The 57,671-nt window shown below is 63.7% G+C and carries 41 protein-coding genes and 2 pseudogenes (2 of these 43 cut by a window edge); 13 read left to right on the top strand and 30 right to left on the bottom strand.

Annotation, left to right across the window (positions count from 1 at the left end):
- Together BA190_RS06450 and BA190_RS06445 are read right to left on the bottom strand one after the other, a co-directional pair.
- On the bottom strand, positions 1-236 hold the start of the coding sequence (locus BA190_RS06450; protein WP_068284385.1) for an MgtC/SapB family protein. Its footprint begins 1,024 nt before the window's first position; only the first 236 of its 1,260 coding nucleotides appear in the window; it begins with the start codon at positions 234-236; its stop codon lies off the left edge, out of view.
- 36 nt (positions 237-272) lie between these two features.
- Positions 273-1,880, bottom strand: a complete 1,608-nt coding sequence (locus tag BA190_RS06445) for an AAA family ATPase (protein ID WP_245314590.1) — start codon at positions 1,878-1,880, stop codon at positions 273-275.
- A gap of 272 nt (positions 1,881-2,152) precedes the next feature.
- Between BA190_RS06445 and fixL the strand changes: the two genes are divergently transcribed.
- The 6 genes from fixL (at position 2,153) to BA190_RS06415 (ending at position 8,957) form a co-directional block, all read left to right on the top strand.
- The gene (fixL, locus tag BA190_RS06440) at positions 2,153-3,706 is read left to right on the top strand and encodes a sensor protein FixL (protein ID WP_068284383.1); all 1,554 of its coding nucleotides are present in this window, start codon (positions 2,153-2,155) and stop codon (positions 3,704-3,706) included.
- Positions 3,699-4,316, top strand: a complete 618-nt coding sequence (fixJ, locus tag BA190_RS06435; protein ID WP_068284380.1) for a response regulator FixJ — start codon at positions 3,699-3,701, stop codon at positions 4,314-4,316. The genes fixL and fixJ overlap by 8 nt, the downstream gene beginning before the upstream one ends.
- Before the next feature lie 116 nt (positions 4,317-4,432).
- Positions 4,433-4,822, top strand: coding sequence for a response regulator (locus BA190_RS06430; RefSeq protein ID WP_068284378.1), 390 nt, complete (start codon positions 4,433-4,435; stop codon positions 4,820-4,822).
- Positions 4,823-4,978: 156 nt separating this feature from the next.
- Entirely contained in the window at positions 4,979-5,674 is a 696-nt protein-coding gene (locus tag BA190_RS06425; RefSeq protein ID WP_068284376.1) for a helix-turn-helix domain-containing protein, read from the top strand.
- Positions 5,675-5,734: 60 nt separating this feature from the next.
- Positions 5,735-8,116 carry a phosphoketolase gene (locus tag BA190_RS06420; RefSeq protein ID WP_068284374.1) on the top strand — a complete coding sequence of 794 codons (2,382 nt, stop codon included), beginning with the start codon at positions 5,735-5,737 and terminating at the stop codon, positions 8,114-8,116.
- 112 nt (positions 8,117-8,228) lie between these two features.
- Positions 8,229-8,957, top strand: a complete 729-nt coding sequence (locus tag BA190_RS06415; RefSeq protein ID WP_068284452.1) for a CBS domain-containing protein — start codon at positions 8,229-8,231, stop codon at positions 8,955-8,957.
- A 50-nt stretch (positions 8,958-9,007) separates the two neighbouring features.
- Here BA190_RS06415 and BA190_RS06410 read toward each other — a convergent pair whose 3' ends face one another.
- Both BA190_RS06410 and oiaX read right to left on the bottom strand, forming a co-directional pair.
- Positions 9,008-10,339 carry a four-carbon acid sugar kinase family protein gene (locus BA190_RS06410; protein WP_068284372.1) on the bottom strand — a complete coding sequence of 444 codons (1,332 nt, stop codon included), beginning with the start codon at positions 10,337-10,339 and terminating at the stop codon, positions 9,008-9,010.
- Between the two features lie 19 nt (positions 10,340-10,358).
- The gene (gene oiaX, locus BA190_RS06405; protein ID WP_245314588.1) at positions 10,359-11,627 is read right to left on the bottom strand and encodes a 3-oxo-isoapionate-4-phosphate decarboxylase OiaX; all 1,269 of its coding nucleotides are present in this window, start codon (positions 11,625-11,627) and stop codon (positions 10,359-10,361) included.
- 206 nt (positions 11,628-11,833) lie between these two features.
- Between oiaX and BA190_RS06400 the strand changes: the two genes are divergently transcribed.
- A complete protein-coding gene (locus tag BA190_RS06400) occupies positions 11,834-12,556 on the top strand; it encodes a transcriptional regulator NanR (protein ID WP_068284367.1) in 723 nt (240 codons plus the stop codon).
- Positions 12,557-12,717: 161 nt separating this feature from the next.
- Here the strand turns inward: BA190_RS06400 and BA190_RS06395 are convergent, their stop codons facing one another.
- The 14 genes and pseudogenes from BA190_RS06395 to BA190_RS06335 form a co-directional block, all read right to left on the bottom strand.
- On the bottom strand, positions 12,718-13,746 hold the full coding sequence (locus BA190_RS06395; RefSeq protein WP_068284365.1) for a Gfo/Idh/MocA family protein: 1,029 nt from the start codon (positions 13,744-13,746) through the stop codon (positions 12,718-12,720).
- Positions 13,746-14,810, bottom strand: a complete 1,065-nt coding sequence (locus tag BA190_RS06390; RefSeq protein WP_068284363.1) for an ABC transporter permease — start codon at positions 14,808-14,810, stop codon at positions 13,746-13,748. Before BA190_RS06390 ends, BA190_RS06395 begins: the two co-directional genes overlap by 1 nt.
- Positions 14,807-16,366 (bottom strand): sugar ABC transporter ATP-binding protein, encoded by a 1,560-nt coding sequence (locus tag BA190_RS06385; protein ID WP_068284450.1) that lies wholly within the window; start codon positions 16,364-16,366, stop codon positions 14,807-14,809. Before BA190_RS06385 ends, BA190_RS06390 begins: the two co-directional genes overlap by 4 nt.
- A gap of 20 nt (positions 16,367-16,386) precedes the next feature.
- Positions 16,387-17,046: a DUF2291 family protein gene (locus BA190_RS06380; protein ID WP_068284361.1), complete on the bottom strand. Its 660-nt coding sequence runs from the start codon at positions 17,044-17,046 to the stop codon at positions 16,387-16,389.
- Positions 17,047-17,389: 343 nt separating this feature from the next.
- Positions 17,390-18,331 (bottom strand): D-ribose ABC transporter substrate-binding protein, encoded by a 942-nt coding sequence (locus tag BA190_RS06375; RefSeq protein ID WP_068284359.1) that lies wholly within the window; start codon positions 18,329-18,331, stop codon positions 17,390-17,392.
- Positions 18,332-18,420: 89 nt separating this feature from the next.
- Complete coding sequence (locus BA190_RS06370; RefSeq protein ID WP_068284357.1) at positions 18,421-19,770, bottom strand: MFS transporter; 1,350 nt, start codon at positions 19,768-19,770, stop codon at positions 18,421-18,423.
- 144 nt (positions 19,771-19,914) lie between these two features.
- Positions 19,915-20,742 carry a phosphogluconate dehydrogenase C-terminal domain-containing protein gene (locus BA190_RS06365; RefSeq protein WP_068284356.1) on the bottom strand — a complete coding sequence of 276 codons (828 nt, stop codon included), beginning with the start codon at positions 20,740-20,742 and terminating at the stop codon, positions 19,915-19,917.
- 343 nt (positions 20,743-21,085) lie between these two features.
- Positions 21,086-22,042 (bottom strand): NAD(P)-dependent oxidoreductase, encoded by a 957-nt coding sequence (locus BA190_RS06360; RefSeq protein ID WP_162275060.1) that lies wholly within the window; start codon positions 22,040-22,042, stop codon positions 21,086-21,088.
- Positions 22,011-22,892 (bottom strand): glycosyltransferase family 2 protein, encoded by an 882-nt coding sequence (locus BA190_RS06355; protein WP_082979511.1) that lies wholly within the window; start codon positions 22,890-22,892, stop codon positions 22,011-22,013. The genes BA190_RS06360 and BA190_RS06355 overlap by 32 nt, the downstream gene beginning before the upstream one ends.
- A gap of 279 nt (positions 22,893-23,171) precedes the next feature.
- Complete coding sequence (locus tag BA190_RS06350; RefSeq protein WP_156771382.1) at positions 23,172-24,416, bottom strand: YkvA family protein; 1,245 nt, start codon at positions 24,414-24,416, stop codon at positions 23,172-23,174.
- 23 nt (positions 24,417-24,439) lie between these two features.
- Positions 24,440-24,742: pseudogene (locus BA190_RS36770) on the bottom strand (transposase); the annotation flags it as partial.
- Between the two features lie 354 nt (positions 24,743-25,096).
- Positions 25,097-25,969, bottom strand: a complete 873-nt coding sequence (locus BA190_RS06345) for a hypothetical protein (protein WP_156771381.1) — start codon at positions 25,967-25,969, stop codon at positions 25,097-25,099.
- A gap of 101 nt (positions 25,970-26,070) precedes the next feature.
- Positions 26,071-27,423: an ATP-binding protein gene (locus tag BA190_RS06340; protein WP_068284347.1), complete on the bottom strand. Its 1,353-nt coding sequence runs from the start codon at positions 27,421-27,423 to the stop codon at positions 26,071-26,073.
- Positions 27,423-28,184, bottom strand: coding sequence for a response regulator (locus BA190_RS06335; RefSeq protein WP_082979508.1), 762 nt, complete (start codon positions 28,182-28,184; stop codon positions 27,423-27,425). Before BA190_RS06335 ends, BA190_RS06340 begins: the two co-directional genes overlap by 1 nt.
- A 329-nt stretch (positions 28,185-28,513) precedes the next feature.
- Between BA190_RS06335 and BA190_RS06330 the strand changes: the two genes are divergently transcribed.
- The 5 genes from BA190_RS06330 (at position 28,514) to BA190_RS06310 (ending at position 37,943) form a co-directional block, all read left to right on the top strand.
- Positions 28,514-29,857 carry an efflux RND transporter periplasmic adaptor subunit gene (locus tag BA190_RS06330; protein ID WP_082979507.1) on the top strand — a complete coding sequence of 448 codons (1,344 nt, stop codon included), beginning with the start codon at positions 28,514-28,516 and terminating at the stop codon, positions 29,855-29,857.
- Positions 29,858-29,859: 2 nt separating this feature from the next.
- A complete protein-coding gene (locus tag BA190_RS06325; protein WP_068284344.1) occupies positions 29,860-31,830 on the top strand; it encodes a MacB family efflux pump subunit in 1,971 nt (656 codons plus the stop codon).
- Between the two features lie 214 nt (positions 31,831-32,044).
- Positions 32,045-33,262: an efflux RND transporter periplasmic adaptor subunit gene (locus tag BA190_RS06320; protein ID WP_068284342.1), complete on the top strand. Its 1,218-nt coding sequence runs from the start codon at positions 32,045-32,047 to the stop codon at positions 33,260-33,262.
- 16 nt (positions 33,263-33,278) lie between these two features.
- Positions 33,279-36,425: an efflux RND transporter permease subunit gene (locus BA190_RS06315; RefSeq protein ID WP_068284340.1), complete on the top strand. Its 3,147-nt coding sequence runs from the start codon at positions 33,279-33,281 to the stop codon at positions 36,423-36,425.
- The gene (locus tag BA190_RS06310) at positions 36,426-37,943 is read left to right on the top strand and encodes an efflux transporter outer membrane subunit (protein ID WP_082979506.1); all 1,518 of its coding nucleotides are present in this window, start codon (positions 36,426-36,428) and stop codon (positions 37,941-37,943) included.
- Positions 37,944-37,989: 46 nt separating this feature from the next.
- Here the strand turns inward: BA190_RS06310 and BA190_RS06305 are convergent, their stop codons facing one another.
- The 3 genes and pseudogenes from BA190_RS06305 to BA190_RS37170 all read right to left on the bottom strand — a co-directional run.
- On the bottom strand, positions 37,990-38,664 hold the full coding sequence (locus BA190_RS06305; RefSeq protein ID WP_082979505.1) for a peroxiredoxin: 675 nt from the start codon (positions 38,662-38,664) through the stop codon (positions 37,990-37,992).
- A gap of 290 nt (positions 38,665-38,954) precedes the next feature.
- Positions 38,955-42,038: an adenylate/guanylate cyclase domain-containing protein gene (locus tag BA190_RS06300; RefSeq protein ID WP_162275059.1), complete on the bottom strand. Its 3,084-nt coding sequence runs from the start codon at positions 42,036-42,038 to the stop codon at positions 38,955-38,957.
- A gap of 30 nt (positions 42,039-42,068) precedes the next feature.
- Positions 42,069-42,194: pseudogene (locus BA190_RS37170) on the bottom strand (zinc ribbon domain-containing protein); the annotation flags it as partial.
- A 484-nt stretch (positions 42,195-42,678) separates the two neighbouring features.
- On the opposite strand from BA190_RS37170, the gene BA190_RS06295 reads away from it, so the two are divergent.
- Positions 42,679-45,879 (top strand): cyclic nucleotide-binding domain-containing protein, encoded by a 3,201-nt coding sequence (locus BA190_RS06295; protein WP_068284335.1) that lies wholly within the window; start codon positions 42,679-42,681, stop codon positions 45,877-45,879.
- 77 nt (positions 45,880-45,956) lie between these two features.
- Here the strand turns inward: BA190_RS06295 and BA190_RS06290 are convergent, their stop codons facing one another.
- The 9 genes from BA190_RS06290 to tssC form a co-directional block, all read right to left on the bottom strand.
- The gene (locus BA190_RS06290; RefSeq protein WP_068284332.1) at positions 45,957-46,793 is read right to left on the bottom strand and encodes a peptidoglycan-binding protein; all 837 of its coding nucleotides are present in this window, start codon (positions 46,791-46,793) and stop codon (positions 45,957-45,959) included.
- A 79-nt stretch (positions 46,794-46,872) separates the two neighbouring features.
- The gene (locus tag BA190_RS06285; protein ID WP_068284329.1) at positions 46,873-47,712 is read right to left on the bottom strand and encodes a hypothetical protein; all 840 of its coding nucleotides are present in this window, start codon (positions 47,710-47,712) and stop codon (positions 46,873-46,875) included.
- Between the two features lie 216 nt (positions 47,713-47,928).
- The gene (locus BA190_RS06280; protein ID WP_068284326.1) at positions 47,929-49,008 is read right to left on the bottom strand and encodes a peptidoglycan-binding protein; all 1,080 of its coding nucleotides are present in this window, start codon (positions 49,006-49,008) and stop codon (positions 47,929-47,931) included.
- 96 nt (positions 49,009-49,104) lie between these two features.
- On the bottom strand, positions 49,105-51,738 hold the full coding sequence (gene tssH, locus BA190_RS06275; protein ID WP_068284323.1) for a type VI secretion system ATPase TssH: 2,634 nt from the start codon (positions 51,736-51,738) through the stop codon (positions 49,105-49,107).
- Positions 51,739-51,740: 2 nt separating this feature from the next.
- Complete coding sequence (gene tssG / locus BA190_RS06270; RefSeq protein WP_082979504.1) at positions 51,741-52,874, bottom strand: type VI secretion system baseplate subunit TssG; 1,134 nt, start codon at positions 52,872-52,874, stop codon at positions 51,741-51,743.
- A complete protein-coding gene (gene tssF / locus BA190_RS06265; RefSeq protein WP_068284320.1) occupies positions 52,871-54,835 on the bottom strand; it encodes a type VI secretion system baseplate subunit TssF in 1,965 nt (654 codons plus the stop codon). The genes tssG and tssF overlap by 4 nt, the downstream gene beginning before the upstream one ends.
- Before the next feature lie 4 nt (positions 54,836-54,839).
- Entirely contained in the window at positions 54,840-55,394 is a 555-nt protein-coding gene (gene tssE, locus BA190_RS06260) for a type VI secretion system baseplate subunit TssE (protein ID WP_082979503.1), read from the bottom strand.
- A 234-nt stretch (positions 55,395-55,628) separates the two neighbouring features.
- Complete coding sequence (locus tag BA190_RS06255) at positions 55,629-56,117, bottom strand: type VI secretion system tube protein Hcp (protein WP_068284317.1); 489 nt, start codon at positions 56,115-56,117, stop codon at positions 55,629-55,631.
- 120 nt (positions 56,118-56,237) lie between these two features.
- On the bottom strand, positions 56,238-57,671 hold the 3' portion of the coding sequence (gene tssC / locus BA190_RS06250; RefSeq protein WP_068284314.1) for a type VI secretion system contractile sheath large subunit. Its footprint extends 60 nt past the window's final position; 1,434 of the gene's 1,494 nt are visible here — the last part of the coding sequence; the start codon falls outside the window, past its right edge — the gene reads right to left on this strand; it ends in the stop codon at positions 56,238-56,240.

The following is a 57,671-nucleotide window of genomic DNA, read 5'->3' as shown; positions in this document are numbered from 1 at the left end:
AACGTCGTGAGGGCACCGGCGACCCCCAGGAACACGAAGCCGAGGATCACCGGACCGGTCACATGGGATAGGGCGCCGGTGACGCCTCCGATAAGCCCGGTAAGCGCGAATGTGCGAAGCCCGGCGACCCGTTGATGGTCCTCCTCCTCGCGTGTCCGCCACCCCCTTTCCAGGCCGACGAGCATGCCGATGCCAAGTGCGACCGCGAGGCGGGCAATGATCTCGGTCTGGCTCATGCCGATCTTGCCCTGCCAGGCGGCTCTCTGCCCGGGTCAGTCCTTGCAGGACCTGCCATTCGCGCTTCTGAGCGCCAGGCACGACAGGGCTTCATCCTCGATATCCTTGCGCGGCAACGTGGCATCGAGACGATGCCATGAAATACGCCCCAGATCATAGCCCGCCTGTTTGCGGACCACATCGACATCGGCATCGGAGGCGTCCTTCTCACGGCTGGAGACGCGTTGCTCCATGACGGGCAGCGGCGCGTGCAGCCAGAAACCGGTGAAGCCGACCCCGGCACGTAGCGCTATGCCCTCCGCAACGTGCCGCTGGGGCAAATTCGCATAGACGGCATCCAGGATGACGCTGCAATCCGTCGCCAGGACAAGATCGGCCTTGCGGCTGAGCGCGTCATAGACGGCGAGGCTGGAGGATGGCGTATAGGTCGAGGATGGCAGCTTCTGCGTCTGCGCGATGCCGGCAAGGCGCTTGCGCTCGATGTCGCTGCGCAGGACGACGGCACCGGGTGCCGTGCCCAGGAACGGGGCCAATGCCAGTGCCAATGTGGTCTTGCCTGTTCCCGACAGGCCGCCGATCGCCACCAGCCGTGGCGGCAGCTTGACCAGGAAACGACGCGCGAGCTCGAAATAGCGCCGGGCTTCCAGCCGGCTTGCCTCGGCCTCCAACGGAGCCTGGACCATTGCCGCAGCGGCCGCGATCTTGGCCCGCAAAGCGGCCCTGATGGACAGGAAGAGAGGCAAGGCCTGAAGGCCTGCCAGATGGGCTTCGGACGCTTCCCACAAATAACGATTGAGCACCATGTTGGCTTGGCGATGCAGTCCACGGTCCCACAGGTCCATCAGCAGGAAAGCCAGGTCGTACAGCACGTCGCAGGTCGCGATCGCCTCGTCGAATTCGATCGCGTCGAACAAGGTGGCGCGCCCGTCGATGACGGCGATGTTGCGCAGATGCAGATCCCCATGGCAGCGCCTGACGAAGCCGGCCTTGCCGCGCTCGACCAGGAGATCGAAGCAGTCACGATAGGCGCGGCTGGCCGCCGCAGTCAGCGCCTCGATTTCCTGCTGCGGAAACAGGGTCGGGCTTTCGCGAAACGCCTCGTCATTCTGCCGGATATAGCGCTCCAGGCTGCGAGTTGCCTCCAGCCCGTCGCGCATGGAAGCCTTTTCGTGTGAAGCCAGCACCGCCGAGACGATATCGGCCAGGAGCTTCTCACCGATGTCGTTCCGGTCGGCGAGGCGGTCGAGTGTAGCCGTCTCGTCGAAGCGTCTCATCCGCACGACCCAGTCGACGACCTCCCCCTGGCCGCGCAACTGCAGGCCGCCGCCGGACCTGGTGACCGGGACGGCGTCGAGATAGATCTGCGGCGCATAGACGCTGTTGACCTCGACTTCGCGCCGGCAGGCCCCGCCCCGGCGCTCCACCGTCGACAGATCCATGAACGGGAAGCGAACGGCGCGCTTGAGCTTATAGACACGATCTCCCGCCAGGAAGACGATCGCGCCGTGGGTATCGATGCGTTCCACCGGCTCGGTCCGGCCATGCGTACCGGGCGAAAGCAGAAATTCGATCACCTCCCCCTGGTCCGCAACGACATGGGAGGACACGGGAAGCGGCATTTTCAAGGTTGCGGAAGCGGCCATGGCTCATCCCTTTCCAAAGGTGCCGGGTTGATGCATGGCTCCATTGAAGGGTTTCATGGTCCGAGCGAATTGATCCAGCGCAAGATTGTCGAATTTGGCGTCTGGGGAGCCGGTCGATGCACCCAAAAGGAAATCGCGGGTCGGCCCCTCTGTCGAAAACCCTCCGCCTACCGCCGGAAATGGACCTGTAACTACTCCCCGTTTTGAACAATTCTTCTTGAAAGATCACCTCCGCCTCCCTCTATAGAGGAAATCTCTCGCGGAGGCCGGATGTGGTCGCACCATTGCAGGATGGGCCTGTTCCAGGCCAGGAGGATCGCGCGATCCGAACCGGCCTCGAATGCACGGGCATCGGCACCTGGATCTTCGACATCGCCTCCCGGACGTTGACCATATCGAACACGGCGCGGGTCCTTTTCGGATATCGCGCCGAGAAGGTCCTCGACGACCGCACCTTCCTCACCTTGCTGGACCCGGCCGACATCGATGCGGCGACCGCGGCTCTGGACGCATCGATTGCATCGGGTTCGGCCTTCGACATTTCCTGCCGCGTGCGTGCCGAGAACAGCCCCAGTCGCTGGCTGCGCCTTCGGGGCGGCGTCCAGAAGGACGAGAGCGGCACAGCGGTTTGCCTGGGCGGCATCGTCATCGACATCGACGAGGAAAAGCGCCTCGAAGAAGCCTTGCGCACGCGCGAGGAACATCTTCGCTCCATCCTGGAAACGGTTCCCGACGCGATGGTCGTCATCGACGAAGCCGGGATCATGCAGTATTTCAGCCGCGCCGCGGAGAGGCTGTTCGGATATGCCGGATCGACAGCGATTGGCCAGAATGTCAATATCCTGATGCCGGAGCCGGACCGGTCGCGGCATGACGACTACCTGCACCGCTATCAGCATACCGGGAACCGGCATATCATTGGCATCGGCCGCATCGTCACCGGCAAGCGCGAAGACGGCTCGACCTTCCCGATGCATCTGTCGGTGGGCGAAATGCAGTCGGGCGGGCGCCGCTACTTCACCGGCTTCGTGCGGGACCTGACGGAATATCAGCAGACGCAGGCCCGCCTGTCCGAACTGCAGTCGGAACTCGTGCATATGTCACGGCTGAGCGCCATGGGAGAAATGGCCTCCGCCCTCGCCCACGAACTCAACCAGCCCCTGGCCGCGATCAGCAACTATCTCAAGGGATCTCGGCGCCTGCTGAGCGCCTCCAACCTCGAAGGCCTCGACAGGATCGAGACCGCGCTCGACCAGGCCGCCGAGCAGGCCTTGCGGGCCGGGCAGATCATCCGGCGCCTGCGCAGCTTCGTGACGAGAAGCGAGACCGAGAAACGCATCGAGAGCATCGCCAAGCTCGTCGAGGAGGCAGGGGCGCTCGGGCTGGTCGGGGCCCGCGAACAGGGGGTTGTCCTGCGTTTCGACCTGGACCCTTCCTGCGACCTCGTCCTGGCGGACCGCGTCCAGATCCAGCAGGTCCTGGTGAACCTCTTCCGCAATGCACTGGAGGCCATGCAGGGATCGACGCGGCGCGAGCTCACCGTTGCCAATGCCCCGTTCGGCGACGACATGATACACATTCGCGTCGAAGATACCGGCCACGGTCTTGCCGACGACGTCCGCTCAAACCTGTTCCAGCCCTTCTTCACCACCAAGCAGACGGGAATGGGTGTTGGCCTTTCCATCAGCCGCTCCATCATCGAAGCCCATGGCGGAAAGATGTGGGCCGAGGCCAATCAGGCCGGTGGCGCCACGTTCCATTTCTCTTTGCCGCTCGGCACTCTCGCCGACTCCCAAAACTTGCCCGAGACTTCTTCCGATGCCTAACAATGCCAGGGTCTTTATCATCGACGACGACGCGGCTGTGCGGGACTCGCTGGCCTTCCTCCTGTCGACCTCCGGCTTTGCCGTCACCGCTTTCGAGACGGCCGACCACTTTCTCGAAGCCCTGCCCCAGCTCGGCTTCGGTTGCGTCGTCACGGACATTCGCATGCCGGAGATCGACGGCATCGAATTGCTCAAGCGCTTGAAGGCGGCGGCCGCCGATCTGCCGGTGATCGTCATGACCGGCCATGGCGATGTTCCCCTCGCGGTCGAGGCCATGAAGCTCGGCGCCTTGGATTTCATGGAAAAACCCTTCGAGGACGAACGTCTCATCAATGTCCTCCGGGCCGCGTTCGAACAAAGCAGCAAGGCGACGAAGGTCGCTGCGGATGCAAGCGAACTCGCTACCCGCCTCGCCTCTCTCAGCCCGCGCGAGCGACAGGTCATGAACGGCCTGGTGGCGGGCCTCTCCAACAAGGCGATCGCCAAGGAATATGACATCAGCCCGCGCACGGTCGAGGTCTACCGCGCCAATGTCATGATGAAGATGCACGCCGGCAGCATCTCGGAACTGGTCAGGCAGGCGATACGCAGCGGTGCCCTGATCGATTGATCTGCTGCCAGGATCGAGGCCGGACCTTGAGCTGCATCAATTCCGCCGTGAGAACACCGGAATATGCTCCCTCTTTGCACCGTCCTGTCTGGGCCCCTGCGGTGCCGGGAACCGCCATGACGTCCTCTCAGTCTCTCTTCGTAATTGCCGTCATCGATGACGACCGCGACGTGCTCGGCTCGCTCCGCTTCCTTCTGGAAGCCGAGGACTTCACGGTACGCACCTATTCGAGCGGCGTCGACTGCCTGTCGCAGATGGCCTCCTTCGCGCCCGACTGCTTCGTCATCGACTACAAGATGGCGGAGATGGATGGTCTCGAACTCGCCCTCCATCTGCGCGAGAGAGGACAAGGCGGCCCCGTGGTCCTGATCACCGGCTATCCCGACGAGACGATCGAGCACAAGGCGCATCGCGCCGGCATCCAGCATGTCGTGCTCAAACCGCACATCGCCGAAAGCCTGGTCGCGAATGTCCGCGCGGCGATCGCCGACAGGAGCTTTCCTTGAGCATGCGATTCCTGGCGATTCCGCCCAATCGCAAAACGCTTCGGCGACATCCGGTAAAGCCCTTAGGGGCCCTTCCCTAGGGGTTCGACCGAAATTTTCGCGGGCCTCTTTCGGGCCTACGACTCGGCCATCCGCCGCATCCAGGAGATGGCCACGATGTTCTCTCGCCACGAAATGTCCGCCCGGCCGAACGCCGACGCGCCACCACCTGTCGCCATCGGCGCGGCCAGTTTCGGCTCCTCCGGCTTCATGCCCCTGCCTGCGCTGCTCGGGACGGTGCATAGCTATGACAAGGGCGAGGAGATCTATGGCGACGATGAGCCGGCGGACTATGTCTACGAAGTCATCAGCGGCGCGGTTCGTACCTGCAAGCTCCTGGACGATGGCCGCCGGCAGATCGGCGCCTTCCACCTGCCCGGCGACATCTTCGGCCTGGAGATGGGGTCGGTGCATCGCATGACCGCCGACGCCGTCGTCGATACCACGGTGCGGCTGGTGCGGCGCAAGAGCCTGGAAGAGGCGGCCCTCAAGGATATCGGCGTCGCCAATGCCCTGCGCACGCTGGCCCTGCGGGACCTCAGGCACGCCGAAGACCATATGATCCTGCTCGGCCGCAAGACGGCCCTCGAGCGTGTCGTCACCTTCCTGCTCGAAATGGATCGGCGGCTTGCCGTCGCCGGCATGTTCGAGCTGCCGATGTGCCGCCGCGATATCGGCGACTATCTCGGCCTGACGCTCGAAACCGTCTCGCGCATCATCTCCCAGCTTCACGGCAAGGGCGCGCTCGGCCTGTCCAATGCCCGCCAGATCGTTTTGCGCAATCGGCAACTTCTCGGCGCCATGGCCGTTTAACTGGAAGCGCCTTCGACCAGCACCCCGTCCCGCCCTCGTGGAAATCTCGAAGCCCTTGCCATGACCACAGCCCTGAAGACCACCGCCCTGAAGCCCGAAGAACTCGCCCTCATCGACCGCTATTGGCGTGCTGCCAACTATCTGTCGGTCGGGCAGATCTACCTCCTCGACAACCCGCTCCTGCGCGATCCCCTCACGCTCGACCATGTCAAGCCGCGGCTGCTCGGCCATTGGGGCACCACGCCGGGCCTGAACTTCCTCTATGCCCATCTCAATCGCGTCATCAAGCGCGACGATCTCGATGTCGTCTTCATCTGCGGCCCCGGCCATGGCGGGCCGGCCATGGTGGCCAACACCTATCTGGAAGGCAGCTACAGGGAGATCTATCCGGAGATCTCCGAGGATGAAGACGGGCTGCGCCGCCTGTTCCGGCAATTCTCCTTCCCGGGCGGCATCCCCAGCCACGCCTCCCCGGACACGCCCGGCTCGATCCACGAAGGCGGCGAGTTGGGCTATGCCCTGGTCCATGCCTATGGCGCGGCTTTCGACAATCCGGACCTGGTCGTTGCCTGCGTGGTCGGCGACGGCGAGGCCGAGACCGGTCCCCTCGCCGCATCCTGGCATTCCAACAAGTTCGTCAATCCCGTCCATGACGGCGCGGTGCTGCCGATCCTGCATCTCAACGGCTACAAGATCGCAGGACCCACGATCTTAGGCCGGCTCGGCGACGAGGAAATCCGCAAGCTCTTCGAGGGCCTGGGTCACGAAGTCCTCTTCGTCGAGGGCTCGGAGCCGGTTCCGATGCACCAGGCCATGGCTGCGGCCTTCGACCAGGCCTTTGCCCGCATTCGCGCCATCCAGGTTGCGGCCCGTAGCAAAGGCGAGACGGAGCGACCGCGCTGGCCGATGATCGTATTGCGCAGTCCCAAGGGCTGGACGGGCCCCAAGGAGGTCGACGGCCTCAAGACAGAAGGCTTCTGGCGCTCCCACCAGGTGCCGCTCAGCGGCCTTGCGGAAAACCCCGGCCATCTCGCTCTGCTCGAATCCTGGATGCGAAGCTATGAACCCGGCCAGCTCTTCGATGCCGAAGGCCGCCTCCTGCCGGAGCTGAAAGCACTGGCTCCCGAGGGCGACCGGCGCATGGGCGCCAACCCCCACACCAATGGCGGCCGGAAATATCACCTGCACTGCCCCGACCCGCGCGCCTTTGCGGTTGCGGTGACATCCCCCGGCAGGACCAATGCGGAGGCGACCCGGGTCCTCGGGCGCTATCTGGGCGAGGTGATGCGCCTCAACGCCGAGGCCCGCAATTTCCGCATCATGGGTCCCGACGAGACCACCTCCAACCGGCTCGACGCCGTGCTGGAGGTGACGGATCGCACCTGGATGGAGCCTCGCCTGCCGGAAGACGTCCATCTGTCGCCCGACGGACGCGTGATGGAGGTGCTGAGCGAGCATCTGTGCCAGGGATGGCTGGAAGGCTATCTGCTGACGGGCCGCCACGGCCTGTTCAATTGCTACGAGGCCTTCATCCACATCGTCGATTCGATGTTCAACCAGCATGCCAAATGGTTGAAGGTGTCGCGCGAGCTCGCCTGGCGCCAGCCGATCGCCTCGTTCAACTATCTGCTCAGTTCCCATGTCTGGCGCCAGGACCATAACGGCTTCAGCCACCAGGATCCCGGCTTCATCGACCTTGTCGCCAACAAGAAGGCCGACATCGTGCGGGTCTACCTGCCGCCGGACGCCAACACGCTGCTCCATGTCGCCGACCATTGCCTGCACACCTATGACCGTATCAACGTCATCGTCGCCGGCAAGCAGCCCGCTCCCCAATGGCTGGACATGGAAGCGGCGGTACGCCATTGCCGCGCCGGCATCGGCCTATGGGATTTCGCCTGCAACGATCAGGGCAGCGAACCGGACGTGGTGATGGCCTGCGCCGGCGACGTGCCGACGCTGGAAACGCTGGCCGCCGTCGATCTCCTGCGCCAGCATTGTCCCTCGCTGAAGATCCGCGTCGTCAACGTGGTCGACCTCATGGCCCTGCAGGATCCCAGCCAGCATCCGCATGGGCTCGAGCAGCGCGAATTCGACGGGCTGTTCACCACCGACAAGCCCGTGATCTTCGCCTATCACGGCTATCCCTATCTCATCCATCGCCTGACCTACAGGCGGACCAATCACGACAATTTCCACGTGCATGGCTTCAAGGAAGAGGGCACGACCACGACGCCTTTCGACATGACGGTGATCAACGGTCTCGATCGCTTCCATCTCGCCATAGCCGCCATCGATCGCATCCCCGGCCTGCTGCCGGCGGCCGCCCATGTAAAGCAGGCGCTGCGCAACAAGCTGATCGAGCATGAGGACTACGTCCGGCGCCATGGCGACGACATGCCCGAGATCAAGAACTGGGTCTGGCCGCATGGCACGAATTGAGGCTCGCCCAGCTTGCGTGAGCTCAATGCGGCCGACGCTTCAGCCGCTATCCGACAGCAACCACCGGGTCGCGCCCTATGCCGGCCGCCCACCCAACAGCAAGGAGGCCACCATGCGGGTCGCAGACGTGATGACACGCAACATCGTCAGCGTGACACCCCAAACCACTTTGTCCCAGGCGATCGACGTCATGGTCCGCTCGCACATAAGCGGCCTGCCGGTCATCGGTGAAGACGGCCGGCTGGCCGGCATTCTCAGCGAAGGAGACCTGCTTCGCCGCCCCGAGCTCGGCACGGAGAAGATCGGGGCAAGCTGGTTCAGTTCCCTGTTCAAGGCGGGACACCTGGCCCAGGCCTATGCGCAGACCCATGGGCGCCGGGTCGATGAGGTGATGACCAGGGACGTCATCGTCGTCGCCCCGAACGAGCGGCTCGAGGAAGCCGTGTTCCTCATGGAGCAGCATGGCATCAAGCGCTTGCCCGTCATCGAAAACGACAGGGTCGTCGGCCTGCTGTCCCGCGCGGATCTGGTGCGGACCCTGGCCGAGTTCCTGCGCCAGCCCTATGAAGAGCAACCGGTGAGCGACCAAGGCATCAAGGCTGCCATCGAGGCCGAATTCCAGGCGCAGCCATGGGCGCCGGCCGGCGCCATCCGGGTCGAGGTCCAGAATGGCCGGGTGGAACTGAGCGGTGTGATCACCGATGAAAACCAGCGCAACGCCATCCGGATCATCGCCGAGAACACGCCCGGCGTGCAATCGGTGCGCGACAATATCAGCTGGGTCGAACCGATGACGGGTATTGTCCTGTCTGCCCCGGAAAGCCAGGACAAGACGAACTGAGCCCTTCTCTGCTTTGCACCGGATGGGAGAAACGCGACCGGCCGTCGTGATCAAGCCGAGCCACGGCCGTCGCGTATCATCGAAAAATAGTCGTCGCCGCCGACCTGACCGCCTTTGAGCGCGATCTCCAGCCCTTCGAAGGCCGGCGCGTCCGCATAGGCCGTGCACAGGGGGGAGCCAGGACAGGAGGGCAAGGGCAGCCTCGTCGTCAGCGCGAAAATCCCGAGCTCGCGCAAGGCGTGGCTCGACGTATCGCCGCCGGCAATGACCGCCCGGCGCAAGCCTGCCCGTTCGACGAGAGCCTTCTGGATCCGGCCCAGCGCCACGCCGATGCGGTTGCGGTCCCCGTCGTCCTCGAACCCGTCACCAATATCGGTGCTCGGTCCGAGCGCGGTGTAGAGGATGACGCTGCGTCCCTGCTCCAGCCTTTCAAGGCCGCCGGCGACGGCTTCGGCAATGGCCGCCTCGCCATGGCTGATGAGCGCGCGCGGGTCCAGCGCAACGCCGTCGAACCCGTTGGCGGTGGCATGGCGGATCTGCCGCTCCGTGGTGGGGGAGCAGCTCCCCGACACCACGGCGATGCGATCGGCAATGCCGGGCGCGGCAAAGGAGCTTTTCCCGCCGACTAAGCCGGTTTCCTGCCAGGCGCGCAGCAGCGCATATTCGACCCCCGAAGACCCGGCCACGAAGGGCCCGAGCCTTGGCTGCAGGCGCAGGAGCTGGCGCCCTGCCTGCAATTGGGTGGCATCGTCGTTGACATCGAGGAGGACGATGTCCTCGCCTCTCGCCAGCACGGCATCGACGATGCCGTCGGCATCGGCCGCCACCAGCGCCGCGATGTCGACGAGGCCGATGCTGCCCCGCGTCTGCCGGGCAAGGTGCAGGCGAAGGTCCGCCTCGTCCATCGGCGTCACCGGATGGCGGCTCATCACCGGATGACGGTCGATGCGATAGACCTGGCCCTGATAGGCGGCGAACAGGGTGCCGAAGCTGGTATAGCGCCGGAGCTGGGGCGCGCCGACCACCAGCGGGACCTGCCGCTGTGCGAAGACCTTGCTGCCGATCTCGATGGCGCGGCCGATATTGCCGATCGCCGGACTGGAGTCGAAGGTGGAGCAGACCTTGTAGTGGCAGATGCCTGCGCCCAGCTGCTTCAGCCATCCGAGGGCCGGGGTGAGTTCGGCATCCATCCAGGCTGGGTTTTGGCTGCGGCTGGTGCCGGCAAGGCCGATGGCATCGCACTCACCCAGGCGCTCGCGCTGCGCCGCGGAGGGCGGCTGGAGGAACAGGGCGGTGCGCACGCCATGGGAGGCCAGTGCTTCCATCACATCGGTGGACCCGGTGAAATCGTCGCCATAATAGGAGAGCAGCAAGCCCGACATCGTTCTTTCCTTGTGGAGCTCAGGATGCAGCCGCATCGGCACCGAATTTCTGCAGGGATTGAGCGAGTTCGCGATGCTCGCGCGCATAGGCTTCGAGCGGCACCCCCTGGACGGCGGCCTCCCAGGCCTGCCTGACGGCGCGCACGCCCGCCGCCGGGCCGCCGGGATGACTGACCACCCCGCCACCGCACAGATAGAGCAGGTCCACGGTCTTGCCGGTACGGGCATAGGTATCCGGCGCCTGGCCGCCCCATTGGCCCGAACAGACGACCGGCACGGGGCAGACATCGCCCTCGAACAGGGGCGTCGTCACCGCCCGGAAGGAGCGCACGAAAGATTCGTCCGACTCCCAGTATTTGGCGCGGATACCGTTGATCTGGAACTGATCGATGCCGAGCAGCCGCCAGAACTGCTGATAGACCTCGAAATCCATGCCGAGGCCAGGATGCCGCGTGAGGATATCCCAGCCATTGCGATGGGCGTGCAACGCCAGATGCGAGCGCTTGCGCAGGAAGGACAGGCCGCCAAGGCCCACCGAATTGATGTTGATCACCGCGGCATTGCCGCCGGCCCGGGCGACGATGTCGTGGTTGCGCATCATCTCGTCGGGATCGCTGTGGGAGATGCCGAAGGCATACATCACCTTCTTGCCGGTCTTCTGCTCATGATCGAGGATGACGGGCATGATCGCCTTCACGCGATCCTCGAGGCTGGAATAGGCCGGGCTCGCCAGCTTCTCGTCGTCCTTGATGAAGTCGACCTCGGCTTCGACGAGTTCGCGCACCTGCTCGGCCGATTCGGGCGGGCGCAGCCCCAAGGCAGGCTTGACGATGGAGCCGATCACCGGCCTGACCTCGACACCGGTCAGCCGCCGGGTGCCCGCCATGCCGAATTGCGGGCCGGGATAGGCAGCCGTGAAGGCCTCGGGCAATTGCATGCCGGCGACGCGGATGCCGCTGAACCCCTTGATCGAATAGACGCCGCCGATGGTGATCGTCATCAGCGCCGCCAGGTCGGTGCCGATCGCCTCGATCGGAAAATCGATGTCGACATCGGCACGCCGGTAGATCGCGCCGGCCGGCGCCGACGGGTCGGGAATCGAAGGGATTTCCAGGGCCTCCAGGGGCCGGATCGCCACGACGCGCGCAGCCACGCGCGCCTTCAGCTCCGGCGTTTCGCCCGGCAGGCTGACGAAGGTGCCGGTCGACTGGTCGCTTGCGATCTTGGCTGCCAGCTTCTCGATGTCGCCGGCCGTCTCGATGCGATAGGTCATGCGAATGACGGACATGGCACCCATTCAGTTGGCGGGCTCGGCAGCGCCCGATCTGGAATTGCTTAACAGGTATGATGAGTATATCATGACTTGAGTTGAAGCAATGGAAATTCGCCCTTGTCTGTTTCCGGACGGCGGTGGCACTGTTGCAGGAGCGGCTTGCCTCGCAGCAAAACAGGCGGCAAAGACCGTCGAACACACGGCCTCAATCGGAATGCCCCATGCCCATCACCGATCAACGCATTGTCCGTCGCAAGCTCTCCGATGAGGTTTTCGACCGCCTCAAGGCGCTGATCACCAGCGGAGAGCTGCAGCCGGGCGATCCCTTCCCTTCCGAACGCGAATTGATGGACCGCCTCGGCGTCGGCCGTCCCGCCATCCGCGAGGCCATGCAGCAGCTGAGCATTTTCGGCTTGCTCACCATTTCCCATGGCGAGCGCGCGCGCGTTCGCCAGCCCACCGCCAGGTCGATCTTCCAGCAGGTCGACGATGCCGCCAGCGTGCTCCTGTCGAGCTCCCCGGCCTCGCTGGAGCATCTGAAGGAGGCGCGCCGCTTCTTCGAGTTGGGCATGGTGCGCCAGGCAGCCCAGAAGGCGGATGCGCAGGCGGTCGCCGGGCTGCAGGAGGCCCTTGTGCGCCAGCGCGCAAACCTTGGCGACGCCGATGCCTTCATCAATGCGGACATGCTGTTCCACACGCGTATCGCCGCCATCTCCGGCAACCCGCTGTTCGAAGCGATGAGCGAGGCCATGCTCGGCTGGCTGAAGCAGTACCACACCGACTTGCTGATCTGGACCGGCAAGGAGAACTACACCTTGTCCGAGCATGAGGACATCCTCAACTGCATCATCGCCCATGATCCGGACGGCGCGGAACAGGCGATGGTCAGGCACCTCGATCGTTCCGCCTCGCTCTACGTTCACCAGACCGCTGCTTCGGCCTGAGAAAGCGTCGAAGAATCAAGGCGCAGACCCAAGCTATCCGCGCCTTCCTGGGATCGCAGGCATCCTTGCCCGCTCTTGGAAGCGTCGCGATGGACGGAGAGGAAGAGCAGGCAAGGATGCCTGCGATCCCAGGAAGACATATCATCGATGTGTCGGTTGCATCAGATCGAGGCCATCTCGATCGTCCGGTGACTGGCGGCGCTGGCATAGGCCGCCTCGACCAGGGCCATCGTGGCGATGTTGTCCCGGCCGCTCGTGGAGGGTTCCTCGCCATTGCGCAAGCAATGCAGCCAATGGCGCTGGATGGCGAGCACACTCTCCTGGATGTTGTGCCACGGGCGCGAGGCCCAGGGCAGCAATGGCGGCGACAGGTCGACCTCCTCCCGCCCGCCGGGTCCGTTCACGACAAGGCGATAGCCCGTACCGAGCCGCAGCGTGCCCGCCGAACCGTCGATCTCGACGAGCGTCTCGGGGAAAGGATCGACCGGCAGCCTTGTGGCATAGCTGCAGTCGACCACCGAGGACAGGCCGCCCTCGTGATCGAGCAGCATCGTGGCGACGTCCTCGCCCTTGATGGCAGGGTTGACCCGCTGGGTGCGCGCGCTCAGCTGAGTCACCTCGCCAAACAGGAAGCGGGCGATGTCGAGGATATGGATGCCCAGGTCCTCGATGATGAAACGCTTGCCTTCGGCGAGATAGGGCTGGCCGCTGAAGACGTCGAAGCCGGAACGGAAGGATACGCGCGCCCAGAAGGGCCGGCCGATGGCATTGGCATCGAGACGCGTCTTCACGGCCTGGATCGCACTCTGCCAACGGAAATTCTCGTGCACCATCAACGGTACGCCGGCGAGGCGGCAGGCCTCGACCATCGCGCGCGCATCCGCCATCGAAAGCGCGAAGGGCTTCTGGCAGATGACGGGAATTCCCATCTTCGCCGCGAGCTCGACGAGCGGGCGGTGGCTCGCCACGGTGGTGGCGATATCGACGAAATCCGGCTTCTCCGCCTCGAGCATCCGCTCGGCATCGCCATAACGCCTGTCGATGCCGAAAAGGTCGCCCGCCTGGGCGAGGCGTTCAGGATCGCGGTCGCAGAGGGCAACGATGTCGACGCCTTCGGCGTCTCGCCAGGCATGGAGCTGATTGATGGCGAAGAAGCCGCAACCGATCAGGGCACCGCGATAGGACGCCATCAGGCCAGCCTCGCCATCTGGCGCAAGGCAACGCGCTGCTGCAGCCGGCGCTGGGCCTGATCCACCACCACGGCAATGACGATCACCAGGCCCTTGATCACCATCTGCCAGAACTCGCTGACCCCCATCATCACCAGCCCGTCGGAGAGAATGCCGATGACGAAGGCACCGATGATGGTGCCGCCGATGGTGCCGCGGCCGCCCGACATCGAGGTTCCGCCGAGCACCGCCGCGGCGATGGCGTTGAGTTCGAAGCTCTCGCCGGTGGCGGGATGCGACGCCATCAATTCGGAGGAAACCACCAGGCCGACGACGGCGGCGCAAAAGCCCGAGAACATGTAGACGAAGAGCTTCACCCGGTTGACCCGGATGCCCGACAGGCCCGCGGCACGCTCATTGCCCCCAACCGCGAAGATGTGGCGGCCGAGCGGCGTGCAGCGCGCCATATAGGCGGCAGCCAGCGCCAGTACGGCGAGGATCCAGACCGAGGCCGGCAGGCCGAGGAGACGTCCGGCTCCCAGGACGGCATAGCCCTGCGTGCCGAAATCGGCGCGCCCGACCAGGTTGGGAAAGGTCGCGCCGTCGGATGAGAGAAGCGCCAAGCCGCGAGCGATATAGAGCGTGCCGAGCGTCGCGATGAAGGGCGCGACATTGAGCTTGGTGATCAGCAATCCGTTGACGGCGCCGATCAGGATGCCCACCAGCAGGGTGATCGCCATCACCTCGTAGATGTTGAAGAAGATGGTGTAGCCGATGCGAAGGTCCAGGCCGTTGAGGATCAACCCGCCGGCGACCATGCCACACAGGCCCACGATCGATCCGACCGACAGGTCGATGCCGCCAGTGACGATGACGAAGGTCATGCCCATCGCCAGGAAGGCATTCAGCGCCACATGCTTCGACATCAGGATGAGATTGGCCGTGCTGAGGAAGTTCGGCGCCGCCAGCGAAAAGAAGATCAGTACGGCGAACAGGGCGATGAAGGTGCGCAGCTTCATCAGGTTCAGGGCAAGCGAGCCGCTTCCCGCGGACGGATTGTTCAAGGTTTCCTGCGCGACTGTCATGCCGGCGCTCCGTGATTGGCAGAAGAAGAAGGGGAAGGAACGGGGCCATGGCCGAGCGCGGAGGCGGCAACCACCTTGGCGGCAGTAGCCTCGGCCCGCTCGAACAGGGCGGTGAGCTTGCCGTTGCTCATCACGGCGATGCGGTCCGACAGCGCCATCACCTCGTCGAGGTCGGACGTGACGAACAGGATGCCGAGGCCGTCGGCGGCGAGCCGCCGCATGGTGCGGAAGACATCGGCCTTGGCGCCGACATCGATGCCGCGGCTGGGCTCGTCCATAAGCAGCACCTTCGGGCCGGTCATCAGCGCCTTGCCGATCACCACCTTCTGCTGGTTGCCGCCGGACAGGGAACTCACCTCCAGCTCGGGATCGGCCACCTTGATCGACAGATCCTTGACGGCGGCACGAATGGCGGCCTGCTCGCGCCCGCGCCTGATGTGGAAACCGGCGAGGAAACGGCCGAGGGCGGCCATGGACAGATTGGCGGCGATCGAGAGGATGCTGACCAGCCCCTCCCTCTGCCGGTCTTCCGGAATCAGGGCCAGGCCCCGGCGGATGCGTCCCGTCACGTCCTTTTCCGCCACGGGCTTACCGTCCACGAAGAGGCGACCCGTGGCGTGGCGATGGCGTCCCATCACGCATTCGAAGAATTCGCTGCGCCCGGCGCCCATCAATCCATAGATGCCGACGATCTCGCCCTGCCTGACCGACAGCGAGACATGGTCGACCGCGAGGCCCCCGCTCACGCGCGGCAGGCAGACATCCTCCGCGCGAAAGACTTCCGGACCGAGCGGATGATCCTCGGTCTTGGCGAAGTCCTTGGCGTCGGAGCCGATCATCTGGTGCACGATCCAGGGCACGTCGACATTGGCGATGCGCTCCTGCCCGGTGACGCGGCCATCGCGCAGCACCGTGATGTAGTCGCCGATGCGGATGAGCTCTTCGAGCCGGTGGGAAATGTAGACGATCGCGACGCCCCGCGCCTTGAGGTCGGCGATGACGCGGAAGAGGATCTCGACCTCGGCAGCGCTGAGCGCGGAGGTCGGCTCGTCCATGATCAGGATGCGGGCGTCCTGCGCCACCGCCTTGGCGATCTCGACCAGCTGCTGCTGGCCGATGCGCAAATCCTCCACCGGCGTGCGGGCATCGATGCCGGCTTCGAGCCGCTCCAGGAACTCGGCAGCGCGGCGTTCCTGCTCGCGATGGTCGATGCCCAGGGGCAGCCGCACGATTTCGCGGGCGGCGAAGATGTTCTCGGCGACGGAAAGATTGCCGAACAGGTTGAGCTCCTGGAACACCATGCCGATGCCATGCGCCACCGCCTCGCCGGCATCGCGGAAGGCGACGGGCTTGCCGTCGAGCAGGATGCGCCCGTCGGTGGGCTGCACCACCCCTGCAATGATCTTCATCAGCGTTGACTTGCCGGCGCCGTTCTCGCCGACCAGCACGTTCACGGCACCGCGGCGCACGTCGAAATCGGCATGCCTGACGGCGACCGTGCCGGAATAGACCTTCGACACGCCTTCCAGGCGCAGGACGACGTCGTCATCGGGCATGGCAGGGCGGGCCTCCTGCATCATGACCCTGCCCCGAGGCCCAGTTCGGCCGGCGTCACCAGCGGCGGCTTGCCGCCCGGCTCCAACACATAGGCGCCGAGCACCGTCACGGAACGGCCGACCAGCTTTTCGCGCGGCAGGGCCTGCAGCACGTCGGCATTGACCCTGGCGTTGAAGGCCTTGCCGAACTGGGCGTATTCGATCTGATTGGTGAAGGCGTTGAAGGACACGAAATCCAGGCTGTCGCGCAAAGCCGTGCCGCGCACGGCCGGTCCGATCTGCACCACCATGTCGGCCTTGCCGTCCCCGTCGACGTCGACGTCGATGGTGGCGGCACGGGATCCGGTATTCGCCGCCACGATGCGGCCCTCCGCCTTGACCACATAGGTCCAGGGCACGGTGCCCTCCTTGGCCCGATACCCGTATTTCTGCCCGGCCTCGTCCGCATTCTTCGCGGCAAGGTCGCGGACGACGACGAAGTCGCCCGCCTTCGCCTTGAGATAGGGCAGGACCTTGGCTGCCCAGATCGCGTCGACGGCCTTGTCCGGGTCGAAGACGGGCCCCGCGCCCGAAGCACCGACCTGTCGGGCGGCCTCGACTTCGGTGGTCGGCACGATCTTGCACGCTGCAAGGGTGAGCGCCATGGCGGCGATCATCAGCCTGTTGGCAAGCCTGGGCATGGATGGGCTCCGGCCTCGATTGTCGGGATCAGGAACAGGCCCGGGACGCCTCCCGCGAGGCCTATCGCAGTCACACATCTCAACTTCGCAAAAAAGAGCGCGACGATCCTTCCCCGGTTTCGGGGAAGGTGTCATTTCGTAGAAATGACGGAAGGGGGAGAGTGACGCCTGCAGGTCCGAACCTGGTGAGATCGCGCCACTCGACCCCACCCGAGCCGGCTTTGCCGGCCCACCCTCCCCGAAGTCGGGGAGGGATTGCGGCGCCTTACTCGTTTTGGTCGAGATGTGTGAAGTCGAAGTCGATAGATCGCGAGGCGGGTCCCGAGCGACTTTCATCGCAACGTCAATTCGCCAGCGCGAAGGTTTCGAGCTTGCCGGCATTGTCGGGCGTGATCAGCACGCAATCCATCAGCTGCTTTTCCTGGGCGGGGCCCTTCTTGGTCTTGATGTAGGTGTCGGCCTGCTCGACGGCGGTCTGGGCCTGGAGATAAGCGGGCTGCAGGACGGTGGCCTTGATGCCGCCCTGCTTGATGGAATCGCGCACGTCGTTGGAGCCGTCGAAGCCGACCACGATCACATCCTTGCGGCCGGCGGCCTGCAGCGCGGCGATCGCGCCCATCGCCATGGTGTCGTTGCCGGAGATCACGCCCTTGATGTCGGGATTGGCCTGCAGGATGGTCTCCATCTTGCTATAGGCCTCGGTCTGGCTCCAATTAGCCGACTGGCGCGCCACCATCTTGAGGTCCGGATAGTCGTCGATGACGTCATGGTAGCCCTTGGAGCGGATGCCGGCATTGGTGTCGGCCTCCCGGCCGACCAGCTCGACATAATTGCCCTTCTCACCCATCAGCTTAACGAACTCCTGCGCGCCGACCTGGGCGCCCTGGTAGTTGTTGGAGACGATCTGGGCGACGGCGATGCCGGCGACGTTGATCTCGCGATCGATCAGGAAGGACGGTACGCCGGCATCCTTGGCCTTCTGCACGGCGGCTACCGTGGCGGCGGCGCCGGCATTGTCGAGGATGATCGCCTTGGCCCCGCGGGCGATGGCGGTGTCGATCAACTGCGATTGCTTGTTGGCATCGTCGTCATGCACCAGCACCAGCGTATCGTAGCCCAGCGCCTTGGCCTTGACCTCGGCGCCCTGCGCCTCCGCCTTGAAGAAGGGGTTGTCGTGCGATGGCGTGATGATGGCTATGAGATCGGCGGCCAGGGCCGTACCCATTGTTGCCGATGCCATGACGCCGGCAAGCGCAGCGCCCAGCAGAAGTCGTTTCAAGCTCATGTCGTCCTCCCATTATGTGTCGACGGTTCAGTCCGGATGGCCGCCGGTTATGTCCGGCGGGTCGTTCTTTGCCGGGATGCGGGCCGCCCTCAGGGCCTGAGGGGCGCATAGGCCCGCGTGCCCTCCCCGCTTTTCCTGATCTCCCGCCCGACGAGGAAGGCGAGGATGGCCGAGAGCAGCATGAAGGCTCCCACGATGATCATCGGGGCCTGGTAGAGGCCGGTGTAGTCCTTGACGGCGCCGGTGACATAGGGCGCGGCGAAGCCGGCCACATTGCCGATGGTGTTGATGAGGGCGATGCCGGCGGCGGCCGCCGCGCCCGACAGGAAACGCCCCGGCAGGGACCAGAAATTCGGCAGGGCCGAGAAGATGGCGCAGGCCGTGACGGTGATGCAGGCAACCGTGGTCTCAGGCGATGGCATATAGAGGGCCAATGGGATGCTGACCGCACCGACCAAGGCCGGAATGCCGATATGCCAGGCCCGGACCCCGCGCTTCGTTGCATCCCGGCTCCACAGATAGAGCGCGATGGCCGCAGGCAGATAGGGAACGGCAATGACCAACCCGGCCTGGAACACAGTGAATTTGGTAGCGAACTTCGCCTCGAAACCGGAAACGATGGTGGGCAGGAAGAAGGCCAGCGCGTAGAGGCCGTAGATCATGCCGAAATAGATGAGCGCCAGGATCCAGACCCGGCCGCTCGACAGGGCTGCGCCGATCGAGCCATTGTGCGGCTCGCGCTTGGTGCTGTCCTCGCGGGCGAGTTCGCCGGTGAGCCAGGCCTTCTCCTCGGCGCTGAGCCACTTCGCATCTTTGGGCGAGTCCGGCAGGTAGAACCAGGTGACGATGCCGACCAGGATGGCCGGGATCGAGACGCCGAAGAACATGATCCGCCAGCCTTCGAGGCCGAAAAAGCCATGGGCCTGGATCAGCGAAGAGGCCAGCGGCGCGCCGATCACCGTCGTCATCGGCTGGGCGATGTAGAAGAGAGCAAGGATGTTGGCCCTGTGACGGGACGGCACCCAGGTGCTGAGATAGAGGATCGCGCCCGGGAAGAAGCCCGCCTCGGCGATACCCAGCAGGAAGCGCAGGACATAAAGCTCGGTGACGCCGCTGACCCAGGTGAACAGCACCGAGACGATGCCCCAGGTCACCATGATGCGAGCAAGCCAGCGGCGACCGCCGAATTTGTGCAGAGCCAGGTTGCTGGGAATTTCCAGCAGGATGTAGCCGATGAAGAAGATGCCGGCGGCAAAGCCGAATTGCGTGGCGGTAAGCCCGAGGTCCTTGGTCAGGCCGTGTGGGCCGGCAAAGGAAATTGCGGTCCGGTCCAGGAAATTGATGAAGAACATCAGGCCCAGGAACGGCGCCAAGCGCCAGGTGGCCTTACGAATGGCCGACCGTTCGACGGGGGCGATCGCGAGGGTGTTCGAGCTCATTTTTCCTCCCAATGAGCAAGGCGCTTCCTCCCCTATGTTCTTCTATGGAGGGCGCCGGCGGCTGGCTGCTCGACGGATCGTCGACAAGCCTGGTCGAAAGCAGGCAGCCGCCACCCAGGGGCGACGGCTGCTGCAGGATCCGGTTCAGGTGATGCGGCGGATGCTGTCGGCGATCTCGCTCGGCTCGAAGACCCGCTTCCAATCGTCCCGCATGAGGGCAGGCTTGCCGAAGGCGATGGCCTTGTTGCAGGCGTCGGAGAATACGCCCTTGACCTCGTCGAAGATCACCGCGCCCAGCACGTTCATGTGCCCGAGCAGGAAATCGCGGGCCGCCTCATGAGGCACGCCCCGTGCCACGACCTCGTCCATGGCCTCGCGCATCACCACCAGGAGGGTCGCGCAGACGGTCTCCGACAGGCCCGGTTCCAGCAGCGCCATCTGCTCGACGGTGACGCGATGGGAGCGCATCACCGGAGCCCAGATCACCTTGGCGATCTCTTCGCCGATCGCATAGGCGCTCTCAGGGCCCTGCATCAACGCGCTGACGATGTGCTGCTTGGCAGCAATCCCGCCAAAATGATCCTTCTTGGCGGCCATCTCCGTCTCGTCATTGAAGATCGGCGGATGGCAGGGATGGGTGACGAAATAAGTCAGGTCGGGGCGATCGGGCAGGTGACCGGCAAAAGGCGCGGCGGCGTCGAGCACGACCACCATGGTGCCGGGCTTGAGCTTGTCGGCAATGCCGGCCGCAACCTTGCCGATCAGCGTATCGGGCACGGCGAGGACGACCACGTCGGCCCCGTCCAGGGCCGCATCCGGCGCGACGCTGTCGAGGCCAAGTCCGGTCTTGAGACGTTCCTGGCCGGCCGCGCTCACCTCGACGTGCCGGACCTCGAAGCGGGATGCCTTGAGGTTGCTGGCCAGCCGGTAGCCCATCTTTCCCCCGGCGCCAAAGAGCGCGATCGTCGTCATGCAGATCTCCTCTCGAATTCGAGAGGCTTATAGATCTACTGGTATGATGAGTCAATCATCACTTATGATAATGACGTTCTCTCGCCCTTTCCTCCGCTCACGAATGCCGATGCCGCCATACCGGCGAACGGCCACCTGCCGCGTGAGATAGCCCATGCGGCAGATAGATTATTACAAATATATCAACATATTATGGAGAATTTTGTAATTCAATCATCAGGAAGCAAAGGCAACGCCTATGCCTTGCCCATGGCGGTGACGTGCCCTAGGCAGATTGCTGTGTCACCCCCGGAAGGTGGCTTACATCCCTGGCGCGGGCACCATCATCGACCACGGCGTGGCGCTACGCTTCCAGGCGCGCCTGCCACCATCGTATCGTCTCCGACAGCCGGTCGCGCATGGTCCCCATCGGTCGATATCCGACCTCGTTGCGCAGCCTCGTCACATCGGCAACGATGACCGGCGGTTCGTTGGGGCGATCCGGCAGGGCGCCGAAGCGGAGCTCTCCGACACCGCCCGCAACCGCGCGGATCTCTTCAGCCAATTCCTTGATGCACAAAGCTTCTCCCGAAGCGATGTTGACCGCGCCATTGACCCTCGACACGGCAAGCCTCGCCAGGGCTTCGCCGGCGTCGCGCACATTGGAGAAATCCCTGACCTGCACGCCCGAGGACATCAGCACGGGACGCCGGGCCAGAAGATTCATGACGATCGAGGAGACCAGCCTGTTAGGGTGTTCATTCGGCCCGAACAGAAAGAACAACCTGCCCCAGGCGAACTCGATACCGCGCGTTGCAGCCAATTCCTCGATGATCCGGCGCGCGGCGTCCTTGGAAACAGCATAGAGCGTGCTTGGTCGAATATTGGTTTCCACTTCGCTGCAGGCATGACCTGACGAGAGGTCGTATTCCATGCAGGTGCCTGCACACACGATGCGCCGGACCCCCGCCTGGTGGGCGGCGGAAACGAGCTGGATCGTCGCCACCGTCCATCGCAGATTTGCCTCCGCGTCCCAGAACTTTCCATGCTCCACATCCCAGGCCAGGTGAAGCACGACTTCCGGCTTGGATATGGCAAGGGCGACCTCCGCCATCGAGGGATCGAGCAGGTCGGCGACGATGATCTTGCATCCCGGCATGGTCGCGAGTTTGCGCGAGACGACGAAGACTTCGTGCCCCGCCGCCGCGAGCGACGCGGCAGCCCATCTGCCAATAAACCCCGTCCCGCCTGTAACGAGTACACGCATTATTGCCTGCCCATGATATTGCTCAGAAATCTGTATTGTAGCTGGCGCCGCCAAGATCCATGAGCAGCTTTCTCTTGATAACCTTGCGAATCTTGTAGACCCGACGGTCAACATAGATTGGCAATATTGATCGCAAGATCAGTTTCTCAACCTCGGAATACTGAGATCTTTCGATATAGAGGCGGCACTGCGCGGAAAATTTCTTGCGAAGCCCGGTCATCAATGCAAGCGGGGGAGAGGTCCCCTTTTGGGGCGAATAACCCTTGACGACCAAGCGCTGAACGAAGAGCGCCTCAGGCACGACGACGACCGCCTTCTCGAGCAGCGACGGGAACAGGATCAAATGATCGAGGGCCCAAGGATGGGAGAATGCGCGCCAGCATTCCTCGAAATCCGCAAGCAGTCGGTCCCGGCGCCACAGGCCGTAGAACCATCCGGCATGCGAATTGAACATGAGTTGGATGATCGAGATCAGGTTTGATTTACCGACAAAGGGCTTTGGGCGGCTGACGCGCACTGTCCTGCTGAGAGTTTGCGTGCGCGTGGTCGGCACGGCAACGTTTGCGCTCGGCTCAGCCACGAGAGAAACATAGAGCCTTTCGATATAGTCCGGCGCGCACAGATCATCATGAGCACGCCACATGACGAACTCGGCTTCGCAGTCTCTTAGGACACTGAGAAAATTGGGCATTGCCCGAATATTTTCGGGATGCCTGATATATTTGACGCGGCTGTCTCTGGCTGCGAAATCCTGCGCAATCTCCGGCGTGGAGTCCTGAGAAGCGTTGTCGTATATGCGTATCTCGATATCTCGAAATGTCTGAGATATCAGGCACTCAAGACAGTCTCGCAGCTGCTCCGCGCCATTATAGACTGGAACACCTACTATCACTTTCGCAGTCATTGCATTTATCTACCTGCACCCGATGGACAGAAAAGCGCCCCGGCATCCCGGGCGCCGTGCAGCGCCCCACGTGAACGTTGCGGGATTGAACGGAAGGCACCGGCCGGAACTCGAAAGTCTTGCAACCTTCGTATGATCCGTATTCTCGGCCTTGGGTGGCCGGAACATCAGAACTAAGGACGTGAACGGTGACTGAAACTTGGCGTCTCGATTAAGACTTATTACGAGTTGTTATGTCGCAGGAATACTTCTCGCCGGCGTGAGGTTTTTACTGCTGATCTACTGATATTCAAGCCGCCGCAGCATTCGCTGCACGGAGGCGCTATCGGGCCTTCGGCGCGCAAGCGAGCTGCCGCCGCGTTTATATTTGGTCAGCCGGCCTGCCAGGAAAGCGAGCAATGCGATGATGATCGCATCGTCGACATATCCGTAGAAGGCGGAATCGGGGATCAGGTCATTGGGCATCAGGCTGTAGGAAACGGCCGCGATACCGAGCAGCACCGGTGCCACAAAGCGGACAAGATGCTCGTTCTTCCACCATCGCCTGCGCTTCCTGGCGATCCGCACCCGGGATGACCGGCTCCCAGCCAGGTTCTTCGGCCGTGCCGGCGCATCGCCGGACAGGATGTCGCGCCCCTGCTCCCTGAGCATCTGGAAATACGGATCGTCGGCGGACTCGGGATAGAAATCCAGCAGTTCGAGAATGCCCCTCACCGTTTCGTGGTCGAGACCATTGCCGCGGCCGCGAACCCCGACATTGAGGCGGCTGGCCGCCTTGCCCTGTACGGCTTGAACTGCCTGCCTGATCTGGTCATCGGAGACGGCGGCCTGCGCGAAGTTCAGCACCTCCCTGGTGATCTCGACAGGACCCTCGATCAGTTCTTCATAGGTAATCAGCAATCTGTTCGGGGCATTGCGCCAGCTGACATAGAAGTTCAGGTACCAGGGAATGGCGAGGCGCGCGATCATGCGATCCAGGGTCGCGTCGTCCAGATGCGCATGTTCCGGTCTCAGCCAGATCATCGGCCACAGATTTCCCTCGCGCCGGATGTGATCGCGCAGGCTGACGACGCAATCGAAGAGGCTCCGAACCAAAACGATGGGGGTGATGCCATAGTCCTGGCACATCTCCTCGGTCCAGCGATGGTTTCGGATGTGCAGCTGGGCGACATAGTCCTGATCATCGATCTGTTGCAGATAGAATTCGTCGAGCTCCTGCTCCCTGCGTCCGGCGGCCGGTAGCGGAACGGCTCGCTTGAAGTCTCCGATTTCGCTGATGATGTCCGAAAGGAAGGTCGATCCGGACTTCGGCATGCAAGCCAGAAGGATGTGAGTGCGCCGCTTTCCGTTTTCGGTCATCGTCTCTCGCAGTTGGCATATTTGGTCGTTTGAAGGGGACTGAGGTGCGAATGCCGGATCCCGGGCCGGACTCAGCCGACATCCGGCTTGTTCACGACCACCTTTGACCCGACCGGAAATTCCAAGCGCTCTCCGGCAAAGGGGGACGCAGATTGCCGGCGCCATCTGGAGACAGGCGCAAACAGGCGCGCCCTGATATGCTCGCCATCGACCGAAAGGTCCTTCGGTACGGGCCCCGCCGCGGCCAGCCCAGCAAAAATCCGGTGCCAGACATGCCGTTGCGACCAACGATGGAAACGATTGTAGATCGTGCTCGGCCGGCCATAGACAGACGGCACGTCGCACCATCGACAGCCCGTCCTCAGGACATGGAGTATACCCGAGATCACCCTACGGTCGTCGACACGGGGTTTTCCGGCCTCCCCGTGCGGAAGATGCGGCTCAAGAGCCCCCCATGCTTCATCTGACAGCCAATAGAGGCTCTCCGCCATATCACGTCCTCTCGAGATTCACTCCGGCCCAGGCATATGAGTACGCGCACCAGGCAGAGCCGCCTTCGCAAAATGCGCGGATTAACTTTCCAATAATCGCCCCTATAAAATTAATTACTTTTAGAATCTTATATTTATTAAAGATAATTGATAAATAATACCGAATTACGATTACTATATATTGATATATATTTGTTATAATAAATATTCAAAATTATTTACTTACAATTCAAGATATTAAGAAATATTGCGGGATAGCGAGGTCGATCCGAGTCATGCCTGGAGCGGCCTTCCATGGTTGCGGAAAGCGGCCATTTCTGCCCGGTAATCGATGCTCGGTTTTCCGGCAGGCGTTCAGTTGGGGAACACTCTGCGCCCAGGGTTGGCTGGCCGCCCGGTCATTCTGCGCAACAACTGGTCGAGAGCGGCAAGGCCGTCCCCGACCATGTCAAGCGGGCCTCTTGGATAATGCCACCACAGCCAGGCTGCGGTCCGCCTGGCGAACGAGCCTTTGCTGGCCACCCCATCGTTCCCCCAGGCCCGCATGATCAGGCGAGCCCGCTTGCGTGGGCTTCCGCAGGCATACTGGCTCGTTCGATTGTCTGCGACGAGGAGCCCTCCCTGCTCCCCAGCGCGAAATGTCTGGCTCTGCATCCAGCGCCCCGGCGGCCAGGCGGCGCCGAAGCGATCGACGACGAAAGGCGTGAGGCCCCGCGCCATGACCTGCCTGGTCATCCCATTTGGACCAGCCTCGAACAAGTGATCGTCCAGGACCGTCCTGGGATCGCCGAGTTCGAATGCGTTGAACAGTGCGGTCCGGACCATGAAGGCATTGCTGCGGATCGCCATGTTGGGAAAGGGCTGGTCCCAGGCCGCTTCATGGGAGCCGGTGGCACCGACCAAACCGCAATCGGCATTGCGATCGAACGCTCCGACATAATGCGCGAGCCAATTGGCGGCGAGGACCCGGCTCCACGAATTGAAAACCAGGATGAACTCGGTGCCGCAGCTTTCCGAAACCTCCCGATAGATCGAGACCGGCGTGCGTTCGTCGGCAAAGTGCATCACCTTGGCGGAGGCGCAGGGCAAAGCCGCGAGGTCGGGCTGGTGCGGAAGCCGGTCGCCGATGGCATACCCCTTGGCGGCAAAGACGAAATCATACTCTGCGCCAGCCGGAAAGCGCCTGATGCTGCGAAAGAAGGCGCGAGCGTAACGAAGATCGTTCACGTGTCGCCAAAGATACAGGACGGTAATGCGGGGCACGAAGTCCTCATTGTGAGACACGCGATGCGAAGCTCCCGAAGCCCCCTGCGCGAGCGCAGGACGGTTCAGCGCGGATGATCGAGTGCGCCGGCGGACAGGGAGAGCTTGACCTTGAGGCCATGCGGAACATGGTCTGCGAGGACGATGTCGCCGCCGTGCCGCCGCACGATATCCCTGGCTATCGACAATCCCAGCCCGAAGCCCCCGCCGTCCTGCGTGCGGGCAGCATCAGCTTTAAAAAAAGGCTCGAACACCCGCTCGCGCAGATCGGCGGGAATGCCTGGCCCGTCGTCGTCGATCTCGATCTGGGCATGAGGCTGGGGCTGACGGTCGATGAGCGTGACGGTCACCGCACCGCCATGCTTGACGCCATTCTCGACGATGTTGGTGATAGCGCGGGTCAGTTCCCTGGGCCTCGCGCTCCAGGTCAGCTTTGCGGGGCCCTGATAGGTCACCGCATGACCCACGTCGACGAACTGGGAACATATCGTCTGGAGCAGGCTCGGCAGGTCGATCCGCGACATCGCCTCGAACCGGCCATCCTCGCGCAGATAGTCCAGCGTCTCGTTGAGCATGTGCTCGACATTGGCAAGGTCGGTCAGCATCCCCTCGCGGAGCCTGTCTTCCGGCACACGCTCGGCACGGAGCCGGAGCCGGGTGAGCGGTGTCCTCAAATCATGGCTGATGGCGGCCAGCATGCGCGTGCGATCGTCCAGCAGGGCCTTGATACGGGTACGCATATCGTTGAGGGCTTCGGTGACCTGCACGATCTCGCGGGGGCCTCCGCCGAGAATGGGTTGCACATCCTGCGGGGAACGACCGAAGGACTGGGCCGCCGCTGCGACGGCCGCCAACGGCGCGGTGATCGAGCGCACCGCATAGACGGACAGCAGCATCACAAAGATCAGTACGATCGAGAGAACCAGAGCCGTCGGTGTCAGGAACAGGGGCCATGGCGCAGCACCGATCGCGGCGTCGAAGACCAGGGCATGGGCCGCATCGAGCCGCACGACGATCTGCTGCAACGGTCCGGGCGCATAACGCCGCCCTTCGAGAATCTCGACGCCGTAGCCAGACCGGATGTGCCGCGGAACCGGGCTGCTCCACAGGGACCAGTGGGCCTCCTCCGGGGCGGACGCCAGATCCGACAGGGCGACCCGTTCCACCTTCACGCCGGCGTTGCGGATGGCGGCAAGGACGATGTCTGCCTCCGCGGGCGTCCTCGCTGCCTTGATGAACTGGGTGACCCGTATGATGCGAGAAGCCACCGCCGGCGGAGAATCGTCCGGCGGAGGCGCGCTGAACAGCAGAATCGCGAGGATGATGTTGATGATCGTGCCCAGCAGCACCGAAACCACGACGAGACCGGTGACCTGCGTCGTGATGCTGCGCGGGACCAGACGTTCCCAGGCTCGCATCAGTCCGGCCCGACGGCAGGCGTGAAGACATAGCCGCCCAGCCGCACGGTCTTGATCATCAGGGGATCACGTGGATCCGCCTCGATCTTCTGGCGGATGCGGCTGATATGCACGTCGATGCTGCGCTCGATCGGCCCGACCGAACCGCCATGGACGAGTTCGAGAAGATGCTCGCGCGACAGGACCTGGCCGGGATGGCGGCAGAAGGCGAGAAGCAGGTCGAACTCGACGCTGGTCAACGAGATGCGCACGCCCGCCGGATCATAGAGTTCCCGGGCCGTTGGATCGATACGCCAGCCGGCAAAGCACAGGCCGCGTTCGCGCGAAGGCCCTGTTTGCGCAGTGGCCGCCGCCCGGCGCAGGAGGGCCCGGATGCGGGCGACCAACTCGCGCGAATTGAAGGGCTTGGAGACATAGTCGTCGGCACCGATCTCCAGGCCGACGATACGGTCGATCTGGTCGCTGCGCGCCGTGACCATGATGATCGGGATGGCGGATACGGCCCGCAGCCGCCGGCAGACGCTGAGGCCATCCTCGCCCGGCAGCATCAAATCGAGCACCACGAGTTCGACGCCGCCGCGCTCGAGTACCCTGTCCATCTCCACTGCCGAGCCGACACAGGAGGCGGCAAAACCGTTCTCCTCCAGCACGTCTGCAAGCAGACGGGCAATCTCGACGTCGTCCTCGACGCAAAGTATGTGCGGCCTCGCCATCGGCGCGGTCTGGGAAACGGAAGAAATGAAAGTCTGTTCGGCTGGCATGGTGCCATCTTAGCGTCGAGCTGCCTGAGCGGCAGCGGCCTTATTATAATTTTTTGTTGCGCCCCGCACAGCTGCCGCCTGGGCAAGGCAACAATTCGTAACATGACTTAATCCCAGCCCCCAGGGGCAAGGATTATCCTGGCTTCCCATCGAGAGGCGGCATGATGCCGGCGCCGCCTCGGCAGGAGCCACTCTTTTCCAGATGAATTCATCTGCACGAACAGCCCAGCGTCCGAGACTGCATGACGATTGTCGCATAGGTGCCCAAAGCCTTCAGCGCGGCAAGCGCCTGGCGACCAAACCGGCAGCCTTGCCCGAAGATCGCGATCATGCCCAGGACTGAGAGTACCGCCGCCCTGCACGCTGCCCTTCCGGGCGAGCGTGAGCATGGATCCGAAGCTACTCGGCCCGGCGCCGAGACGCTGCACGCCCGATCGCCAAGTCCTGCTCCGCCGCGCGGCGGGCACTGGCGGCGACGGATTGCAAGCCTGATCCTGATAGTTGGCGCCGCCACGCTGCTCGGCTGGCTTGCCAGGACGCAGCTATCACCCACCCCCGCGGCCGACCTGATCACCGCACCGGCCGTGCTCGGCAATATCGAAGAAAGCGTGGTGGCAACCGGCACGCTCAAGCCGGTCAGGCTCATCGCCGTCGGCGCCCAGGTCTCCGGCCGGATCACCGCCCTCAAGGTCACCGTCGGACAGAAGGTCCGGGCCGGGGAACTCATTGCCGAGATCGACGCCCTGACCAAGGAGAACGACCTGCGTTCCGCCCAGGCCACGCTCGACAATGTCCGGGCCCAGCGTGACGAAAAGGTGGCAACCCTGGCCCGGAACGAGGCCTCGCTCGCCAGGCAGAAGCTGACCTTCGCCCAGAATGCCTCCTCGCGCGCGGACTATGATTCCGCCGTGGCCGACGTGAAGGCGACACAGGCCCAGATTGCCCAGCTCGATGCCCAGATCATCGAAGCCGAGGTCTCGGTCTCAACCGCCAAGGTCAATCTCGGCTATACGAGGATCACGGCTCCGATCAATGCCACCGTGCTCGCGGTCGGCGTCCAGGAGGGCCAGACAGTCAATGCCACCCAGTCGGCGCCGACGCTCGTGGTGCTCGGCGATCTCGACACCATGACGATCCGGGCGCAGATCTCGGAAGCCGACGTGGTCAAGGTCCGGCCGGGCCAGCAGGTCTATTTCACCATTCTGGGCGCCCCGGAGCACCGCCTGCATGCAACCCTGCGCTCGATCGAGCCCGCGCCGGAATCCGTCAAGACCGACAGCAGTTTTTCGACCGACAGCACTTCCACGAGCAGTTCGTCCTCTTCCAGTTCATCGGAAGCCATCTACTACAACGGCGTCTTCGACGTGCCCAACGCCGATGGCCAACTGAAGACCTACATGACGGCCGAGGTGCATATCCTGCTCCGCGAGGCCCAGAACGTCCTCACCGTTCCGGCAGCTGCCCTCGGCGGACCGGAGGCGGACGGCTCCTTCAGCGTACGGGTCGTCGAGGCCGACGGCACCGTGGCGCGCCGGCTGGTCAAGCGCGGGCTCGACAACAAGATCACCGCCGAGATTCGGGAAGGTCTGCAGGCCGGCGAGCGCGTGGTGATCGGCGAGACGGGGGCCGTCGCCACCAAGACGATGGCCGGACCTCCACCGGGAGGCATGTGACCATGGCATCGCCCCTGATCCTGCTTCAAGGGGTGCATCGCGCCTATCCTTCAGGCGAGGGATCGGTCGTGGCACTGCACGATGTCGACCTGTCGATCGCGGCCGGTGAGATGGTCGCCATCGTCGGCACTTCCGGCTCCGGCAAGTCGACGCTGCTCAACATCCTGGGCTGCCTCGATCGGCCAAGCGGCGGCAGCTACCACGTCGCCGGCCGCGACACCGGCACGCTCACGGCGGACGAGCTTGCAGCGCTCAGGCGCGAATATTTCGGCTTCATCTTCCAGCGCTACCATTTGCTGGCGGAAATGACGGCGATCGGCAATGTCGAGATGCCGGCGATCTATACCGGCCTGCCGCCGTCGAGACGGCAGGTCCGCGCGCGAGCCCTGCTGCACCGCCTCGGCATGGCGGATCGTCTGGACCACCGCCCCACCCAACTCTCCGGCGGCCAGCAGCAGCGCGTCTCGATCGCCCGGGCCCTGATGAACGGCGCCGGCGTGATCTTCGCCGACGAGCCGACCGGCGCCCTGGACAGCACCAGCGGCGCGGAAGTGCTGCGCATCCTGGACGAACTCCACGCCGGCGGCCAGACCATCATCATCGTGACGCACGACATGGCGGTTGCCCGCCGCGCCGAGCGCATCATCGAGCTGCGAGACGGCGCGGTGGTCTCCGACCGGCCCAATCGCCGGAAACCGCAACCCGAACCGTCCACGCCCGGCACCGGGGTCGGCGGCGCGGCACGGGCGTCCACGCCGGCATGGCGCGTCCGGATCGACCAGTTCCGGGAAGCCTTCCGGATGGCGCTGCGGTCGATGAACGCCCATCGCCTGCGGACGATCCTGACCATGCTCGGCATCATCATCGGCGTTGCTTCCGTCGTCGGCGTCGTCGGACTCGGGGCGGGCACGCAGCAAAAGGTCCTGGCCGACATCAACAGCCTCGGCACCAACACGCTGGAGGTGTTTCCCGGCAAGGATTTCGGCGACGTCCGCTCCGGCAAGATCACCACGCTGGTGCTCACCGATGCCCAGGCGCTCGCCGGCCAGCCCTATGTCGCAGCCGCCTCCCCCACGGTCTCGACCAGCAAGACCCTGCGCCTGGGTTCGGTCGAAGTTACGGCCCAGGTCAATGGCGTCGGCGAGGACTATTTCGCGGTGAAGGGTACCAAGCTTGCCGCAGGCGCCTTCTTCGACGCCGACAGTGTCCGTCGCATCGCCCAGGACGTGGTGATCGACGACAATACCCGCAAGGCGCTGTTCGCCGGGGCCTCAACCAGCCCGGTCGGACGCATCATCCTGGTGGGCCAGGTACCCTGCCGCATCGTCGGCCTGACGCGCCCGCAGCAAGGCGGGTTCGGCTCGAGCGCCAACCCCTCGGTCTACCTGCCCTACACGACGGTCCAGGCCCGCTTCCTGGGCACGACCTCCCTGCGCAGCATTTCCGTGCGCGTCGTCGACGAGGCATCGACGGATCGCGCCGAGCAGGCTGTCTCCTCCCTCCTCGCCGCCAGGCACAATGCGAAGGACTTCTTCATTCTCAACACGGATGACATTCGTCGCACCATCACCAGCACCACGCAGGTCCTGACGCTCCTGGTGGCGGCGATCGCCGGCATCTCGTTGGTCGTCGGCGGCGTCGGCGTCACCAATATCATGCTGGTATCGGTATCCGAGCGCATCGCCGAAATCGGCGTGCGCATGGCCGTCGGGGCGCGCCGCAGCGACATCCTGCAGCAATTCCTGATCGAGGCCGTGCTGGTCTGCCTGATCGGCGGACTGACCGGCATCGGCCTGGCACTCGGCCTCGGGGCCGTATTCAACGCGGTCAGCACGACCTTCAGCCTGCACTATTCCCTCGCCTCCATCGCTATCGCCTTCCTGTCCTCGATGCTGATCGGCGTCGTCTTCGGCTACATGCCGGCGCGAAACGCCTCTCGCCTCGATCCCGCGACGGCGCTGGCCCGGGAATAGATCGAGGCCTCCCCTGCCCGCACAACTGCCGAACAATTCAGATCGACTGACAGCCTTTCCAGACCTTAATACGTATATTCTAGAAAGAAATTAGATGAAAATATTGAAATTACATGAAAATAATCCCAAAAATTACAAACTCAATTCAGATATATACTCAGGAATACATCGATCCGGCAGGATAGATAGGCCTGGTCCGCGCTGCCAAGACGCCATGCGCATGCTCGGTCGGGCCGGTCTCCTGTCCATCTGCATCCTGGTCACCGGCTGCCAGGAGCAACAGGGCAATCAACCACCCGCTGGCGCCGTTCGCCCCCAGGTCAGCGTGGTCACGCTCCGTCCGCGCGCCGTCGCCATCACGGCGGAGCTGCCGGGGCGCGTCGGCGCCTCGCTGACCGCCGACGTCGTGCCGCAGGTGACCGGCATCATCAAGACCCGCCTGTTCAAGGAGGGCACGGAGGTCAAGGCCGGCGACGCGCTCTACCAGATCGACCCGGCCAGCTACCAGGCGAGCTATGACAGCGCCGAGGCCACCCTGCAGAAGGACCAGGCGGCCATCCCCAGCGCCCAGGCCAAGGTCGACCGCTACCAGAACCTCATCAAGCAGAACGCCGTCAGCAGCCAGGACCTCGACGACGCCCGCGCCACGTTGGCCCAGGCCAAGGCCGATGTCGCCGCCGCCAAGGCGGCGCTGGAAACGGCACGCATCAACCTCGACTACACCACGATGAAGGCCCCGATCGGCGGCAGGGTCGATGCCTCCACCATCACCGAGGGCGCCCTGGTCAGCTCAGGCCAATCGACGGCGCTGACGACGATCCGCCAGCTCGATCCGATCAATGTCGATGTGACGGAATCGAGTGCGAACCTGTTGAACTTCCTGGAGGCGGTGAAATCGGGCCGGATCAAGACCACCGGCCCGGGCGTCTCCGTCAGGCTCAAGCTGGAGAATGGCACCACCTACGCCCATACCGGCACGCTTCGTTTCGTCGAGGCCAATGTCAGCACCACGACCGGCACCTTCACCGTCCGCGCCGAATTCCCCAATCCCGATCGGCTGCTCCTGCCGGGCATGTATGCCCGCGCCATCCTGGAGGTGGGCCTGGCCCAGAACAGCTTCCTGGTGCCGCAGAGGGCCGTCAGCCACAACACCAAGGGCGAGGCGACCGCGAGCTTCGTCGGTGGCGATGGCAAGGTCGTCCAGCGCGTCCTCTCGGTTCAGCGCAATGTCGGCAACAACTGGCTTGTCGATGCCGGTGTCTCGGATGGCGACAGGGTGATCGTCGAAGGCACCCAGCTGGTTCGGGCTGGCCAGGAGGTGGCGGCCACCGAAGTGAGCGTGGACGATGCCACCGGCGATGTCCGCCCGCTCTCCCAGAGCTCAGCCCTCGACAAGCCGTCGGACGCTTCGGCGCCCGTTCGGGCCGAATAGGGCCAGGAGCATCGCCATGTCGCGTTTCTTCATCAACCGCCCGATCTTTGCCTGGGTCATCGTCATATCGGTGATGCTCGCAGGCATCCTGGCCATCACCACCCTGCCGATCGAGCAATATCCGCAGATCGCGCCGCCTTCGGTCTCCATCAGCGCCACCTATTCGGGCGCCGACGCCCAGACCGTCGAGAACTCGGTGACCAAGGTCATCGAGCAGGGGCTCACGGGCATCGACAATCTCGACTACATCACCTCGACCTCGACCTCCTCGGGCAGCGCCTCGATCACCGTGACCTTCACCAGCGCGGCCGATCCGGACGTGGCGCAGATGCAGGTGCAGAACAAGCTGCAGCTGGTCGAGGCCCAGCTGCCGCAGACCGTCCAGAACACGGGCATCACCGTGGCCAAGGCCTCCACCGGCTTCCTCATGGTCGTCGCCTTCGTCTCCACCGACGGTAAGATGACGGCCACCGACGTGGCCGACTACGTCAAGAGCAGCCTCAACGACACACTGTCGCGCGTGGAGGGCGTCGGCACCACCCAGCTGTTCGGAGCCGGCTATGCCATGCGGATCTGGCTCGACCCGGACAAGCTCGCCAAATATGCGCTGATGCCGAGCGACGTCTCCTCGGCGATCGAAGCGCAGAACACCCAGGTTGCAGCCGGCCAGCTCGGCGACAATCCCCAGCGCAAGGGCCAGCAGCTCAACGTCACCGTGACGGCCCAGAGCCGCCTGCAGACCCCCAAGCAGTTCGAGAACATCATTCTCAAAAGCGCGAGTTCAGGCTCGATCGTCCGCCTGAACGACGTCGCAACCGTCGAGCTGGGCGCGGAAAGCTATACGAGCAACTCCAAATATAGCGGCAAGCCCTCCGCCGGCCTGGCGATCAGCCTGGCGACGGGTGCCAACGCCATCAGCACTTCGAACGCCGTCAAGGCGACGATCAACAGCCTGGCGCAGACCTTCCCGGAGGGGCTCAAGGTCTACTACCCCTATGACACCACCCCCTTCGTGCTGCTGTCGATCGAGGATGTGGTCAAGACGCTGGCGGAGGCCATCGTCCTGGTCTTCCTGGTGATGCTGCTGTTCCTGCAGAACATCCGGGCCACCATCATCCCCACCCTCGCCGTGCCGATCGTACTGCTCGGCACCTTCGGCATCCTCGCTCTGTTCGGCTATTCCATCAATACGCTGACGATGTTCGCCATGGTGCTCGCCATCGGCCTTCTCGTCGACGACGCCATCGTCGTGGTCGAGAATGTTGAGCGGGTCATGCAGGAGGAGGGCCTGGGACCACGCGAGGCGACGTTACGCTCGATGGGCGAGATTACGGGCGCCCTGATCGGCGTCGCCACGGTGCTCTCCGCCGTCTTCGTGCCGATGGCCTTCTATTCGGGCTCGGTGGGCGTGATCTATCGCCAGTTCTCGGTGACCATCGTCTCGGCCATGGTGCTCTCGGTTCTGGTGGCCCTGGTCTTCACCCCGGCGCTCTGCGCCACCATCCTCAAGCCTCCCAAGGACCACGCCACCCAGAAGGGTTTCTTCGGTCTTTTCAACCGAGGCTTCGACCGTAGCGCAACGGCCTATCGCTCTGGCGTTGCCGGCGTGCTCGCCCGGCCCTGGCGTTTCCTCTTGGTCTTCGTGGCCATCGCCGGCGGCATGTTCTTCCTGCTGGATCGCCTGCCCAGTTCCTTCCTGCCGGAGGAGGATACCGGCGTGGTGATCACCAGCGTGACCCTGCCGCCCGGCGCGACGCAGGACCGGACGGAAAAGGTGCTGGCACAGGTTACCAACCACTATCTCAAGGACGAGAAGGCCTATGTCGAGGGCGTCTTTTCCGTGGTCGGGTTCGGCTTCGGCGGTGCGGGCCAGAATGTCGGCCTCGCCTTCATCCCGCTGAAGGATTTCAGCGAACGGACGGCTCCCGACGGCAAGGCGCAGGCGATCGTCGGCCGCGCCATGAAGGCCTTCTCGCAGATCCGCGACGGCAATGTCTTCGCCCTCACGCCGCCGGCGGTTACCGGCTTCGGCAACACCGGCGGCTTCGACTTCTTCCTCCAGGACCTCAACGGCGCCGGGCACGACAAGCTCATGCAGACGCGCAACCAATTGCTCGGCATGGCGGCCAAAAGCCCCCTCATGGTCGGAACACGCCCCAATGGCCAGGAGGATACGCCGCAATATTCGGTCGCCATCGACCAGGAGAAGGCCAGCGCCCTCGACCTCAGCCTGTCCGACATCACCGCCACCTTGTCCACCGCCTGGGGCGGCACCTATGTCAACGACTTCATCGATCGCGGCCGGGTCAAGAAGGTCTATCTGCAGTCGGATGCGGATTTTCGCATGCAGCCCGAGGATCTCAGCCGCTGGTTCGTCCGCAACACCGACAGCGCGATGGTGCCCTTCTCGGCCTTCGCCACCGGCAAGTGGAGCTACGGCTCGCCGCGCCTCGAACGCTACAACGGCGCCTCCGCCGTCGAGATCCAGGGGGCTGCCGCTGCGGGGGTCAGTTCAGGCGACGCCATGAACGCGATCGATGCCATGGTGGCGCAATTGCCGCCGGGCTATCGCCACCAATGGACCGGCCTCTCCGCACAGGAGCGCCTGTCGGGCAGCCAGGCGACGCAGCTTTATCTCATCTCCGCGCTGGTGGTGTTCCTCGCGCTCGCCGCTCTCTATGAGAGCTGGTCGATCCCCTTTGCCGTGCTGCTCTCCGTGCCGCTCGGCATCTTCGGCGCGGTCCTGGCAGCCACTTGGTTCGGCCAATCCAACGACGTCTATTTCAAGGTCGGCCTGCTGACCACGATCGGACTCGCGGCCAAGAACGCCATCCTGATCGTCGAATTCGCGATGGAGCAGCAAAAGGCCGGCAAGGACCTGATCGAGGCGACGCTGGATGCTTCGCGCCAGCGACTGCGCCCGATCCTGATGACGTCCCTCGCCTTCATCCTCGGCGTGACGCCGCTTGCCGTGGCCTCAGGCGCCGGCTCGGGCAGCCAGAATTCGATCGGCATCGGCGTGATGGGCGGCATGCTCGCCGCCACCGTCCTCGGCGTCTTCTTCATCCCGCTCCTGTTCGTCGTCGTCCGGCGCCTCTTCTCGCGCCGTTCCTCGCAGACCCAGGAAAAACTCGACTCCAATTCAGCCGCAGGAGCGATGTGAATGCAGTCCCTCAATCAATCGGCGTCGGACAAGCCGGGTTCGCTCCGGTCTTGCCTGCATATCGCTACACTACTTGCCGCCACCATCGTGCTCTCCGGCTGCGCCGTGGTCGGGCCTGACTACAAGGCCCCCGGCCTCACCATGCCGTCGCGCTGGAGCGGCGCCGACGCAAGCCAGCAGCGGCGCAAGCCCGAACTTTCGCAATGGTGGCGACGCCTCAATGACCCCATCCTCAACGGCCTGATCGAGGAGGCGGTCGCCGGCAATCTCGACGTGGCCACGGCCAAGGCCAAGATCCGCGAGGCGCGCGCCAGCCGGCGTGAGGCGATCGGAGGCCTCTATCCCACGCTGAGCGGTTCGGGCGATGCCTCGCGCAGCCAGGTTGGCGGCACTTCGTCAAGCAGCGCGGGCGGCAGCAGCACCTCCAATGCCTTCAGCGCGGGCCTCGACGCCAGCTGGGAACTCGATTTGTTCGGCGCCAACCATCGCAATGTCGAGGCGGCAACTTATGGTGTCGACGCGGCCGAAGCCGATCTCAGGGCCACGCTGGTCACGCTCGTCGGCGATGTCGCGACAGCCTATGTCGATGCGCGCGGTTACCAGGCCCGCATCGCGCTGGCCCGGCGCACAGCGGCATCGCAGCGCGAGACCGCCGCGCTGACCCGCACCAAGCTCCAGGCCGGCTCGGCTTCGGCGGTCGATACCGCCAATGCCGAGGCCGAGGCTGCGTCTACGGCCGCCAACATTCCCATCTACGAGCAATCCTTCGCCCAGGACGTGCACCAGCTCAGCGTCCTGCTCGGCCGCGAGCCGTCGGCGCTGGCGGAACGCCTCAAGCGGACCGCACCCATCCCGATGCCGGGACGGGCCCTGCCTACCGGCATTCCCGCCGACATCCTCTCCTCCCGGCCCGACATCCGCACCGCCGAACGCCAGCTCGCCCAATATACGGCGAAGGTCGGCCAAGCCGAGGCCGCACTCTATCCCAGCGTCAGCCTCACAGGTTCGCTCTCGACCTCGGGCACCAAGATCGGCGACCTCGCCAAGACCTCCTCGATCAGTTGGTCGTTCGGGCCGACCTTGACCGTCCCGATCTTCCAGGGCGGCCAGTTGCGCGCGGCCGTCGAGGTCGCGCAGGCCCAGCGCGACCAGTATTTCATCGCCCTGCGCTCCGCGGTGCTGACGGCCCTGCGGGACGTCGAGGATGCGCTCGTCAATCTTGCGACCCAGCGCCGCAACGCCCAGCAACTCGGCCAGGCGGTGAAGGGCTACCAGCAGGCCGCCAGGCTCTCCCACACGCTCTACCAGGTCGGTTCGCAGAGCTTCCTCGACGTGCTCACGGCTGATCGCTCGCTCTATTCGGCGCAGGACTCCCAGCTCCAGAGCCAGGTGGCGATCACCAAATATTATATCGCCCTGGCCAAGGCGTTGGGCGGAGGATGGGACGGCGCAATCGACAGCTCGAAGCCGGCAGTGGTGGACGCCAACACCGGCCCCCATCTGGTCGGCCGGAAGTGAAGGCCGGCTCAGGACGCGTGCCGGAGCCGGGCTTCGCCCCGGGCAATCAGTGGGGCCTGCCGGCCCCATGCCCGAGCAAGGTCTTGGCCGCTGCGACGATCTCCTGGGTGGACGGGAATTTCCCAATTCCAGCCAGGCCCTCGCTGCATTCGATATGGGTCCAGCGCACGCGCCCGTCGCTGTCGATGAGAAACTGGCCCTTGAGCTGAGGCCATTGCCGTTCCATGTCGGCATGGTCGGTCGGGTTCTCGACATAGCCGTCGAGGCGAGCCAGCGCATCGGCGGCTTGCCGCACTGGCAGGGGTTCGGGCAGATCACCCGTGGGGTTGACGCGGATCTCCGCCAAGGCAGCCATCAAATCGGGCGTCGGCATCGGCTTGGGGACGCCATAGGCCCGATGCGTCGAAAGCTCCGGATCGGTGGCGATGCGCAGGCGGCTCGGGCGAAACTTGAAATAGAGGCGCGCATTTTCAAGCTCGGTGGCGACGATACCGAGCGTCTCGACCCCCAGTGCCTGCAATTGCGGGCCGGCAGCGGCCATCTGGGCGATCGATCTGCGGCAGAATGGACACCAGAGCCCGACGAACAGGGCAAGGAAGAGCGAGCTCTTGCCGCGATAATCGGCCAGCGACACCGTGCCCGACCCGTCGAGGGCGGGCAGCGAGAAATCCGGCGCAAATTCGCCCGGGGCGACCGGCACCTGTATCGGCTGCATGCTCATGCGAAACCCCTTTCATCTCGATGCGGAACGCGTTGTCGTGAAATGGTTTTTGGCTTTTTGCTCTTCGCTTCGAGGCGCTTCAGATTCAAGGGGTCTCGATCAAGTCGCAGAACGCTCAAGCCAAAATATCGCGTTGAAAAATGAGATGCCGGCTTTCGGCCGAAACGATGCAACGACAGGCAATCGAGCTAGAGCAAAGTGCGATTTCCCTAAATCGCACTCTCGCTTTAACCCTTTGTTTTGACGCGCTTTCTCAATCGAAAAGTCTGTCAACTTTTCTGGAAAACGCTTTAGCACAGAAACGGCAGAACCATCAGGGCATCCGGTTCGAGGCCGGCACGCTGACAGACCTCCTCAGACTTGGCCAAGTATAGCGCTGCTTGGTCCTGGTTCCCAGCATCCAGATGAAGCGTGCCCAGACCATCGTAGCAGGGAAACAGGAATTGCGGCTCGCCCATCTGCTCGGCCAGGCGCAAGGCTTCCTCATAGGATGCGAAGGCGAGCGCATGCTCGCCCCGGCACTGATAGATCTGGCCAAGAATGATCAGCGGCGCCGCCAGATGGTCGAGCAGGCCCAGCCGACGGTCGAGCTCGACCGCCATTTGCGCCGCCTTGACGCCCTCCGCCTCGCACCGATCCGTCAGGGCGCAATAGGCGACGGCGAGATTGGCATAGATCCGGGACTGGAAACCCAGGTCTCCCACCTTCTTGGCGGTTTCCAATCCACGCAGGCACGTCGCGATGCTGCGTTCGGGATCGAAGGTGCTGTAGAGCACGCCGAGATTGGTGTAGCCGCGGCAGGCGGCCTGCAACAGATGATGATCCTCGGCCAGCCGGACGCTACGCTCGATCTGCTCCACGGCGGCCGCCGAGCGGCCGGTGCGTGCCAGCGCCACGCCCATCGTGTTGTAAGCCTGGGCGCGTATCGCCGCGAGTTCACGCATACGATCCGGTTCGAGATCGGAATCGGCATCCCGATCCGCCTCGGCCAGCGCCCGCTCCGCCCAGTCGATCGCTCCTTCATTGTCGCCGGCACGGAAGGCCAGCCGGCCGACCTCCTGGAACAGCTGCGCACGCTCGGGCAGGTAACCTTCCTCGCCGAGCAGCGCAAGGCCGCGCATGAAACTGGCCCTGGCGCCCTCGCGATCGCCCGCCTCCCAATGCAGGCCGCCGATCTTGCGCTGGAGCCGGGCCGCGCCCGCCTGGTCGCCTGCGGCTTCGAGTGCCTGGCGCACCGCCTCATAGTGACCCGCTGCTTCGGTTCGCCGCTCTGTCAATGCCAGGAGATCTGCCAGCCGTTCCCGCGTGGAACGGATATCGCTCTCGCTACCGCGGCACTCGGCCAATGTGCGAAGGGCCTGCTCATAGTGCCGGATCGCATCCTCGTTGGCGTAGGCAGCGCGGGCCCTGTCGCCCGCCGCCATGAGATAGCGTGCACCCTTGGCCTTGTCGAAGCTCAGGCTCCAGTGATGCCCCAGCGCTTCGAGATCGCTCAGTCTTTCGGGGCGACTGCCCACGGCATGCTCAAGCGCTCGACCCGCCCGCTCATGCAGCTCTGTGCGGCGGGAGAGGAGCAGATTGTGATAGACGGCTTCGTGAATAAGCGCATGGGTGAAGCGATGGCTCCCGCCCTCACCGCCGAGACGGCAGACGAGACCGACCTCGGCCAGGCGCTGGAGTGCAGCGCCGACAGCGGCCGGTTCCGCGGCGACATCGCTGAGAAGGGCTTGTTCGAACGCCATGCCGAGCACGGCCGCCGCATACAGCACGCGCCGCTCTCCGGCGGCCAGGCCGTCGACGCGCGAGAGCAGCAGCCCCTGCAGGGTCGGCGGCACCTCCTCGGCGTCGAACGGAGCCGCGCGGATCCAGCGATCGCCCTCCCTTTTGAGGATCCCCCTGGCCACGAGGCTGCGAACGATCTCCTCCACGAAGAGAGGGTTGCCGCCCGCCCGCCGGGCGACGAAGGCCCGGATATCCTCGAGCGCATCGCCATCGGCCTCACCGAAAAGCGCACCGACGAAGGTCCGCGTCTCATCCGCGGAGAGCGGGCCGAGGTGAAGGCTCGACTGCGAGGCCCGCGCGAGGCGCAAGGACGGCCCACCAGGGCGATGCGACAGCACGATCATCAAGCGCCGGTCGGCGAGATGATCGGCTACGTCACACAGGAGGTCCACCGAGGCCGCGTCGGCCCAATGGCGGTCTTCGACGACGATGAGAAGATGCCCCTGATCCAAGCGCCGGTCGATCAGCATGCGTGCAGCAAGCGCAATCTGGCGTTTCACCTGTTCCGGCGAGAGGTCGCCCGGCGTCTCGCCCTCCACGCCCAGCATATAGTTCAGGACTGGCGCTACGGCCTCCGCCATGTCGGCCTCGGCGCCGAGCGCGACGAGGCCTGCGGCCAGTTTCAGGCCCGCGACCTCGAGCGTATCGTCCCGGTGCACGCGATAGGCTTCGCGGAACAAGGCAGAGAAGACGCCATAGGCGGGCTCGCCGAGATAGGAGCAGGCGGCACGGCGGATAGCGCCACCGGCAAGCTTTCCTTGCGCTTCGAGCGTGGCGAGGAATTCGGCGATCAGCCTCGACTTGCCGGAGCCGGCCTCCCCCACGAGATTGACGACCTGGGCCGAGCCGGCCTGCATCTGGTCGAAGAGCGCGACGAGCCGTGCCAGTTCCTCGTCGCGGCCGACCATCCGGCTTTCCAGCCCGTGTCCGGCCAGCCCTCGTCCTGAAGCCGGCGCGGCCAACCGCCCGGTCAACCGAAAGGCTGCCACCGGCGTCGCCTTCCCGCGCAAGGTGAGGCCGGGCACGGGCTCGAAGCCGAAACGGTGCTGGGTCAGCGCCTGGGTTGCCCCGGAGACCAGGATGGTGCCCGAAGCCGCCGCCAGCAGGCGGGCCGTCGTATTGACCGTATCGCCGGTCACCGCATAGCTGGCCCCGGCGGCCTGGCCGAGATGACCGGCCACGACGAGACCGGTATGGATGCCGATATGGAGGCTCACCGGCTGGCCGAGGCGCCCGGCCCAGCATTCGTCGAGCCGAGCCGCCTCGACGGTCATGTCCAGCGCTGCGTCGAGAGCCCGCTCCGGGTCGTCCTCATGGGCCAGGGGCGCGCCGAACACGGCCAGCACCGCATCGCCGACGAACTTCTCCACGAAGCCCTGATAATGCGCCACCACATTCGCCAGCGTTTCGAACAGGGCGTTCTGGAAGGCCCGGACGTCCTCCGGATCGAGCCGCTCCGCAAGGGCGGTAAAGCTGGAGACGTCGGCGAAAAGCACCGTCACCTGCCGCCGGTCCGCCTCGAGACGATCGGGTATCCCGGTCGATACAACCGCATCGACAACGGGCACGGGTGCAATGTCGGCGGCAGGCATGCCGGACCCGCGGGCCGTCCCGCAGCGCGGGCAAAAGGCGAAACCCGGCTCGCAGGCAAAACCGCAATTCGCACAGGGTATTGGCTGCGCCCGCCCGCAATGCGGACAAAACGCAAAGTCCGATGCCAGTTCCAGACCGCAACCCGTACACGCCATGGAACGATCCGCCGCAGGTGAAACGAGCGTCCCACCCTGCCTTCGGCCGCAAGCCCGGCCTCGGCTCCGATGGATCGGACGTCGTCAGCGGAAGACAACCCATCTTCCTGCTCCAAAGGCAGGATTTTACTCACTTTTTTCGATCTTGGGCAGCCCATACCTGCACAGCAGGCTTCGTATTTGTCATGGCCTGCAGTGGCCGGCACCAGCCTGTCCGACGATCGTCCGGTCATGGCATGGGAAGTTCGATCCGAGGGAGCGGACGGGGCCAAGCGACAGAGTTCGAGCATTGATTCCTGCTTCCTTCGGAAGAGGTAGATACAATTGCCGATAGGCCCGCTAGAAATTTGAAATGCCCCAACGCATAAGATAAATTCAATATAATCATTTGCTTACTTGCATTTTCGACTTCGGACGACACTTGAAAAGCGTCGATCGAATTGTGGGTGCTGTCGGTACGAGGTTCCCGGTGAAGCGAGTATTCATGGCGACCACATCGTCCGGCGGGCCGGCCCGAAAATCTTCCGAACCGGCAGCGGCCGGCAAAGGGCTGCCACCCCTGTTTTCCTACATCTGGCAGAACAGCCGTCGGCAGCAGATCGTCATTCTCATCGTCGTGCTCGCGTCCCTGCCCTTCTACTTTCTGTCGCTCGACCTGCCACGCAGCATCGTCAACGACGCCATCCAGGGACGCGCTTTCCAGCATGGCGTCACCGAGGCTCCGCTTTTCGCCTTCAACCTGGCCCTACCGGCCTTCCTGGGAGGCGGCACCCTGCACTATCCCGGCATGACGTTCTCCCGCATCGCCTATCTGATGGTGCTGAGTTGTGTGTTCATGCTGCTGGTGCTGATCAACGGTGCCTTTCGCTATGTCATCAACATGCAGAAGGGCAAGCTCGGCGAGGACCTGCTGCGGCGCCTGCGTCTCGATCTCTTCAACCTGCTGCTGCGCTTCCGGCCGGAGGCGGTGCGCAATGTCCGCTCGGCCGAAGTCGCCACCATCATCCGCGACGAGGTCGAGCCCATCGGCGGCTTCGTCGGCGATGCCTATATCCAGCCTGCCTTCCTCGGCAGCCAGGCGCTCACCGCCCTCGGCTTCATCCTTTTGCAAAGCCCCCTTCTCGGCCTCCTGGCTGCTGCGATGGTGCTGGTGCAGGGTGCGGTCATCCCGCGTCTGCGGCGCGAGCAGCTCAGGCTCGGCCGCCAGCGCCAGGCACGTTCGCGCTCGCTTGCCGGTCATATCGGCGAGATCGTCGACGGCATAGGAGAGGTCAGCAATCACGGCACGGCTGCCTATGAACGGCAGAAGATCTCCGGCCTGCTCGATGAACTGTTCTGGATCCGTTATCGGCTCTACGGCCGAAAGTTCATGGTGAAATTCATCAATTCCGTGCTGGCACAGGTGACGCCCTTCCTGTTCTACGCGCTGGGAGGGTATTTCGCCCTGCGCGGCTCCCTCGACATCGGCCAGCTCGTGGCGGTGATCGCCGCCTATCGCGACCTGCCGCCGCCCATCAAGGAACTGATCGACTGGGACCAGCAGCGCCAGGATGTCGAGGTCAAATATGAGCAGATCCTGGAACAGTTCTCCCTGGCCGAATTGCCCGAGTTCGCCGGCGAGGCACCGGACCTGGCTGCCGGCAGTGCCATCGCGATCGAAGCATTGAGAGTACGCGCGCCGAGCGGCGACGTCCTGCTCGACAATGCCAATCTGGTCTTGCCCCTGGGTGCGCATGTCCTGCTGACCGGATCACGAGGCGAAGGCTTCGTCACCCTGGCCCAGCTTCTCGCACGGCGCCTGACGGAATTCGACGGCAGGGTACGCCTTGCCGGGCAGGATCTCGCTGCCTTCTCTCCGGGCTGGGTCGGGGAGAGCCTTGGATATCTCGGCCCCGACTGCGCCGTTTTCGGGCGTTCGCTTCGCGAGAACATCGTCTACAGCCTGCGCAGTCCGCCCGTGGAGCAAGATCCGCCGCTGGCCGATCCAGGAAGCCATCACCCCGGCCATGGACCTGGCACCCATGGGGAAGCGGAAATTGCAGCCCCATCCCTCGATTTGCGCAGGGCCGGTGCCGCCAATGCCGGGGAACTCGACGACATGATCGTCACCCTGCTGCGCGAGATCGGCCTGGCGGACGCCATCTACGGCTTCGGGCTCTCGCGGAAATTCGACGCCGAACCCGATCATGATCTCGCCCAACGCCTCATCGACTGCCGCCGACGCCTCGTCCAGGAACTCGAGGAAACCCATCTGGCAGACCTAATCGAGCCTTTCGATCCGGCCCGCTTCAACCGCTACGCCACCATCGGCGAGAATCTGTTCTTCGGCGTCCCGGTCGCCGAGGGTGCCATCGAGACACTGATCGAGGATACGGAAATTGCCGCGTTGCTCGCTGAAGGAGGGCTCGACGACAGTCTCATCGCCTTGGGACTGAAGGTCGCCGCAACCATGGTGGAAATCTTCTCGCAGATCTCCAGCGATCACGCCGTGTTCGAGCGTTTCTCCTTCATCTCCTCGAGCGACCTGCCGCGCTTTGCCGAGATTGCTTCCCGCGCCGGTACCCGCGGCACCGGCGCACTCGCTCATCCGGAATGCCGATCCCTGCTCCTGCTGGCACTCCACTATGTCGAGACCCGCCATCGGCTCGGACTGCTGACGGGCGCGCTCACCGAGGAGATCGTGCGAGCCCGCGGACGGATCATGGCGCTCGATCCCGCCCGGTTCGCCCGGATGCTGGAATTCCATGCTCCCGACCGGCTGTGTCCCGCCGCGCCGCTACGCGACAACCTCCTGTTCGGGCGTATCGACCATGCCATGGCACACGCTGAGGAACGGGTCATGGTCACGTTGCGCAAGGTCGTACAGGATTGCGGTCTCGAGCCGGTCATCTATCAACTCGGCCTCGACCAGAAGGCCGGTCCTGGCGGGCGCTTGCTGTCTGCGACCCATCGATGCGCCCTGGCCCTGGCCCGCTGCCTCATCAAGCGCCCGAAAATTCTCATCCTCGACCAGCTCGACCTGATGTTTCCCGAGGGCGAGCGCGCCACCATCCTGGAGGTGGCAAAGCGGCGCATGGCGGGCCGCACGCTCATCGTCGCCATGCGCGATACCACGGTGCGCGACTCGTTCGATATCGTGGTCACCACCCGCGGCAACCGCATTGAATCGGTGTCGAAACCCTCCGCGCCTTCGACCGTCGAGGAAGCAGGATCGGAGACGCCGATCGAGGAACTGGCCGAGATCCAGGCCCTGCGCGACGTGCCGATGTTCGCGGCTCTCGACACGCCGCGCCTGAAGCTGATCGCCTTCACCTGCGAACGCATCTCTTTCGAAAAGGACCAGGTCCTGTTCCGTCAGGGAGACATAGCCGATGCGGCCTATATCATCCTCTCGGGAACCGCCGATGCCTTCATGGAACTGGCGGACGAAAGGCTCCACCTTTCCAGTACCGAGCGCCATTCCATCATCGGCGAGATGGGTCTGATCAGCGGCGCGCCTCGTTCGGCCACCATCGTGGCGGCCACCGAAATCACGGCCCTGAAGATCGAAAAGGACATCTTCCTCAATCTCATTGCCGAACTGCCCTCAGTCGCGCTCGTGGTGATGCGCGACCAGGTAAGGCGGCTGATTCTTGCCGAGGAACGCCTCACCCGCTTGCTGCAACGCGAGCCGACGTCTTCCTGAATTACGCCTGGGAGCGCGGCCATCCTTGTCCAAAAGTCAGCTTCTTGGCCGCTCGATGCCGCTCCGCCCCGCTCGCATCACACCGCGCGGCAGACCGGCGAGCTGCGGATTTGCTTCAGCTGTTTTTCGGTCAGCGCCAATGGCGTCGCCCCGTTGCTCGATGTTGCGAACATCAGGTTGCGCGTACTGCCCGAATGTACCGGCGCGAAGGAACTCGTCAGCATCACATGCCCGATCTCGTGCGCCGGATCCCAGCGCGAGCAATCATGCGTGACGGCGCAGGCCGGCTTGCCGGTGGCATGGCCGCCGCAGCCCAATACGTTGTTCTCCTGGAACCGGTTGACGAAGAACAGCTTCACATCATTGTTGGGGACGGGGGTTCCGAGCGCGTGAAGTTCCGCGAACTCACCCGAATCCATCTGCCAGGTACAGTTCTGGCCCACCACGTTGAAGCGGTTTTCTTCCTCCGGCGTCAGGCCGAGCGACTCGCCGGAAGCGAAGAAGATCTCGATGCCATATTGGGCATAGACAGCCTGGGCGCTCGACAGGATGCGCTCGAACGGCACGTCGCTCAGGGCCAACGAGCGGAAATGCACCCGCACGCGATGCTTGAAGCCGCCGATCTGCTTGTCGATCTCCCGGATCGTCGCCTGTCCCAGCTTGCCATCGTCAGCGAGAGGGGGGTTGCGCCGCTGGAACGCCTTCACCACCGTCTCCGTCTCAATGCCATAGACGCCATCGGGGCTGTAATCCTGGCTCTGGGTCGAAACCGGCATGGCGAAGCCGAGATCGATCAAGGCCATCTGCAGGAGATGGACATGACGGCCGGACATGCCGCGCAGCAGGACATCGTTGCCGGCCTCGATGCGCTGCAGAGAGGGTTCATTCTTGAAACGAACTGATGTCAAAGCCATGATGGCTTTCCTTCTCGCTGTCTGCTTGACGATGTTTCCGAACAATTCCAAGCACTATCCAGGTCTTCGACATGGCAGATCAGGACCATCCGTGCGGCTCTTCATCATTCGGGCGCTTGAAGATGTATCTGAAGGAATCAACCGGCTTGACGTTGCTTCTGGCTGCCCAGCCGATGCCATAGGCCTTTTCCGGCCCCTGGACGATGGAATAGGCCTTCGCCTCCTTCGAATAGTGGACTTCCTCGCCGCCATACCAGCCCCATTCGACCAGCTGGATGTTCGCTGTCGAACCACTGACGGTGCAGGAGTCGATCAGGGCGATATGCTCATAGGGTGAGGCAGCACAATGGGTGACGACCACATCGCCCTGCTGGATATCCTCGATCCTGGTCCGACGCCGGGCGGTCGAGGCATAGGCATCGATGGAGGCCGAGGGGCTGCCGCCATAATAGTTGCCGACCAGCCCATTGCAGTCGAGCGTGATGAAATCCGTCGCATAGGCCTGGGCCGTCGCCCGGGCGCAGGGCTGTCCCGCAACATCCTTGCCAGTGCCGATACGGCCGATCGCATAAGCGAGGCGGAGCGTGTCGATGATCTCGTCGGGGCTGCCCTTGCCGACAAAGGCCTGGATGAAGGTGGTGGCGTAGAAGTCCTCGGTCGGCTGGATCAGGCCGAGCGGCTGCTGGTCGAAGAAGAACTTGGTCCCGCACGGCTTGTTGACATTGCCATGGTGGGCCATCCGGAGCGCCGCCGTGAAGGCGGCATGCTCGCGCTGCATCACCTGGCCGGTGCCGGCCTTGCCGTTTCGGAAGTCCCAGCCCGAACCGTACATGCTGATACCAGCCGAGATCAGCTCATTGTTGAGCGGGCTGTAGAACTTCAGATAGGTGTATCGATCCAGATATTCTTTTGGTGTCACATCGCCCCCTCTGCCTTCGATGGACTGAAAAAATACTTCCAGTTCAACTATGCGCACTTGAATATATCTATCTACTTCTGATCTTACTCTCCACGGCACCAACAGCACATCCTGCGAATAAGGGATGGCGGCGGCGTGGTCGGTGTCGCGCAGGACGCCTTACGAATTCCAGGCCATATCGCCATCATGTCGAACTGTGGCGGTACCAAGCGGCCATCAGGTGCCACAGCCGTTGTTTCGATTCTGCCTGGGCAGATAAGCGGGTTGCATCGCGACGATGAACCATTCGTAGCAATAGGGGTTCATCAGGGCTTCCTCCGAGGAGGTCACGTTTGGATCGCCCAGATGGGGCGTCACGCAGAAGGGATTGTCCCCCGTACCTGGATGCCCGTTTGCGCGAAAGATCGTATGGCAACGCTCGTGAGCCACGGTCACTGCCCTATCATCCTGCGTTGGCATGATCTGCTCGTCGAAATAGTGGCGTGTGAAGCGGACGGTCTCGTCCTTTGGATTGCGCGCATCGACAAAGGCGGCAAAGAAGCTCAGGGGCGAACCGCGAAAGGTTCCCATCGTGTAGAATTCGCGTCTGAACGGGCGGTCCAGGCTTGCCTGCAGGTTGGCGTAATTCTCCAACAGGATGGAGAAACTGAGCTGATCGGAGATATCGCCGGCCTGCTCCGGCAGCCCCTTGAAGCCTGAGAATTCCCGGGTCAGTCGTTGCACGACATCCGCTGGCGCGGGCAAATCGTCTTCCCGGAAAGAGTTGATGTGGAAGACGTTGAGTATCTTTAATTTCGTCTCATAGTAAAGGTAGTTGCGCGGCATGATAACCAAGCCACCGTCCTTGCCTATCCCGCCAACCAGACGAAGCCTCGCGACCACGTTGGCTACCATGACCTTGGCTCGGGCAATATCGTCCTTGACCAACGCCTTCTGGTCGTCCTTGAAGAAGAAATAGTCCGGATCGTCCTTTTCCTTTTCAACGAGTTCGCCGTCGATCTTTGCCATCGTCATCTTGCCAACGATGGCATCCGGGCTTTGTTGATAGGTGTGGTTGATGACTTCCTTGCCCTTGCGCGATTTGTAGGCCTTCACCGTCTTCTCGGTGGTCTCGCCATATTTGGCATCGCTCAGTTCGGCACGTTCGATATTTGCCTCATCGAACAACTGCATGAGGGCACGCTGAACCTTGGATACGTGCTCGCCCGACGCACCGCGCAGGATATGGGCCGGATCGGAAACCGCCGCCGCCTCAAGCCTGCTGTCGCCACCGAAGCTTTTCGACTGTAATGCCATCGCCTCCTCCTGGACTTCTCTAGAGGTGCCTGTATCCGACCGGCCTGGTGCATCGCTGGTCTGGCTGAGGATTCTTAGGTGGCAGAGACCCGCCGATTAACGCACTGCATAAGAGAACTCCCCGCTCTCCACTTCCACCCTCGCCTCCTCGATCTGCGTTCCAGCAATCGCCTTGCCGAGAATCTGCTGGGACAGCGCCGGCAACAGCGTGTTGGTGACGATGTTGTCGACCATGCGCCCGCCGGAATCGGGGTCGTTGCACTGGGAGACGATCTTCTCGACCACGGCATCGTCATAGCTGAACCTGGCGCCGTGATTGTCGCGGATGCGCTTGCCGATGCGATCGAGCTGCAGGCGTACGATGGCGCCCAGCATGTCGCCGGACAGCGGGTAATAGGGGATGGTGACGATGCGCCCGAGCAGGGCCGGCGGGAAGACATCGAGGAGATGCGGCTTCAGGTCGACCGCGAGCGCCTCAGGCTCGGGCTTCTCGGCGCCACGGGCCGCAGCCGCCATGATCATGTCGGTGCCGGCATTGGTGGTGAGGATGATCAGCGTGTTCCTGAAATCGATGCGCCGGCCCGAACCGTCCTCCATCACGCCCTTGTCGAAGACCTGGAAGAAGATCTCATGCACGTCGGGATGGGCCTTTTCCACCTCGTCGAGCAGCACCACGCTATAGGGCCGGCGGCGCACGGCCTCGGTGAGCCGGCCGCCCTCGCCATAACCGACATAGCCGGGCGGCGCCCCCTTCAGGGTGGAGACCGTATGCGCCTCCTGGAATTCCGACATGTTGATGGTGATCATGTTCTGCTCGCCGCCGTAAAGCGCCTCGGCAAGCGCCAGCGCCGTCTCCGTCTTGCCAACGCCGGAGGGGCCGGCAAGCATGAAGACGCCGATGGGCTTGTCGGGATTGTCGAGCTTGGCGCGGTTGGTCTGGATGCGCCGGGCGATCATCTTCAGGCCGTGGTCCTGGCCGACCACGCGCCTGGCCAGGATGTCGCCGAGATTGAGGATGGTCTCGACCTCGTCCTTGACCATGCGGCCGACCGGAATGCCGGTCCAGTCCGACACCACCGAGGCCACGGGCTGCTCGTCGACATAGGGATAGACCATGCGCTTTTCGGGATCGATGGCGGCGAGGTCCGCCATGATACTGGCGAGCTTGCCGCGGGCAGCATCGGCACCCTCGCCGCCCTCGGCGATGTCCCGGCGCGCGGCCATCAGCTCGGCGACGATGGCCTTCTCCTCGCCCCAGGCCTTCTCCAGCGCCGCCAGCTTGTCCCTGGCGGCGGCGATAGTCTCCGTCACCTCGCCGATGCGCTTCTCGTCGGCGTTGCCGACATCGCGCTCACGCTCCAGGGCCTTCAGTTCACGCTCACTGGCCTCAATGGCGACGCGTACATCCTCGACAGCAGCCGGCGTGGCGTTCTGCGACACCGCCACGCGCGCGGCAGCGGTATCGAGCAGGCTGACCGCCTTGTCCGGCAGCTGGCGCGATGGAATGTAGCGGCTCGACAGCTTGACGGCGGCGACCACGGCGGCTTCCGAGATATGGACGTTGTGGTGCTTTTCCATCGGCGCCAGCAGGCCACGCATCATGTTGCAGCATTGCTCGATGCCGGGCTCGCCGACATTGATCGGCTGAAAACGGCGGGTCAGCGCCGGATCCTTCTCGATGTGCTGGCGGTATTCCGACCAGGTCGTCGCCGCGATCGTCCTCAAGGTGCCCCGGGCGAGCGCAGGCTTGAGCAGGTTGGCGGCGTCACCCGTGCCGGCCGCACCGCCGGCGCCGATCAGCGTATGCGCCTCGTCGATGAACAGGATGATCGGTATCGCCGAGGCCTGGACCTGGTCGATCACCGAGCGCAGGCGCTGCTCGAACTCGCCCTTCATCGAGGCCCCGGCCTGCATCAGGCCGATATCGAGTGCGTAGAGCTTGTTGCCCTTGAGCGGAGGCGGCACGTCGCCGGCCGCGATGCGCTGGGCAAAGCCTTCGACTACCGCCGTCTTGCCGACACCGGCTTCGCCAGTGAGGATGGGATTGTTCTGCCGCCGGCGCATCAGCACATCGACGACTTGGCGGATCTCCTCGTCACGGCCGACGATGGGATCCATCGTGCCGCCGGCGGCACGCTCGGTGAGGTCGACGGCGTAGCGATCGAGCGCAGAGGTGCCCTTGGCGGCAGGACCGGCCTCGCCGCCCGTCCCCTTGGCAACCGGACCCGAACCATCCATCGGGCGCATGTTCTCTTCGGCCGACTGCCGCCAGATCTTGCGATGCTCGTTGGTGAGCTGCTCCACGTCGATCAGGCGGAACTGCTTGGACAGGCCATTGAGCGTGCGCGCCAGGCGCGGTTCCTTCAGGATGGCGGTGAGCACATGTCCGGTGCGCACCTGGGTTTCGCCGAACATCAGGGTGGCATAGTTCCAGCCCTGGCTGAGTGCGTCGAAAATATCGTCGGAGAAGCCCGGCAGCTCGGTCTTGTTCATGGCAAAGCCGGCGGTGACGGCACTGAGATCGGCCGAGAGCCGGCCGGCATCGAGCTTGAAATGAGTGATCGTCAGGGCCAGGTCGCTGCGGTCGGCCTGCAGCACCGCCTGCAGCCAATGCGCCAGCTCCAGATTGCGGTTGCCCGCCCCCTGCGCCAGGCGGAAGGCCTGCATGAAGCTGTCATAGCCGAGCGGATTGAGCTTGCCGGTGAGGACTTCGAGGCTGACATCGGCCATGGCTACGACCCTTTTTTCGGTTTGCGACGCCGCTCGGCGCGGATCTCGGCGGGATGGAAATGGCAGTCCCAGCGCATGCGATCGGATGCGGGATCGGTGGCGCCCTTCCTGCCCATCCAGCAGGTCCATCCAAGACGGCCGAAACCGCCGAGCTGAGCGGGTTTGGTCTTGCTTTCCGCCAGGCCGAATTCGACGTCGTAGATGAAGGTCTCACCGAGATAGAAGCGGATGATGTCGGCCAGGGGCTCGAAATGAAGGCCATCGGGCAGGAAGGTCTCCAGCTCGTCGAGGTTGGCGACTTCCAGCCTGATGCGGAACTTGTCCTTGAGGCTGTAGGCCGAGCGGCCGATGATACTGTCGACGCCAAGCGCACAACTGCCCGCCGCCAGCACGGCCTGTTCGCGCGCCTCGAGCGGCAGCCAGACCCCAACGAATTCCTGCACCTCAACCTTGGCATCGAACAGCCAGCCGAGCATGCCCTCGATGCGCGAGGCGCTCTTGATCGCCGGTGCCATCAGGCCGGCCAGCGCCAGCTTGGAGAAATCATGGAGCTGGCCGCGCCCGCGCATGGCCGGCGTGCCGATGCCGATCATGGCACCGAGATAGGTGAGGAACTGGTTTTCGTCAGGCCGGTCCGCCTGCACCGCCGGCCGGGCATTGGCCCAGGCCCGGAAGAACAATTGCTGGAAGCGATTGTTGAAGACGTCGAGGAAACGCGCGAAGGCCACGTCGCGCATATTGGCCCAGTGCGTCGCTTCATAGCTGGTGTGCAGCGGTAGAGCGCCCTGCGGCCCCAGCAATCCAAGGAAGCGGCTCTCCACCTCGGCAGGACCTTGCTGCGAAGGGGCAACGCGGCTGACGTTGCCGTCGGAAAAATCGATGTGGGGCTGCTGGCTCAGCCTCGCGACGGCCTCGGCCGAGGAAGCGCTTTCGCCGATGCGCGGCTTGGTGCCTGCCAGATGTTCGAGGCGGCGCAGAAGATCAAGGAAATCACGACTTCCCTGCTCCTGGGCAAAGGGCGATTTATCGGAATCGCCCTTTTTATCCAACTCGTTGCCTTGAAGCGTTTTCTCGACCGAAAAGTCTATCGACTTTTCGGGAGGACGCTCCTGCGGAAGGTCGGGAGGCGTGCTCATAGCTGCTGCCGCCGCCCGAGCTGCGCCGGCCAGCGCATGATCTCGCCGCGTTCGGTCGAGCGGATCACGGTCTCGACCACGTTGTTCAGGCCGACGAATTCGGTGAGAAAACGATCGAGGATGGCGCCGATGAGGAAGATGCCGCTGCCTTCGAAATGCTTTTCGTCCAGCGTAACCGAGACCTCCAGGCCACGTACGACGCCCGCGCCGGTGCGCTGGCGGATGCGCCGGGTGATCGGCCTGCTGTCGACGGCAATGACGCCCTGGATGCGTCGTTCGATGGCTGCGCTGCCGCGCGTGGCGAAAAGCGAGAGCATTTCGCGCAGCGACGCTGCCGAATCCCGCGTCCCGTAGCCGGACAATCCGAGATGATTGAGGCTCAGCATGCTGATCAGCCGCCAGGCCGAGGTGCCGCCTGCCCCGTGCTGGCTGCGTGCCTCCGGATCGGTGGCGATGGAATCGCGCGGCAGGGTCGGCCCGACCACGCAGTCCACCCTTAGCGTCGTCTTGTCTTCGAGAATGAAATCGGCGCCCCCCTGCCCGATCGGCAGATGTTCGGTGAGATGGCGGTTGGAACACAGCGCCCGCAGGCTGAGTTCGGCGACATGGAGGCCATCGGGCCTGTCGCGGTGGTTTGTGAGCGTGACGAACATGTCGCTGCCGACATATTGCGTCGGCTGCGCATTGCGCCGCTCCTCCTGCGAGCGGCGGCGCGGCAGGCGCCGCACGGTATAGAACATCGTCTGGGTGGCGGAGACCCCAAGCGGCGGCGCGGCGTAGAGCGGATAGACTTCCATCTTGTCGGCGCTGCCGGTGACATGGGCATGCATCCTGATCAGGCGGTGGGCCTCGAAATCGAGATGACGCGAGCGATCGGTGACGACATGATATTCGTGCTCATTGTCCTTCACGGGGACTCGCGCCAGCTGCATCTCGAAAAGGTTGGAAGCAGCGGCGGCGTAGAGGGCGAAGCTGTCGGCCCTCACCACGGACTGCAACCGGCTGTCGCCCTGGCTGAAGGCGATGACGATATCACAGCGATTGGTGCGGATCGCCGACAGGACAGGTTTGAGATTGGTGAGCTTGAAGCCGAGGAATTTCGCCGGCAGCACGAAATATTCGCGCAGGAGATCGAAGCCCCTGAACACCCGCCGGTCGGATGGAAACAGCGGTTCGTCCGGCGCAAAGCCGATCTGGGCCAGGCAGCTCTTGGGCAGCGGCACGATGACAGGATCGCCGGCCTCGTCGAGATAGCGGACATAGATGCCGGTAGTGGCACCAAAGAGCTGCTCGTAAAGCCTGACGGCGTCGCCTTCCTGGCCGATGATGTGGAAGGTCAGCTCATCGGTCCGGCAATTGGCGAACCAGCAATCGGGCCGCTGTGCTACCTGCTTGTCGACGGGCTCGGTGAGGCGGTCGGCGGCGGAGCGCCGCAGCAGGGAAAGCCTGAGGCCCGCCTGGCTGGCGGGGCCGGCCTCGATGCCGAGGGCCTGCAGCGTCGCCGGCCCGCTCAGGAATTCGGCCTGGCCGAGCTCGAACGGCCATAGGGTGATCTCGCTGGCGAGACGGTATTTGCAGGCAATCCGGCGCTCGCGCTCGACGAAGCGCGCATCGGCATAGGAGCCCGCGGCGATCTTCATGCCGTCCTTGAGATTGGGGTCGCCATAGGGCGGATCCACCCGCAGCAGTGCGGCCGATGGCACCGGCGCCAGATAATCGGGCACGAGCTGGTCGAGCAGATTGTCGGTGAACTCGGCATATTCATGCTTGAGCTTGAGCTGCACGCGGGAGGCCAGATAGGCGGTGCCTTCGAGCAGCCCCGCAATCATCGGGTCCGTGTTGTTCTCCAAAAGCCCGCCCAGGCGCTCGGCCACGCCGGGAAATTCGGCCGCGAACTGCCTGGCTTCCTCCTTGAGAATGCCAAGTTCACGATTGTAGAGCTCGAGAAATTCACGGTTCATGGCATCACAATTTGAAGACTCTGATCTTGCCGCTCTCAACCTCGACGTCCGCCACGAACTCTATCGGGATATCGGTGGGCGTCGACACCATTTCGGCGCTGATATGGAACCTGAGCTGGCCGGAAGCACTATCGTCGAGCGGTTCGCCGGATATGGTCACCGTGCCCGGGACCAGCCTGCAGTCATAAAGCTCCAGCCTCTGCTTGAGCAGCTGGGCCACCCGCCGTGCCGCCTCGGGACTGGCGACGATCGCAGTCAGATCGGGTACGCCGAAATTGAGTATCGAGGCCGCCACGGCGTCGAAGCCGTTGAGATCCTCGATCGCCGCCAGCTCGACGGTGTTGAGCAGGGAGGCGAGGTCCTCGCCCAATTCCGAACGCAGTACGGTCTCGCCGACGGCCGAACGCGGCGAGGTGCGCCGCCCGGCAATAACCCGCTCGCCGGCATCGTTGCGATTGTCGATGGGCTTGGCGGCATCGCGCAGGCGGAAGGCCTCCCGAAAGGCGTGCATGATCGGAGGTACGAAACGATCGCTCTTGACGGCCCGGAAACGGCTCAATGGATCTTCCACATGCTGGAGCGTCTTGAGCTGAACCTCGAAGACGCGTCGATACAAGGAATTGGTACCGCAATCGTGTTTTCAGCGCCGATGATCACCCGGCCGTCACTGAAGACCGCCATGAGGCCCTACTTGCAACTGTAGTGCCAAGTCCGACCGGCCGAGGGATCAGCCCCTGCCGGGACCGGGCGACCATCACGCTCGTGCGGCCGCCCGGCTCCGAAAGGCGAGGAACTACTGATCCTTGCCCGTGGCAACGTTGTAGGTGAACTCGATCGAACCGCCATCGGCAGCGCCCGACTTGTCCTGCGGCTGGTATTCGTGGTTGATCTTCTCATAGGTGACCGAGAAGCTCTCCATCGCGCCACCATCGGAACCACCGCTCGTCTGGTAGCTGGTGATGAAGCAGTTGCTCAGGGTGATGGTGATGTAAGTGAGCTTGTCTTCGCCCGCCGCCTTGCGCACGACGAGCTTGACCTCGTCGATGTGATTGCCGAAGGCGCAATATTTGAAGATGTTGGCGGAAGCCTTGTCCGCCGCCTTGGTGCAATGCAGGTCCTGCAGGACCGACTTGCCCTTGCCGCCGCCGGTGCCGCTGCCGAAGGTCGAGGAGTTCGAGCCCCCGATGCTCCAGCTCAGCAGCTCCATGTAGCCGTCAAGGCTGTCCTGCTGGGTTTCACCCTCGATACCGTTGATCTGAAGTAGTGCGTCTGATTGGGCCATTTTACTCTCCTGTGATGTGAGCGGATGTGCCTTTTTCCGAAGGCGTCCGTCGGATTGAATTGGCCAAGCGGGATCGTTCGCTCGCCGGAGCGTTCAGGCAGGCCCGCTTGGATTGTCGTGTTACTTCTGGCTATTGGGCAGTCTCGAGACGAGACTGATACCGATATCCATTCCTTCCAGCTGGTAGTGTGGCCTCAGATAGAACCTGGCGGCGTAGTAGCCTGGGTTCTCTTCGTCGGGGAACACTTCGACCTTGGCCGCGGCCAGCGGTTTCTTGGCCTTGATCGCCTCGGTCGAGTTCTTGGGATCGCCGTCGACATAGCGATTGATCCACGTCTGCAGCCATTTCTGCAGCTGATCCTGCTCCATCGTGGCGCCGATCTTGTCCCGCACCATGCATTTGAGGTAATGCGCAAAGCGCGAGACCGCGAACATGTAAGGCAAGCGGGCCGAGAGGTTTTCGGAAGCCGTCGCGTCGTCCGTATCCATCTTCCTGGGCTTGTACAGCGACTGAGCGCCGATGAAGGCAGCCTTGTCGGTGTTCTTGCGATGGATCAGCGGCAGCACGCCCGACTTCGACAGTTCCGCCTCGCGCCGATCGCTGATGGCGATTTCGGTGGGGCATTTGAGGTCGATGCCGCCATCGTCGGTGGGGAAGGTATGGGTGGGCAGGTTGACGACTTCGCCGCCCGACTGGACGCCGCGGATGCGCACCGTCCAGCCATATTCCTTGAAGGCGCGGTTGACATTGACTGCCATGGCGTAGGCCGCGTTCATCCAGGCATATTTCCTACCCTGATGGCCGTCCGTGTCCTCCTCGAAAGCGAATTCCTCCACCGGTTCCGACTTGGCGCCATAAGGCTGGCGCGACAGGACGCGCGGCATGCACAGGCCGACATAGCGTGAATCGGGCTGATCACGCAGCGAGCGGAAAGCGGCGTAATCGGGCGTATCGAAGATCTTGCCGATGTCACGCGGATTGGTGAGCTCGTTCCAGCTGTCCATGCCGAACAAGGCCGGATTGGCCGCCGCAAAGAAGGGCGCATGGGCCGAGGCAGCGACCTTGCTGATGTCGCGCAGCAGCTGCACGTCGGGCGGCGAGTGGTCGAAGTAGTAGTCGCCGACCAGGGCGCCATAGGGGTCACCGCCCAGCTGCCCATACTCGGCTTCGTAGAGCTTCTTGAAGATCGGGCTCTGGTCCCAGCGAGCGCCGGGATAGACCTTGAACTCGCGGAAGAGCTCTTCCTTCGACACGTTCATGAAGCGGATCTTCAGCGTGGTGTCGGTTTCGGAATTGAAGACGAGATAGTTGAGGCCGCGCCAGGCACTCTCCAATTTCTGGAATTCGGGCGCATGGATGACTTCGTTGAGCTGGATCGACAACTGCTCGTCGAGCTTGGCGATCATCGAATCGATGGTATCGAGGACGTCTTCCTTGACCAGCGAGGTATCTTCGAGCGCCTGGCGGACCAGGGTGTTGACGGCATTCTCGACCTCGGTGGCAGCACTGTCGTTGCGCAGCTTGAAGCTCTTGCGCAACAGGCTGGAAAAGCT

It is taken from the genome of Labrys sp. WJW (genome assembly GCF_001676615.1).
In the GTDB taxonomy this organism is placed as follows: Bacteria; Pseudomonadota; Alphaproteobacteria; order Rhizobiales; family Labraceae; genus Labrys; species Labrys sedimenti.
The sequence above is the reverse complement of the archived record's forward strand: the minus strand, read 5'-3'. Positions and strand labels throughout refer to the sequence as shown.

What these genes read in the sequence shown, in the direction of transcription:
- BA190_RS06290 (WP_068284332.1), bottom strand. Translation starts at nt 46,793, where the DNA reads ATGGCTTTGACATCAGTTCGTTTCAAGAATGAACCCTCTCTGCAGCGC.
- BA190_RS06330 (WP_082979507.1), top strand. Translation starts at nt 28,514, where the DNA reads ATGCCCAGGACTGAGAGTACCGCCGCCCTGCACGCTGCCCTTCCGGGC.
- BA190_RS06340 (WP_068284347.1), bottom strand. Translation starts at nt 27,423, where the DNA reads ATGCGAGCCTGGGAACGTCTGGTCCCGCGCAGCATCACGACGCAGGTC.
- BA190_RS06380 (WP_068284361.1), bottom strand. Translation starts at nt 17,046, where the DNA reads ATGCCCAGGCTTGCCAACAGGCTGATGATCGCCGCCATGGCGCTCACC.
- BA190_RS06370 (WP_068284357.1), bottom strand. Translation starts at nt 19,770, where the DNA reads ATGAGCTCGAACACCCTCGCGATCGCCCCCGTCGAACGGTCGGCCATT.
- BA190_RS06335 (WP_082979508.1), bottom strand. Translation starts at nt 28,184, where the DNA reads ATGCCAGCCGAACAGACTTTCATTTCTTCCGTTTCCCAGACCGCGCCG.
- BA190_RS06385 (WP_068284450.1), bottom strand. Translation starts at nt 16,366, where the DNA reads ATGCCCGATGACGACGTCGTCCTGCGCCTGGAAGGCGTGTCGAAGGTC.
- oiaX (WP_245314588.1), bottom strand. Translation starts at nt 11,627, where the DNA reads ATGTCCGTCATTCGCATGACCTATCGCATCGAGACGGCCGGCGACATC.
- BA190_RS06430 (WP_068284378.1), top strand. Translation starts at nt 4,433, where the DNA reads ATGACGTCCTCTCAGTCTCTCTTCGTAATTGCCGTCATCGATGACGAC.
- tssH (WP_068284323.1), bottom strand. Translation starts at nt 51,738, where the DNA reads ATGGCCGATGTCAGCCTCGAAGTCCTCACCGGCAAGCTCAATCCGCTC.
- BA190_RS06325 (WP_068284344.1), top strand. Translation starts at nt 29,860, where the DNA reads ATGGCATCGCCCCTGATCCTGCTTCAAGGGGTGCATCGCGCCTATCCT.
- tssF (WP_068284320.1), bottom strand. Translation starts at nt 54,835, where the DNA reads ATGAACCGTGAATTTCTCGAGCTCTACAATCGTGAACTTGGCATTCTC.
- BA190_RS06255 (WP_068284317.1), bottom strand. Translation starts at nt 56,117, where the DNA reads ATGGCCCAATCAGACGCACTACTTCAGATCAACGGTATCGAGGGTGAA.
- BA190_RS06415 (WP_068284452.1), top strand. Translation starts at nt 8,229, where the DNA reads ATGCGGGTCGCAGACGTGATGACACGCAACATCGTCAGCGTGACACCC.
- BA190_RS06305 (WP_082979505.1), bottom strand. Translation starts at nt 38,664, where the DNA reads ATGAGCATGCAGCCGATACAGGTGCCGGTCGCCCCGGGCGAATTTGCG.
- BA190_RS06295 (WP_068284335.1), top strand. Translation starts at nt 42,679, where the DNA reads ATGGCGACCACATCGTCCGGCGGGCCGGCCCGAAAATCTTCCGAACCG.
- BA190_RS06280 (WP_068284326.1), bottom strand. Translation starts at nt 49,008, where the DNA reads ATGGCATTACAGTCGAAAAGCTTCGGTGGCGACAGCAGGCTTGAGGCG.
- tssG (WP_082979504.1), bottom strand. Translation starts at nt 52,874, where the DNA reads ATGAGCACGCCTCCCGACCTTCCGCAGGAGCGTCCTCCCGAAAAGTCG.
- fixJ (WP_068284380.1), top strand. Translation starts at nt 3,699, where the DNA reads ATGCCTAACAATGCCAGGGTCTTTATCATCGACGACGACGCGGCTGTG.
- BA190_RS06400 (WP_068284367.1), top strand. Translation starts at nt 11,834, where the DNA reads ATGCCCATCACCGATCAACGCATTGTCCGTCGCAAGCTCTCCGATGAG.
- BA190_RS06390 (WP_068284363.1), bottom strand. Translation starts at nt 14,810, where the DNA reads ATGACAGTCGCGCAGGAAACCTTGAACAATCCGTCCGCGGGAAGCGGC.
- BA190_RS06315 (WP_068284340.1), top strand. Translation starts at nt 33,279, where the DNA reads ATGTCGCGTTTCTTCATCAACCGCCCGATCTTTGCCTGGGTCATCGTC.
- BA190_RS06300 (WP_162275059.1), bottom strand. Translation starts at nt 42,038, where the DNA reads ATGCCTGCCGCCGACATTGCACCCGTGCCCGTTGTCGATGCGGTTGTA.
- BA190_RS06365 (WP_068284356.1), bottom strand. Translation starts at nt 20,742, where the DNA reads ATGACGACGATCGCGCTCTTTGGCGCCGGGGGAAAGATGGGCTACCGG.
- BA190_RS06350 (WP_156771382.1), bottom strand. Translation starts at nt 24,416, where the DNA reads ATGGCGCCGGCAATCTGCGTCCCCCTTTGCCGGAGAGCGCTTGGAATT.
- BA190_RS06445 (WP_245314590.1), bottom strand. Translation starts at nt 1,880, where the DNA reads ATGGCCGCTTCCGCAACCTTGAAAATGCCGCTTCCCGTGTCCTCCCAT.
- BA190_RS06355 (WP_082979511.1), bottom strand. Translation starts at nt 22,892, where the DNA reads ATGACTGCGAAAGTGATAGTAGGTGTTCCAGTCTATAATGGCGCGGAG.
- BA190_RS06375 (WP_068284359.1), bottom strand. Translation starts at nt 18,331, where the DNA reads ATGAGCTTGAAACGACTTCTGCTGGGCGCTGCGCTTGCCGGCGTCATG.
- BA190_RS06420 (WP_068284374.1), top strand. Translation starts at nt 5,735, where the DNA reads ATGACCACAGCCCTGAAGACCACCGCCCTGAAGCCCGAAGAACTCGCC.
- BA190_RS06425 (WP_068284376.1), top strand. Translation starts at nt 4,979, where the DNA reads ATGTTCTCTCGCCACGAAATGTCCGCCCGGCCGAACGCCGACGCGCCA.
- BA190_RS06320 (WP_068284342.1), top strand. Translation starts at nt 32,045, where the DNA reads ATGCGCATGCTCGGTCGGGCCGGTCTCCTGTCCATCTGCATCCTGGTC.
- BA190_RS06395 (WP_068284365.1), bottom strand. Translation starts at nt 13,746, where the DNA reads ATGGCGTCCTATCGCGGTGCCCTGATCGGTTGCGGCTTCTTCGCCATC.
- BA190_RS06410 (WP_068284372.1), bottom strand. Translation starts at nt 10,339, where the DNA reads ATGTCGGGCTTGCTGCTCTCCTATTATGGCGACGATTTCACCGGGTCC.
- BA190_RS06310 (WP_082979506.1), top strand. Translation starts at nt 36,426, where the DNA reads ATGCAGTCCCTCAATCAATCGGCGTCGGACAAGCCGGGTTCGCTCCGG.